Origin of the sequence: Pseudophaeobacter sp. A-200-2, assembly GCF_041008815.1 — a bacterium.
In the GTDB taxonomy this organism is placed as follows: Bacteria; Pseudomonadota; Alphaproteobacteria; order Rhodobacterales; family Rhodobacteraceae; genus Phycobacter; species Phycobacter gallaeciensis_A.
Window position 1 is genome coordinate 166,426 of the sequence record NZ_JAXGFU010000010.1, and the last position, 56,971, is coordinate 223,396.

Sequence of the window (56,971 nt, forward strand, 5' to 3'; positions counted from 1 at the left end):
CATCATCGCCACCCTGGCCCATCAGGCGCGCGATGCGGGCGGGCGCTGCACCATCATTTCCTCGGACAAGGACCTGATGCAGCTGGTCGGCGGCGGCGTCGAGATGCTGGACGCGATGAAGAACAAGCGCATCGACAGTGACGGCGTGATGGAAAAATTCGGCGTCGGCCCCGACCGGGTGGTCGATGTGCAGGCACTGGCCGGTGACAGCGTCGATAACGTCCCCGGCGCGCCGGGCATCGGGATCAAGACCGCCGCGCTGCTGATCAATGAATTCGGCAGCCTTGATGAGCTGCTGGACCGCGCCGAAGAAATCAAACAGCCCAAGCGCCGCCAGACCTTGATCGAGAAACGCGACCAGATCGAACTGTCGAAAAAGCTGGTGCAGCTGGACTGCGACATGACGCTCGACTTCTCGCTTGATGATCTGGAACTGCGCGAACCCGATCCGGATACGGTACTGAATTTCCTGACCGAGATGGAATTCCGCACCCTCAGCACCCGGATGGCCAAGCAGATGGGCCGCGAAGCGCCGGTGATCCCCGAGCCCACCGCTACCCCCGCTGCGGCAGCAGAGGACGATCCGGCAGAGGCCGTGCCTTTCGACGCCGAAAAATACGAATGCGTACGCGATGCCGAGGCGCTGCAGGTCTGGATCGACCGGATCCGGGGCCGCGGCTGGGTTGCCTTTGACACCGAGACCACCGGCCTCAATGAAATGACCGCCGATCTGGTAGGTGTATCCCTGTGTGTGGAGCCGGGCGAAGCCTGCTATATCCCGCTCACCCACAAGGCCGAGGCAGGCAGCGACGATCTTTTTGGATCGGATGCCTTGGCCGAGGGCCAGATGGATTTCGACACGGCACTTTCGATGCTGAAACCGGTGCTTGAGGATCCCGCGACCCTCAAGATCGGCCAGAACATGAAATACGATGCCAAGATCATGGCCCGCCAACGCGGAGCGGGCTTTGCGGATGGCATCACCGTCGCGCCCTATGACGACACCATGCTGCTGTCATACTCCCTGCACGGGGGGGAGCACGGTCACGGCATGGACACGCTTTCGGAACGGTACCTTGATCACACGCCGATCCCGATCAAGCCTCTCTTGGGCACAGGCAAATCCGCGATCACATTCGACCGGGTGCCGATTGCCGATGCCGTGCCTTACGCAGCCGAGGACGCCGATATCACCCTGCGCCTGTGGAAGACGTTCAAACCGCAGCTGCACCGCGAAAAGGTCACCACCGTCTATGAAACGCTGGAACGGCCCCTGTCGCCGGTGCTGGCCCGGATGGAGCGTCACGGCATCAAGGTCGACCGCGACACGCTGAGCCGCATGTCCAACGCCTTTGCCCAGAAGATGGCGGCGCTGGAGGATGAGATCCACACCCTCGCCGGTGAAAGCTTCAACGTCGGCAGCCCGAAACAGCTGGGCGAGATCCTGTTCGACAAGATGGGCATCGAAGGCGGCAGGAAAGGCAAGACCGGCGCCTATGCCACCGGCGCCGATATCCTGGAAGAGCTGGCGACCGAACACGAACTGCCCGCCCGCGTGCTGGACTGGCGGCAATTATCGAAATTGAAATCGACCTACACCGACGCGCTTCAGGATCACATCAACCCGGAAACGGGGCGGGTGCATACCTCCTATGTGCAGACCGGCGCCAACACCGGACGCCTCGCCTCAGCCGATCCGAACCTGCAGAACATCCCCGTCCGCTCCGAGGAAGGCCGCCGCATCCGCGAGGCCTTCGTGGCGGAGACCGGCAACAAGCTGCTGTCGCTCGACTACAGCCAGATCGAGTTGCGCATCCTCGCCCATGTGGCCGATATCGGCACGCTGAAACAGGCCTTTGCCGATGGGCTGGACATTCACGCCATGACCGCCTCCGAGGTCTTTGACGTGCCGCTGGATGAAATGACGCCCGACATCCGCCGCAAGGCCAAGGCGATCAACTTTGGCGTCATCTACGGCATCTCGGGATTTGGCCTGGCGCGCAATCTGCGTATCCCGCGGGCAGAGGCACAGGGCTTCATCGACCGCTATTTCGAACGTTTCCCCGGTATCCGAAAATACATGGACAGCACCGTGGAGTTCGCCAAGGAGCACGGCCACGTGCAGACCCTGTTCGGGCGCAAGATCCACACGCCCGAGATCAACGCCAAGGGACCGCGCGCCGGTTTTGCCAAACGGGCTGCGATCAACGCGCCGATCCAGGGCACAGCCGCCGACGTGATCCGCCGCGCCATGGTCCGGATGCCGGATGCCATCGCCCACCTGCCCGCCAAGATGCTGTTGCAGGTGCACGACGAATTGATCTTCGAGGTGCCCGAGTCGGCGGTGGAGGAAACCACCGAAACCGCCCGCCGGGTGATGGAAAGCGCCGCAGATCCGGCGGTGCATCTGGATGTGAAACTGACCGTCGATGCCGGGACCGGCGACAACTGGGCCGAAGCCCACTAAGCGCGCCCGCCCTGATCCAACCTGTTCCAACCTGATCCCAGGCCTAGAAGTACCCCCGGCTGCTTGGCAGCCGGGGGTATATCTTTCAGTTACTGGCTTTTTACCTGCAGGCTGGGTTGGCCGCGCGCCTACTCAACCCGGCCAAACAGCGCGTCCATCTTGCGCGCCAGTTTGGCATCCTGCGCGCTGAGGCCTCCCACGTCATGGGTGGTCAGAACCACCCAGACCCGGTTGTAGATATTGCGCCACTCCGGATGGTGGTTCCACTTTTCCGCCCAGATCGCCGCTCGGGTCATCCAGCCAAAGGCCTCGTCGAAACCTGCGAACAGATAGACCTTGGTGATGGCATCGCGCCCTTCCACCATGCTCCAGCCCGCAGCGAACAGCGGATCCAGCAGCGGGCCACGGGTGGCCTCGGAGAGTTTCTCGGTCATTCCTGTTCCTCCACTTGTGCCTTTCGGAACGGACCATAATCGGTGAGGATCTCGATCTCTTCCTCGACCGCGGCCCGCTCGGCCTCCAGATAGCGTTGTACCGCATCTGCGAACCCGGGATCACCAATCCAATGCAGGCTGTGCGTCTGCGTCGGCAAATAACCGCGCGCCAGCTTGTGCTCACCCTGCGCGCCGGCCTCGACCCGCTTCAGCCCCATCGCGATGGCCTGTTCAATCGCCTGATAATAGCACAGTTCGAAATGCAGGAACGGGTGATGCTCGATGCAGCCCCAGTAGCGGCCATAGAGCGTCTCGCGACCGATGAAGTTCAGCGCCCCGGCAACCGGGCGCCCGTCCCGTTCGGCCAGCACCAGCAGCATGTCATCCGCCATGACCTCATGCGCGATATCGAAGAAGGCGCGGCTGAGGTAGGGAGAGCCCCATTTACGGCTGCCGGTGTCCTGATAGAACTCCCAGAAGGCATCCCAGTGCTCGGGGCGCAGATCAGCGCCAGTGTAACAGGCGATCTCACCGCCAAACGCCTGCGCCTGCCGCCGTTCCTTGCGCAGTGTCTTGCGCTTGCGCGACGACAGCGCCGCAAGGAAATCGTCGAAATCGGCATAGTCGTCGTTCAGCCAGTGGTATTGCTGAGTGGCGCGGCTCATCAATCCGATCTCGGAACCGATCTGCGCTTCCTCCTCGGTGCAAAAGGTCACATGCAGCGAAGAGACGTGATTGTCCGCCGCCAGCTGCACCGCGCCCTGCACCAGCGCCGAATGGCCGATGCCCTCGGCGCCTGGGCGCACCAGCAGGCGGCGACCGGTTGCGGGAGTAAAGGGCACCGCGATCTGCAGCTTGGGATAATAACGCCCGCCCGCCTGCTCATAGGCATGGGCCCAGTTGTGATCGAAGATATATTCGCCCTGGCTGTGCGATTTGGCATAAAGCGGCGCGCAGGCGATCAGCTGCCCGTCCTGATAGGCGGTCAGATACTGCGGCTGCCAGCCAGTGCCGCGCCCGACCGATCCGCTTTGCTCCAACGCCAGCAGAAACCTATGGGTGGTAAAGGGATCGAGCGGGCGCCTACCATCCGCGGCCTCGGAGCAGGCGCAGGCGTCCCAGTCCCCGGCAGCGATCTGCGACAGGGACTCCAGAACCTGAATTTCGATCCGTGCCTGATCCATGCGGCCTCCTTTGCTCATCAGTATCTGGCCCCTGTCCGGGGCGGATCAAGACGGCAGCGGGGAAAGATAATTCTCAAAGGTCACATTGTCAGCATAGCTGCGCGCCTCCGCCTCTTCGGCAGGCGAAGTTATGGTCCAGCACAGCACCGGAACCCCGGCATCGCGCAGCGCCTGCACCCGGGGTCGGGCCAGATCGCTGGCTTCGTGGCTGATGAAACAGGCCTCTGCCCGGTCAAAATCCGGAATATTGCGCAGATCGTTGCAGACCGCGCGGGGTAGTTCAGGCCATTCTTCGGGCACATAGGCGCTGGTGACGATGCCGCGCGCGATATGAGGCGCCAGACGCGCCAGTTCGGCCACGGAATGCGGGTTGAAAGACATCAGTGCCACCGGCCCCTCATAGCCCTGCAAGGCCGCCACGGCGGCCTGTTCCAGCGCGCCCACGTTCGCGCCCATCTGACCGTCCTGATCCTTGATCTCGATCAGCAGCGGCGCCTGCCCGGCCACCAACTGCAGCACTTCGGCGAAATCCGGTATGCATTCGCCATCGCCGCCGCTGAGTGGGATCTGGCGCAGCGCCTCTGCCGTGCGGGCCCGGACCGGGCCGGTCTCTTCGGTCAGGCGCTCAAGCGTGTCATCGTGAAACACCATGGGCTGGCCGTCGGCAGAGAGTTGCAGATCGATCTCGATCGCATAGCCCGCCGCGATGGCCGCGCGGATCGCCGCGCGGCTGTTTTCAGGTCGCCCCGCCGCCAGATTGTGCAGCGCGCGATGCGCCACCGGCAGCTTCAGGAACGGGGCCGGTAGTGCGGGCCTCATTTGATCTGGAACACCGCGTCGATTTCAACAGCAACGCCCAGCGGCAGAGAGGGGCTGCTGACGGCGGAGCGCGCGTGCCGACCGGCATTGCCAAGCGCCGCCACCAGGAAATCGGAGGCACCGTTCACCACCTGCGGCTGCTGGGTGAAATCGGCAGTGGAATTGACAAAGGCGCCCAGTTTTACGACCCGCACCAGACGCTCCAGATCACCGCCGCAAGCCGCCTTCAACTGTGCCAGAAGCGCGATGGCGCAGCGTTTTGCCGCCGCCTGACCGGCCTCGACCTCCATGTCATCGCCAAGGGTGCCGGTAATCAGCCCGCTTTCATCCGCCGAAATCTGACCGGAGACATAAACCATGTCCCCTGCTACGACGTAGGGCACGTAGTTTGCCGCCGGTGCCGGGGCTTCGGGCAGGGTAACGCCCAGTTCTGCAAGTTTGGCTTCGATGCTCATGACGGCTGTCCTCCAGATCATTGTTTGGAGGCGACGCTAGCGCCGAAGCAGGCCGCCGAAAAGAGCAAAACGCCCTGTCGGCGGCCCGCGTGATCAGGTTTCGCGGAAGGCCTTGACGAAATAATCGCTCAGCGGTTTCAGCAGATAGGCCATGGGCGAATGATCCTTGGTGCGGATATAGCTTTCCACCGGCATGCCTGGGATCAGGGCGGTATCCGCAGGCAGTCTTTCCAGCTCGCCTTCGTTCAACTCGATCTCGGCGCGGTAGTAAGAGACCCGCGTACCTTCGTCCTCAAAAGCGTCAGCAGAGACCTGCGTCACCTTGCCGAAGAGTTCCGGGGTCTGGCGCTGATCCAGCGCCGAGAAGCGCAGCGTCACCGACTGACCGACAAAGATCTGATCGATATCCGTCGGTACCACCTGCACCGCGATCACCAACGGCCGGTCTTGCGGCACCAGATACAGCACCGGTTCTGCCGGGCGGATCACCGAACGCGGCGTGTGGACCTGCATACCATAGACAACGCCCGAGACCGGCGCGGTGATATCGAGCCGGTTCAGCCGCTCCAGAACCGAGCGGCGGGTTTCGGCCAGCTCCAGTTCCTGATAGCGCAGATCACGTAGCCGGGTGATCGCCTCTTCGCGCTGGCGCGAGCCAAGCGTCAGGATCTGGATGTCGATTTCGGTGATGCGGCCTTCGGCCTGGGCCTGATTGGCCAGGAGTTCCCCCAGAGAGCCGCTGAGGTTCGCCTCGGTGCGGCGCAGGTTCAGAACCGTGCCAGCCTGCGCCAGCCCGCGCTCCAGAAGGGTCTGCTGGTTCTTCAGTTCCTCGCCGATCAGCTCCAGCTGAACCCGCATGGAATCCTGCTGCGCCTTGATGCCGACGATCTGATCGTTGATCTGGGCGCGACGTTTCTCCAGTTGCTCGATCTCGCGGGCAGTGGAATCCCGGCGGGCCAGGAACAGACGCTGCTGCCCCTCCATAAGGTCGCGCACCTCGGGCCGCTCGGGGGCCAAAGCCACCAGTTCGGCGTCAAACGTGATTTCCTCCGCCTCGTCGCGCTCGGCCTCAAGCCGCCCACGGCGGGCCATCATCTCGAACAGCTGGCCTTCGGTGATCACCAGCCGCGAGTGCAGTTCGGCCGCATCAAGACGCAGCAGCGTCTGCCCGGCGGCAACGGTATCGCCTTCGTCAACCAGAATTTCCGATACGATGCCACCATCCAGATGCTGAACCACCTGACGGTTGCGATCCACCTCAATCCGACCGGTCGCCACAACTGCGCCCGCGATCGAGGACATCACCGCCCAGGTTCCAAACCCACCGACCAGGATCAGCAGTCCAAGAAGCCCGATGGCCAGCGGACGCCGGGCGGACCAGTCTTTTTCTACGCTCATTGTACACCTCCGGGGGCCCGTGCCTTGCGGATCGTCTGATGGTTCGCGACCATTTCCTGCAGTACCTTGTCCTTGGGACCAAAGGCGGTCTGTACACCCTGGTCGATCACCAGCAGCAGATCGCATTCCTGAATGGCCGCTGGACGGTGGGCCATGATCATCACCGATTTTCCTTCGGCCTTGAGCTGTTTGATCGCCTGATTGAGTGCCACCGATCCGTCATTGTCGAGGTTCGAATTGGGCTCGTCCAGAATGACAAAAACCGGATCATCATAAAGCGCGCGCGCCAAAGCAACCCGCTGCATCTGACCGCCGGACAGACGCCCCCCACCGGAAGAAACCGCGGTGTCATAGCCGTCAGGCAGCTTGACGATCATATCATGCGCGGCAGCCTTCTTGGCCGCAGCGACAACCTTTTCGGCATCCGGCTCCTGGGACAGCCGGGCAATGTTCTGGGCGATGGTGCCGTCAAACAGCTGTACCCGCTGCGGCAGATACCCGATGTGGCGGCCCAGAACGTCCGGCGCATATTGATCGATGGAGGCCCCGTCCAGCCGCACCGTGCCCGCTGCCGGGCGCCAGGCCCCGGTCAGCGCCTTGGCCAGGGTGGATTTGCCCGATCCCGACGGGCCGATCACGCCGATGGCCTGTCCCGGTTGCACCCGGAACGACACGTTGCGCAGCTGCGCTTTGTTGTCGCCGGGCGGCACCACCGCCAGCCCCTGCACCTCGAGCAGCGCCTTGGGTTGCGGCAGCGCGGTGCGCTCCTGTTCCGGCGGCACCTTGGCCAGAAGTTCGCCGAGGTTGCTCCAGCCTTTCATGGCGCGCTGCACCATGGGCCACTGACCGAGACCCAACTCGATCGGGGCCAGCGCCCGGCCCATCAGGATCGACCCGGCGATCATCGCCCCGGGTGTCATCTCGCCCTGAAGTACCAGATAGGCACCCAGCCCCAGCATCGCCGATTGCAGAAACAATCGCAGCGTCTTGGTGAGGGTGGTGAAGCCGCCGCCAGTGTCATTGGCCGCGATATTGTCCTTCAGCGCCGACGTGCGCGCCTTCTGCCAGCGCTGGAAGGCGGCGCCGCGCATCCCCATCGACTGGATCATCTCCGCCTCGGTGCGGATTTCCTCGGACATCAGGTTGGCCTTGTGGCCGGACATATTGGCTTTTTGCAGCGGCGTACGACTCAGCAACTGGTTGAGAAGGGCAATCCCGATCAGCACCGCGCCACCGGTCAGGGCCAGCAGCCCAAGCCAGGGGTGGAACAGAGCGATCCCCGCCAGGAACACCGGTGTCCACGGCAGATCGAAAGCAGCGCCCAGAACCGGCGAGGAAATCAGCCGCTGGATCGATTCCAGATCGCTGAGGCCGGTCTGGGCGACCGGGTCGCGCGCCACCGCCGAGCGGCGGATCATGGCATCGAACACCCGCTGGTCCAGCGCCGCCTGGAACCGAGCCCCGGCCCGGGCCAGGATCCGGCCACGGGCGTAATCCAGAAGACCCATCATGCCGTAAAGGAACACCACCAGGAGCGACAGGGCGACCAGCGTGGCCTCGGAGCGGCTGCCCAGGACCCGGTCATAGACCTGCATCATATAAAGCGGGCCGGTCAGCATCAGCATGTTCACGAAAAAGCTGAAGACTCCGGTAGACCAGAAAAGCCCACGGTTGCGGCGACGCACATACCGAAGCTCATCAAATCCCGGTTTTATATTTTTTTCCTTCATCTCTGGTTCCAATACCTGTTCAAGCGCGCCTGTTCATACTAAAGCAGGGCAGCGAGCTGCCCGCAGAAAACCTGTTCCAATTCTGCCACAGTTTCACAATCAAGGCCTTCAAAGGGTGGGAAGCAGAAGGATTCCCAATAAGTGCGCACGGTGTGCTCCAAATTTGGACCAAGGGAAACCCAGACCCGATGACTTTTTTTACGCGATCATTTGCAACGCTCTCTGCCCTGCTTGTATCAGCTCTGCTTTTGGCTGGCTGCGCGACACAGGATCCGGCGGCAAAAGCTGCGGGCGAAATCTTCGATCCCTATGAAAATACGAACCGGGCAGTGCATCGGTTCAACCTTGGCCTTGACCGCGTGGCCTTCCGTCCGGCCTCCAAAGGCTATGTCGCGATCGTCCCCGACCCCATGGTCACGAGCTTTTCACATTTTGCTGAGAACCTCTCGATGCCGGGCCAAGCGGTCAACGCACTGCTTCAGGGTAACCTGAAGGAATCCGGCATCGCACTGGCGCGGTTTGCCATCAACACCATCGTCGGCGTCGGCGGCCTCGGCGATCCGGCCAGTGCCTTTGACATTCCGCCGGTCGACACCAATTTCGGTGAAACGCTGCACGTCTGGGGCGTTGGCGAAGGCGCCTATGTGGAACTGCCGGTTTACGGTCCTTCAACAACCCGTGACGCGGTGGGCATCGCCGTTGATTTTTTCACCAATCCCATTTCCTTTGCTGAGCATAATCCAGCCGACAACATCGGTGTCTACGCAGAGATCGTGCGTCGGCTTGGAGACCGTGGAAGATATTCTGATACCGTGGATTCGATTCTCTACGAAAGCGCCGACAGCTATGCGCAGGCCCGTCTGATCTACCTTCAGAACCGCCGTTTTGAGCTGGGCGAAAGCAGTGAGATCACAGAGATCGATCCGTTTGAACTGGATACCGAAGGGTTTTGAACGATGAACCGCCGTATGTTTCTTGCCGCAGCTGGTGCTGCAACCATCACCGCGCCCAGTGCGCTCTGGGCTTTGAACGAAAACTCGGCCAGCCGGTTGATCGACAATCTTGTCACTGACATCAATCGCGTCATTGCCTCGGGCAAGTCCGAAAATGCCATGTACCGCGATTTCGAGCGGATCTTTGGCCAGTACAGCGACACCTCTTATATTGCTGCCTATGCGATGGGCGTCGATGCTCGCCGCGCCTCGGCAGCGCAGAAACGGGCCTTCTCTGACGCCTTTCAGGGCTACATCTCGCGCAAGTATGGGCAGCGGTTCCGTGAATTCATCGGCGGTCGCCTCGAGGTGACCGGTGTGAAGCGCGTCAAGAAATGGTTCGAGGTCAGCACTACCGCCTATCTCAAGGGGCAGGCGCCGTTCGAAGTGACCTTCCTGGTTTCCAACCGCTCCGGCAAGGATCTGTTCTTCAACATGTATATTGAGGGCGTAAACCTTCTGCTGACCGAACGGACCGAGATCGGCGCCATTCTCGACCGCAACCGCGGCGACATCGACAAGATGATCTCAGAGCTGAAGCGCCTCAGCTGATCCCTGCCCGCGCTGCGCAATGCGCGGCGCACGGCCCAACGGCTGCGGCGGCCCGGCAGGGCAGCAACAGCGGGCGGGAGCCGCTCCCTACCCATTTTCACTATGATCCACTGTTTTGCCTTGCCTGTGGTCGCGGCATCGCGGCTGCACGAGACGCCGCGACCTCTCCCCGCCAGCCCGCCGGGGGCGCCAGCTCAGTTGCCGAAGATATCCCTCAGGATGCCATCCACCGCGCGGCCTAACTCCTGACCGATCCGGGGGCCGCGACGCTGATCCCTGTCTGAGGGTTGCGGCGTGGGCAATGGATCCGGCGCCTGCATCGGCAGCGGTTTCGGCTCCAGGCCCTCGTGCACCCGCACCATCGCCTCGTGCCAGATCTCGGCCGGTAGCCCGCCTCCGGTCACACCGGTCAGCGGCGTGTTGTCGTCATACCCCATCCAGACCCCGGCGACGTAATCCGCCGTGAAGCCGATGAACCAGGCGTCCCGCGCCGCCTGGGTGGTGCCGGACTTACCCGCCGCCTGCCAGCCAGGGATCTGCGCCCGCCGTCCCGTGCCTTCGGCGATCACCTTTTCCATCATCCAGACCAGTTGCTGCGCCGCCTTGGTGCGGATCACCCGCTCTCCCATACCGCCGCTGGAGCCCATCAGCGGTTCACTGTCTTCCACAAGACTCAGCGAGGTCACCCCATAGGGCGTCACCGAAGAGCCGCCGTTGAGGATCCCGGCATAGGCGCCGGTCATGTCCAGAAGCGTGCTTTCCGAAGCGCCAAGCGCCAGCGCCGGACCTTCAGCCATCTCGTTGTCGATGCCAAAATCGCCAGCCACCCGGCGCACCAGATCGCGGCCCACCGCTTCGGAAATTTTCACCGCAGGAATATTCAGCGAATCCCGCAGCGCCTGTGTCAGGGTGATTTCGCCATAGTATTTGCGGGTATAATTCTGCGGGCACCATTCGCCCGATCCCGGAATATCCATGCAATAAGGCGCATCCAGCACTCGGTCGAGCGGCGAGTATCCCAGCTCCAGCGCCGTGGCATAGACAAAGGGTTTGAAAGCGGAGCCCGTCTGCCGTTTCGCCTGGGTGGCGCGGTTGAAGACGCCGGACACCCGCGTCTTGCGCCCGCCCACCATGGCGCGCACGGCGCCATCGGCGCTCATCACCACAATGGCGGCCTGAGCCTTTGACCCTTCGCGCACCTTGTTCTCAAAAACATGATCCACCGCGCCTTCCACGGCTTTCTGCAGGCGCTGGTCCAATGTGGTGCGGATCACGACGTCCTCGGTGGTCTGATCGCCGAAATAGCTGGGGATCGTATCCATCACCCAATCGGCGAAATATCCCCCGGCCCGCGCCTCGGCAGCTTCACTCAGCTCTGCGGGGTGGCTTTGCGCGTATTGGGTTTCCTTGGCTGTCAGATAGCCCTGTTCGTTCATCAGGCGCAGCACGGTGGCGGCGCGGTCCTGCGAGCGTTTGAGATTATTGGTCGGCGCCAGCGAAGACGGCGCGGTCAGAAGACCGGCGATCATCGCACCCTCGGCCGCGTTCAGCTGGTTCGCGGATTTTCCGAAATAGCGCTGCGCCGCCGCCTCGGCGCCATAGGCGCCGCCGCCCATATAGGCCCGGTTCATATAGATCGAGAGAATCTCGTCCTTGGTGTATTTGGCCTCCATCGCCATGGCGTAGACCGCCTCGGTCGCCTTGCGCCAAAGGGAGCCCTGACGGCAATCGGCCTCATAGGCGCGTTCGCTTTCCCAGACCTCGGGGTCATAGACCTCGCCAAGGCATAGCAGCTTCGCCGTCTGCTGGGTGATGGTCGAGCCGCCATGTCCGGACAGTGGACCGCGCCCTTCGCTCAGGTTGATGCGCACCGCGCTGGCAATCCCGCGCGGCGAGACGCCGAAATGACGGTAGAACCGCTTGTCCTCGGTGGCGACCACCGCGTTCTTCAGGTGTTTCGACACGGTCTGTGTGGTGACGACGCCGCCAAACTGATCCCCGCGCCAGGCAAAGACCTCTCCCTTGGCATCCAGCAGGGTGACCGAGCCACGCGCCCGCCCATCCAGCAGCTGCGTCACCTCGGGCAGCTTCATGTATTGATAGCCGACCGCCAGGGCGACGATGCCAGTGCAGATCAGCCCAACGCGCCAGGTAAAGCCCCAGACCAGACGCAGCAGCCATCGAAACGGTGCCAGCAGGGTCCCGATCAGCCCGCGTTTGCGTTTGGGGGCTGGTTTGCGCGTCGCTGCTGCCTTTTTCCGCGGCGCAGCCTTCTTGGGCGCTGCGGCAGGTTTTCGGCGCCCGAAGAGAAACCCAAAGATCCCACCACCAGAGCTGCCTTTTCGTGCGCCCCGGCGCGCGGGCTTTGCCCCTTTGCCGGATCTGCTTTTGGGATAGCGTTTATCCGCCACCAGCGGCTTGCGCCCTGATCCTTGTGCCATGTCAGTATCCTGCCAGTGTCCTGCCCGGTTTGCCCGTTTTGGCGACAATAAACCGATCCCACTGCTTTGTAGAGGGGCAGTTTTGCCGGAAACTCCCTCCTCAAAACGCTCAAAATGCAGGCATTGACCACTTTTTAAGCAAAATAATTAGGCCCGAGGCCGCCATTCCGCCCTGCAAACAGGCTCTTCCGGTTCCCCCGACTCGGGGTGGCCGCTTTGCTGCAGGTGCGAATGGAGCGGCCTAAGTGGTCCAGAAATAGGGTGTCGAGATGAAAATGATCATAGCAGCCATCAAACCCTTCAAACTCGAGGAGGTCCGCGAAGCGCTGACCGGAATCGGCGTTTCAGGTCTGATGGTGACGGAAATCAAAGGCTTTGGAGCCCAGGCGGGCCACACGGAAATCTACCGTGGTGCGGAATACGAAGTGAACTTCGTCCCTAAGGTCAAACTGGAAATCGTGGTGCCAGGGGAGCTGGCGGATCAGGTGGTCGACACCATTTCGTCCACCGCCCGCACCGGCAAGATCGGCGATGGGAAGATCTTTGTCCTGGATGTGGCACAGGCCGTGCGGGTGCGCACCGGCGAAACCAACCTCGAGGCGCTTTAAGCGTCCATTTCGGAGGAAAATACAGATGCGTAAACTGAAACTCTCTCTTGCCGCCACGGCCTTTGCCGCCCTTCCGGGCCTGGCACTGGCGCAGGACGCGGCAGCAGAAACCCCCGACATCAACCCCTATATCTTTACCACCCTGCTGTTCCTGATCGGCGGCTTCCTGGTGTTCTGGATGGCTGCAGGCTTTGCCATGCTCGAAGCAGGCCTGGTGCGTTCCAAGAACGTGACCATGCAGCTGACCAAGAACATCGCGCTGTTCTCGATCGCGGCCATCATGTACTGGCTGATCGGTTTCAACCTAATGTACCCCGGCGACTGGGTGATCTCGGGCGTGATGGGCCCCTGGTTCTCCATCACCTCGCTTGAACCGGTTGGTCTGGCGGCAGCGGATGCCTCGCTCGACTATGCATCGGTTGGCTCCGACTTCTTCTTCCAGCTGATGTTCTGTGCCACCACCGCCTCGATCGTCTCCGGCACCCTGGCCGAGCGTATCAAGCTGTGGCCCTTCCTGATCTTCGTCGCAATCCTGACCGGCGTGATCTACCCGATCGAAGCCTCTTGGCAGTGGGGCGGCGGCTTCCTGTCCGAAATGGGCTTCTCCGACTTCGCCGGCTCGACCCTGGTGCACGCAGCAGGTGGTTTCGCAGCCCTCGCAGGCGCTCTGATCCTCGGCCCGCGTATCGGCAAGTACAAAGACGGCAAAACCATCCCGATGCCCGGCTCCAACCTGGCCCTGGCGACCCTGGGCACCTTCATCCTGTGGCTCGGCTGGTTCGGTTTCAACGGCGGCTCGCAGCTGGCGATGGGCACCGTGGGTGATGTGACCGACGTGTCGCGCATCTTCGCCAACACCAACATGGCTGCCGCCGCTGGTGCTGTCGCTGCCCTGCTGCTGACCCAGGTCATGTTCAAGAAGCCCGACCTCACCATGACCCTGAACGGCGCCCTGGCCGGTCTGGTGTCGATCACCGCGGGTCCGCTTGATCCCTCGCTGTTCGGCGCGCTCTGGATCGGTGCCGTCGGTGGTGTGATCGTGGTCTTCGTTGTGCCGATGCTGGACAAGCTGAAGATCGACGACGTCGTCGGCGCCATCCCGGTGCACCTGGTCGCAGGCTTCTGGGGCACCTTCGCGGTTCCCTTCTACACCGAAGGTACCTCCTTCGTGACCCAGATCACCGGCTTCGTTGCCATCGGCGCCTTCACCTTCATCGTCTCCGGCATTGTCTGGCTGATCCTGAAGGCAACCATGGGCATCCGCGTCACCGAAGAAGACGAGATCAACGGTCTCGACATGGCGGAACTGGGCATGGAAGCCTATCCGGAGTTCAAGGCAGGCTAAACCCAGCCTCCTGACACAGATCTAGGAACGCGGCCTCTCGGGGCCGCGTTTTTCTTTGCCTAGTCCCCTTTCCCCCAGCATCGAGTGAACCCTCCCGCCCGCTCCGGCACAGTCATAGATTGTCCCTTTGCGGTTGGGCCCGGCGCCGCTGACGCGGCGCCTGCTGCTCTCATCTGTCGCCAAAGCCCCGCCCATCAAAGCGCACCGCGGGTCAAGGGCCGCACCAGCGGCCTCGCGCAAGGCGCGAGGTTCCCTTGAGGCGCGGTGCGCTGCTGTTCACAATGGTCAAGGCGCGTTTGAGGGCAGACCTGCCCTTAAAACCGCTTCTCAGCGAAATCCCTTGCGCCGCGATAGCGGCGCCACGCCCAAGGCCGCCAAGGGGTCTTGCCAGAGGCAAGGCACCTGCGGGCGCGGGAGCCCCTGCCCCAAGTCTGCGCAACAAAAAACGCGCCCCCCGGATCGGGAGCGCGTTCCTGTAATCTCAATTCTCAGTACGAAACCGTCGCGGCTTAGACGCCCGCGTCGATGATCGCCTTGGCCAGCAGCGGCACCGTGGTCTTGTTGAGACCCGCGATATTCATGCGGCTGTCGCCCACCATGTAGATGCCGTTGTCGACCCGCATTTTCTCGACCAGCTCGGGCGTGGTCCCGAGCAGCGAGAACATACCCCGGTGCTGCGCGATAAAGCCGAAGCGGTCCGAGCCGCTCAGGCGCTGCAGCTCATCCGCCAGCTGCTGACGTAGGCCCAGCATGCCCAGACGCACGTCTTCCAGCTCGGATGCCCAATCGGCGCGCAGGGCGTCGTCGTTCAGGATCATCGTCACCAGACGCGCGCCGTGATCCGGCGGGAAGGAAAAGTTCTGCCGGTTCAGGAAGGCCAGCGTGCCCTGGTTCAGCGCCTGGGCACTGCCGTCCTGGCTAACCGCCATCAGTAGGCCGGTGCGTTCGCGGTAGATGCCGAAGTTCTTGGAGCAGCTTGCCGCGATCAGGCATTCGGGCGTCTGGGCAGCCACCATGCGTACGCCCGCTGCGTCTTCTTCCAGACCGTCGCCAAAGCCCTGATAGGCAATGTCGATCATCGGGATCAGACCGCGCGCGTTCAGAAGGTCGATCACCTCCTGCCACTGGGTGGTGTTTAGGTTGGCCCCGGTGGGGTTGTGGCAGCAGCCGTGCAGCAGCACCACGTCGCCCTTCTCGGCGCCCTTCAGATCCTCGATCATCCCGTCAAAGTTCACGCCGCGGGTTTCGCGGTCAAAATAGCGGTAGGTGACGGTCTCGATGCCAACGTATTTCAGGATCGAGATGTGGTTCGGCCAGGTCGGGTCCGACACAAAAACGCGTGCCTTGGGGTTGGCCATCTTGATCAGCTCGAACGCCTGGCGCACGGCACCGGTGCCGCCGGGGGTGGCGGCGGCGGCAATGTTTCCACGCGCCACGCTATCACCCAGGATCAGTTTGATCATCACATCGGCATAGCCGGGATCACCCGCGAGGCCAGTATAGGCCTTGGTGGTTTCTTCTTCCCACAGCTTGTGCTCGGCGGCCTTGATCGCGCGCATCACCGGGGTGACGCCCTCGGCGTTCTTGTAGACACCGACACCAAGGTCGATCTTATCCGCGCGCGTGTCCTCGCGGTACATCTGCATCAGCGCCAGGATCTTGTCCGCTGGCTGGGGTTTCAGGGTCTCGAACATCAGTTCTCTCCGGTTGCAACGGGTAGGGTCGGGAAGGCGCCCCATTCTGCCCAGGATCCATCATAAAGCGCGTGATCGGTCTTGCCGATGCGCTCCAGTGCCAGGCTGAGAACGGCGGCGGTCACACCCGAGCCGCAGGTGGTGATGGCAGGTTTCGCAAGGTCGACACCCGCGCCTTCAAAGGTGGCGCGAATGCCGTTTGCGTCTTTCAGGGTGCCATCGGGGTTCAATAGGGTCACATAGGGCACGTTCTTCGAGCCGGGGATATGGCCCGAGCGCAGCCCTTCGCGCGGTTCCGGGACCTCGCCGCGGAACCGTTTGGCCGCGCGGGCGTCGATGATTTCATGATCGCCCAGCTTGGCGGCCGCAGAGACCTGCGTCACATCGCGAACCAGCTGGTTCTGCACCCGCACGGTCATGTGGCGGTCGCGGATCATCGGCGGCAGGTCTTCGACCGGATGCCCTTCGGCCTGCCATTTCGGCAGACCGCCATCCAGCACAGCGACATTCATCTGCCCCATCAGCCGGAACAGCCACCAGACACGGGCCGCCGATTTCAGGCCGGCGCCGTCATAGACCACCACCTGATGACCGTCGCCCACGCCCATCGCGCGCAGGCGCGACATGAACTTCTCGACCGGTGGCACCATATGGGGCAGTTCCGACCGGTGGTCCGAAATATCATCGATGTCAAAGAAGCGCGCGCCGGGGATATGGGCCGCGTCATATTCCGCCTTGGGATCGCGGTTCTCATTGGGCAGATACCATGACCCGTCCAGAATCCTGAGATCGGGATCCTTCAGATGGGCTGCCAGCCAGTCGGTTGACACAAGAGTTTTCGGATCATCCATCAAAAACGCCTCCCCTCAGGTTCGCTGGCGCATGGGTACAGCCCACCGCGCGGAGTCGCAAGAGAAGCGGCTGTTCCGGTACAATATTTCCCTGATACATGCACCAAACGTGGTGCCGTGGCGACAAACGGCCCGCCGGGCCTGCCTCGTCCCTGTCCCGAAGGATGGTTCCGGCAGCGCAGGGTATTGGCGTCAGCGCGCGTCCTTCAGCAGCCGCTGTTTCTGGCGCGACCAGTCGCGTTTGGCCTGGGACTCGCGCTTATCGTGGTTCTTCTTCCCCTTGGCGATGCCGATCTTCATCTTGGCCATGCCCCGGTGGTTGAAGTAGAGCACCAGCGGAACCAGGGTCATGCCCTTGCGCTGCGTCGCATTCCACAGGCGTGCCAGCTCCTTGCGCGACACCAGCAGCTTACGGCGGCGGCGCTCCTCGTGCTTGAACACCTTGGCCTGCGCATAGGGCGCGATATAGGAGTTCACCAGCCACAGCTCCCCGTCGTCGACGGTCGCATAGGATTCAGCGATATTGGCCCCCCCGGCGCGCAGGGATTTCACCTCCGACCCCTCAAGAACGATCCCGCATTCGAGATCTTCCTCGATCGCGTAATCGAACCGCGCCCGGCGGTTCTCGGCAATCACTTTGTAGTTCGGGTCTGATTTCTGCTTGGCCATGGCAGGCAGATGTAAGCGCGCCCGGGACCGGACGCAAGATGACTCAGGCTTTGCGGCTGCGGATCAGGGTAAAGACACCACTGGCCACGATCACCGCGCTGCCAATCAGCGTCAGCGTATCGGGCCGCTCGCCAAAGACCAGAATGCCCAGCACCATGGCAAAGACCAGCCGCGTATAGCGGAAGGGCGCCACGACCGAGATTTCGCCCAGCCGCATGGCGCCGGTCAGCGCCCCATAGGCGATCACGCCGATCACCGTGGCGCAGGCCACATCCAGCCAGACGCCCGGATCGGTCAGCGCCCCGTCACCCAGCCCATCAAGCCCGGTCCAGCCCAGCGCGATAATGCCCGCTACTGCCAGCATGGCAAAACCCAGCATACCGAGCTGGCTGTTGTGCATCGACACATGCGCCGCCCGCGTTGCCAGATCCCGCCCGGCAAAGCCCAGCGTTCCGGCCACGGCGAACAGCGAGGCCGGTTCAAAGCCGCTGACCCCGGGGCGCAGGATGATCAGAACCCCGGCGAAACCGACCAGAATCGCCAGCCAACGCCGCCAGCCCACCGTTTCGCCAAAGAACACCACCGCGCCCGCCGCGACCACCAGCGGCGTCGCCTGCAGGATGGCCGAGGCCGAGGACAGCGGCGTCAGCGCAAGGGCCAGGGTAAAACACAGACGACCAACGACCTCTGACAGAGAACGCAGCAGCATCACGCGCGTGCAAAAGGCCGGGTGCCACAAGGCCTGTCCCTGCGCACGCGCCACCAGTGCAAACAGCACCATACCGCCAAGACCGAAGAAAACCAGAATCAGCCCGACCGGCAGCGCCTGCGCTGCCGATTTGATCAACATGTCCTCCAGCCCAAAGGCCCCCATGGCCAGCACCATCAACAGGCTGCCGCGCAGCGTTTCCATCGGTGCCTCCCCCAATCGGCTTTTAAGTCCCTGCCACAGCCCTAGTCGCAAGGTGAGACTTCGGCAAGCACTGCCGTGTCCCCTCTTACGGAATTGTGACCTTTGCGGGCGCAGGACCTGGTCAGCCAGTCGGATCCGGTCTGCGATAATGGTGCATGTTGAGAAAGGCCGCCCCGTCCGGCCCGGCACGGTACCCATGGGGCTGATCGGCCGCAAAACGCAGCCCCTCCCCGACGTCGAGCCGCACCCAAGCCCCATCGCTCAGCACCTCCACAGGCCCTTCGAGCACAAAGACCTCTTCGGTCACGCCCGCGTCATGCGCCTGGGACTGGTGGCACTGATCCGGCCGCAGGCGCACGTGAAAGGTCTCGGCCCCGAGGTTGGGATCAAAGGGAAAGACGATCTTGACCGCAATACTGCCGGGAAACTGCACCGTGCGGAACACGCTCTCGCCCAGAACCTTGGGCTGGCTGCTATCCTCGATCAAAGCGGTCAGCGGCAAGTGAAACCCCTTGGCGATCTTCCAGAGCGTGGCGATGGTAGGGCTGGATTCGCCTCGTTCGATCTGCCCCAGCATCGCCTTGGAGACTCCCGTCACCTCGGCTGCCCGCGACAGGCTGAAACCGGCCTCGGCCCGGATCTGCTTCAAATTCTGCGAAATCTTGTCTTCACTTACCGGCGGGGACGCGGGGCTTACAGGCGGGGACGCGGGCTGCGTTGGCATCGGTCTGTCGATCTCTTCAAAAAAGCCTTGTGCGCTATAGCGCACAGAAGATAATGTACGCTATAACGCACAAACTGACCCTACAAGAGCCCGACGCCCGGGAAAACCCCATTCAAGATCCCCATGATGCCGCAGCTGAAACTCTCTCATATCACGGCAGGCGCCGTCGCCGTTCTGGTCGGATACACCAGTTCGGTGGCGATCATCTTTCAGGCCATCGCGGCGCTGGAGGCAAACCAGGCGCAGGCCAACAGCTGGCTTCTGGCCCTCGGGCTTGGCATGGGGATCACCAGCCTGATCCTGTCGCTGTGGTTCCGCCTGCCGGTTCTGACCGCCTGGTCCACGCCCGGTGCCGCTCTTCTGGCGGTGGGCGGTGGCGCGACCACCCTGCCCGAGGCCACGGGCGCCTTTCTGTTCTGCGCCGCCTTGCTGACGCTCACCGGCCTCACCGGCTGGTTCGAGAGGCTGGCGCGGCTGATCCCCGATACGCTGGCCAATGCGCTTTTGGCTGGTATCCTGTTCCGCTTTGGGCTGGAGGCGTTCACCTCGCTTGAAGAAGACGTCTGGCTGGTCGCGGTGATGGGCGCGGTCTTTCTGATCGGCAAGGTCTATGCACCGCGCTACACGATCCCGCTGGTTCTGCTGGCGGGTGTCATCTGGGCCGCCGCAACCGACAGCTTCGGAAACCTGCAGCAGCTGAACCTGTCTCTCGCCACCCCCGAGGCGGTGATGCCCGAATTCACCCTTTCAGCGCTGATCGGCCTTGGCCTGCCACTCTATATCGTGACCATGTGTTCCCAGAACATGCCCGGTGTGGTGACCCTGCGCAGCGCAGGTTACGTTCCGCCGGTTTCGGCTGCGCTGACGGTGACCGGGATCGCCTCGCTGATCTTGGCGCCCTTTGGCGGCTATGCCTTCAACCTCGCCGCCATTACCGCCGCCATCTGCGCCGGACCCGAAGCGGATGAGGATCCAGACACCCGCTACCTCGCCGTGGTGGCCGCCGGGGTGGTCTATTGCTTCGTGGGGCTGGGCGGCGCCGCCGTGATTTCCCTGTTCCTGATCGCGCCGCACGCGCTGGTCGCCACCATTGCAGGCCTTGCGCTCTTGTCGACCATCGGCAACGGGCTGTCCCATGCGCTGACCCCGACCGAAGGGCGCGAGGCGGCACTGCTGTGTTTCATGGGCACGGTATCGGGCATCAGCTTCCTCGGGATCGGCGCGCCCTTCTGGGCCCTGCTGATCGGCCTGGTCTGTCACCTCACGCTGAGCCGCCCGTCGGTGACATTCAGAAAACCCGCATAACCCATTCCGCAACCGCCCCGGAAATCGGAGCAAAATAACCAAAATCGCCCCTCAGTTATTGCGTTTGTTTCGCGAATCATGTCCCTGAGGGTAAAAAGGGGAAATAGCCACATGCCAATGTACCGATCCAGAACCTCCACCCATGGACGCAACATGGCCGGCGCGCGTGGCCTTTGGCGCGCAACCGGTATGAAAGACGATGATTTCGGCAAGCCGATCATCGCCATCGTCAACTCCTTCACCCAGTTCGTGCCAGGTCACGTCCACCTCAAGGATCTCGGCCAGATGGTCGCCCGCGAGGTCGAGGCCGCAGGCGGCGTTGCCAAGGAATTCAACACCATCGCGGTGGATGACGGCATCGCCATGGGCCATGACGGTATGCTCTACTCGCTGCCCTCGCGCGAGGTGATCGCGGATAGCGTGGAATATATGGTCAACGCCCATTGCGCTGATGCCATGGTCTGCATCTCCAACTGCGACAAGATCACGCCGGGCATGCTGATGGCCGCCATGCGTCTCAATATCCCGGTGATCTTCGTCTCCGGCGGCCCGATGGAAGCGGGCAAGATCGACATCGCCGATCTGGATGCCAAGAAGATCGACCTCGTCGATGCCATGGTTGCCGCCGCCAGCGACACACTGAGCGACGAACAGGTCCAGCATATCGAGGAAAACGCCTGCCCCACCTGCGGCTCCTGCTCGGGCATGTTCACCGCCAACTCGATGAACTGCCTGGCCGAAGCGCTGGGTCTCGCCCTGCCTGGCAACGGCTCGACCCTGGCCACCCACGCCGACCGCAAGAACCTGTTCCTGGAGGCGGGCCGCAAGATCGTCGACATCACCAAACGCCACTATGTGGGCGAGGAAAAAGGCCTGCTGCCGCGCGAAATCGCCACCTTCGAGGCCTTTGAAAACGCCATGAGCCTCGACATCGCCATGGGCGGTTCCACCAACACCGTGTTGCACCTCCTGGCCATTGCCAATGAAGGCAAGGTGGATTTCGACATGTCCGACATGGACCGGCTCAGCCGCAAGGTGCCGTGCCTGTGCAAGGTGGCCCCCAACATCGAGAACGTCCATATGGAAGACGTGCACCGCGCTGGCGGCATCTTCTCGATCCTCGGCGAACTCAGCCGCGCCGGTCTGTTGCACGATGACTGTTCCACCGTACACTCCAGCACCATGGGCGAAGCCATCGCCAAATGGGACGTCAAGGTCGCCAACAACCCCGAGGCCGAAGAGCTGTTCAAGGCGGCGCCGGGCGGCGTGCGCACGACCGAGGCCTTCTCGCAATCCAACCGCTACAAGGAACTCGACACCGACCGCAAGGGCGGCGTCATCCGCTCGGTCGAAAACGCGTTCTCCAAGGACGGCGGCCTTGCGGTGCTGTTCGGCAATATCGCGCTTGATGGCTGCATCGTGAAAACCGCGGGCGTCGATGAAAGCATCCTGAAATTCACCGGCTCGGCCTATGTCTGCGAAAGCCAGGATCAGGCCGTCAGCGACATCCTGACCGGCAAGGTCAAGGAAGGCGATGTGGTGGTGATCCGCTATGAGGGCCCGCGCGGCGGTCCGGGCATGCAGGAAATGCTCTACCCGACCTCCTACCTTAAATCCAAGGGTCTCGGCAAAGCCTGCGCCCTCCTGACCGACGGGCGTTTCTCCGGCGGCACCTCGGGTCTATCCATCGGCCACGTCTCCCCCGAAGCGGCCGAAGGCGGCGCAATCGGTCTGGTGCAGATGGGCGATACCATCGAGATCGACATCCCCAACCGCTCAATCCACCTGGCCGTTTCGGACGAGGAACTCGCCAGCCGCCGCGCCGCGCAAGAGGCCGCTGGCTGGAAACCAGCGAAACCGCGCAAGCGCAAGGTCTCGACTGCACTCAAGGCTTACGCGATGCTGACCACCAGCGCCGCCAAGGGCGCCGTGCGCGCGCTGCCAGACGACGAGTGACCGCCTCTGAATGAATGACGAAGGCCCCTCGCCAACCCGGCTGAGGGGCCTTTTTCTTATCCGGCCTTCGACCGCAGCATCTGCAACCCGGGTCAAGGGCGGCCCGGCCGCCGCGCGGCACGCGCGGTTCACCCTTGACGCGCCCAGCCCAAAGAAAATCGATAGGGCGCGTTGAGGGCAGACCTGCCCCTCAACCGCTTCTCAGCCCCCTGCGCGCCGCGCCAGCGGCGCCACGCCCAACCAGCGGATGGGCATTTTCAATGCCCGACGATGGGCGGGAGCCTTCCCTTTCGCTGCGTAAAAAGCAGCGCGATCAGTCGCCCAGCTTGGCGTGCACCTCGTCCAGATCGATCTCTCCGGTGGGCATCTTGTTGGCGGGGTTTTCAAAATCGTATTTGAACAAGTCGAAATCGCGCTTGTAGATCTCATAGATCAGATGCATCGACAGATCGTCGAAATAATCCTCCACCGGATGCGCGCGTTTGGGGCCATGGCCTTCGCTTTCGTTGAAGCGCGGGATTGCGGCAAGGTCCACGGGATGCGGCGTCTCGATGGCGTCCAGAACCTGGCTCATGCCGTCGTTGAAGTCCTCGGTCCAGATGATCTTGTTGTAGCGTCCGCCATTCACGATAAAGGTCGACACATGCCCCGAGGCCGCCGACCAGTGGATATCCGGCTCCATCGGCCGCCGGAACCGGATGGTATCGCGCACGAATAAAAGGAACCGCCGGAAGCTCTTGATCTGGTCGAACTCCTGCTGGCCATCCTCGCCGCCGACCTCGATCCCGTAATCATAGACCAGCCGTGGCACCAGATTGCCACGATAGCGCTTGCCGTTGCGCTGGATGCCGCAGATCTTGTCAAAGAAGGAGCTGAGCACCCGGGTATAGGGGTTGCGCACGCAGGTGAAGGCATAGGTGCGCTGGCCCAGCACATTGCGGCTGATCGGCTCCTGGCTGGCCTCCTGCGCCCATTTGTGCAGGCCTTCCTTTGAATCGTGGATATCGCCATCAAAGAACCTGCCGTGATCGGAATAATAGAGTATCTGACCGATGGTCGAACAGGCGCATTTCGGCACCACCCGGTAAATCACGCTTTCGCTCTCGGTCATCCAGGTTCCTGGGAATCCCATCCGCAACCAACTCCGTTCCTGTCCACTCGACGCAACAATGACCACATCGCGACCAAAAGACAAATAATCTTGTTTCTTCAAACAGCTCCGAGCTTTATCAAGAAGACAATCCGGCAAAACAGGGGCGTACCGTCGTCAGAATGGCAAAAATTGCATATATACTGCTCTGCCATAAGGACCCCGAGGCGATCATCCAGCAGGCCGAACGGCTGACGGCGGTCGGCGATTACATGGTGATCCATTTCGACGGCCGCGCCAGCGATCAAGACTATGCCGAGATCCGCGCGGCCCTCGACGACAATCCCAATGTCTGCTTTCCGCGGCGACGCATCAAATGCGGCTGGGGGGAATGGTCGCTGGTCCGCGCCACCCTTGCGGCCATGCGTACCGCCGCCGACAACTTCCCCCGCGCCACCCATTTCTACATGCTCTCGGGCGATTGCATGGCGATCAAGACCGCCCAGTACGCGCATGACTATCTGGATCAGAACGATTTCGACTTCATCGAAAGCTTTGACTTCTTCGAAAGCGACTGGATTAAGACCGGCATGAAGGAAGACCGGTTGATCTACCGGCATGTCTTCAACGAACGCAAGAACAAGGCTCTGTTCGAATGGAGTCATAACCTTCAGAAGAAACTCCGCCTGCACCGCGCGGTGCCTTCGGACATTCAGGTTCAGATTGGCAGCCAGTGGTGGTGCCTGCGCCGCCGCACTGTTGAGGCGATCCTGCAATTCGTGCGGGAGCGGCGCGATGTGGTCCGCTTCTTCCGCACCACATGGATCCCGGATGAGACCTTTTTCCAGACGCTGGTCCGCCACCTGATCCCGGGCGATGAGATCCAGTGCCGCACGCTCACCTTTCTGATGTTCACCGATTACGGAATGCCGGTGAATTTCTACAACGATCACTACGATCTGCTGCTGAGCCAGGATTTCCTCTTTGCTCGCAAGATCAGCCCGGATGCCAAGGATCTGAAACGCCGTCTCGGGCGGCTCTACGCGGCCGAGGGCGTAGAGTTCCAGATCTCGAACGAGGGGCGCAGCCTGTTCCAGTTTCTTACCCAGCGCGGTCGCAACGGACGCCGCTTTGCACCGCGGTTCTGGGAAACCGAAAGCAGCCTGGGGCGGGAGCGGGAATTGACCATGGTCGTGTGCAAGAAATGGCATGTGGCCAAGAGGCTGATCCGGCAAGTCAACGAGCGCACCGAGGTTCCGGCCATCGCCTATCTCTTTCACGAGGAAGACACGCCCCTGCCCGATCTTGGCGGGATCGAAGCCTCGCTGTGGAAACGCACCCGCCACCGCCGCGCCCTGATGCGCATGCTGTTTGAATATTACGACAGCAACCGGCTGATCGTCTGCATAGATCCCTCGGGGCTGGAACTGATGAATGACTTCGCCTCTGACCGCTCAGTGACGCAGGTGCTTCACCTCGATTGTGATTTCACCGATGAATATCTGATCGCCCATGCCCAGCGATCTGGCCTTGTCGGAGTGCAGACACCGAAACAGACCCTAGACCGGATTCTGCCGACCATCCGCAATGATATCCTGCATGAAACCGACCGGATCCGGGATGCCGGGTTTGATCCCTTCGTCACCCTGCACGAGACGGACTCTGCAGAAGACAAGGTCGCCAAACTGGCCAGGGTGTTTGGCATTACGGCGGAGCAGGCCAAAGACATCAGCCAGAACCCAGATCTGTTCAGCGATTAATCGACCTCAACCGGAAGGGCCACCCCGCACCCCCGGCGCGGCGAACAGGATCACTTGTTGCCGCCACCAAGCCAGCGGCGCAGCCTGCTGCGGCGCTCTGATATGGCGTCGCCAGCGGCATAAAGGCTGTCTTCCACATCATCGATCATCGGGTCGAGCCGGTTGCGGCGGAAGCGGCGCCAGCGCACGTAGATGGCCCAGAATAGCGCCGCAATCAGCACTAGGATCAGGATGCTGACCCAGTTCAGAGGTTTGTCATCCGGCCCAGAAACAGGCTTGATCCCCACTGCATTGGGAAAGGCCGACAGGAATTCGTTGCGCCAACCATAGTGCAGCACCGCCACCCATTCCGGCGCGGCCTTGTTTGAGATCGCGTCATTGGCCTCGGTATACAGATTGGCGGTGTCGAATTTGAAATAGGGCGGCCAGTTCCAACCGGTGTCCTCGTTCCGGTAAACGATCGCGCTGCCATCGGGACGCACCGCCTGAATGAACTGCACATCCCGGTTGCTCTGCTCGGTCGACTGGGTGTCCGGCGTCGACCAGAACATCCGCGTCCAGTCATTCAGTTCCTGACGTTCCTCGTAGGTGTTGACGATCCGCACCACGTCATACTGCGGCAACGTATAGTGCAGGAAGGCCCCGAACAGCAGCCAGACGGTGATCAGAAATCCCCATTTGATGTAGCCCATAAAGGCCTCCTATCTGAAATTGACCATATAGATCAGTGTCGCAATCAACCCCAGCGGCACCACATAGACAAGCAGGATCAGCCGACGCCGGAACGAATGGTCATACTGCCGCAACCCCCGCTGGATGAAGGCCGCGCGATCTCCGGTCAAGCCCTTCTCGGCCCAGCGGCGTTTCAATTTGGCCCGGCGCATTTCCCGCGAATAGAGCGACACGGCGCCGTAGACCACCGTGAGCCCGATCATCAGAAACAAAAACAGCCGAAAAAAGCCTAACATCACCGCCCCCAGCCCCAACGCGGCCCAACCCTGTGGCGCTGCCCTGCGGCAGAGCCCGGCCAATGCGCTGGCTTACCCCTTCGAACATAAGCGTTTTTGCCGCGATGCCAATCCCGCCAGCCGCACAAGGGCGCAGGGGCGCCCGCCGCCCATCCGAAGCAAGCAGTTCGGGCACTGGATTAGTTTTGGCGGGCTTTCTTCAGCACCAGAAAGGTCATCATCCCAAAGGGCGGCAGGCTTTCCTGCTCCTTGAGGCTGAGCGTTTCTTCGCCAAGGATGGTCCCGATCTCGAAATCGGAATGCCAGCCCAGCACATTGGCAAAGGGGGCCGATATCTTCTCAAGCGAGGCAAGAACGCCCTGGGTGCTTTTGAAATGGTTGCTGATCACCACCTCGCCGCCGGGTTTCAGCACCCGGGCGATTTCAGCCATCACCTTTTGCGGCTCGGGCACCACCGACAGCACATGCATCGCCGCCACAGTGTCAAAGGAGGCATCGGGAAAATCCAGATCGCGGGCATCCATCTGCCGCAACCCGGCGACATTGGCCAGCCCCATCTCGGCCACGCGGGTTTCCGCCTTTGCCAACATTTCGGTGCTGAAATCGATGCCAGTGACGCGCAGATCCGCGCCGTAATGTGGCAGCGACAGCCCGGTGCCAACGCCAACCTCCAGCACGCTGCCGCCGCGCCGGTTGATATAGTTCACGACCCGGCGCCGCCCGGCATTGGTAACCGCCCCGAATGTCCTGTCATAAATTGGCGCCCAGCGCGCGTAGGATGATTGAACCGCCTTCAGTTCCAATCCCGTGCCTCCCCGTTTTCTTGTTACCCGCTCAATCCGGTACCTTTCGGATCAGCCCCCAGACCACCAAAACCACGTAAACAAGGCACAACACAACCAGCGTCGTCCAAGCATAGGTCAGAACCGCCGCCCCGGCAAAGGCACAGCCCACCAGGAAATATTTCACATTCTCCCGGCTGATCTTCACCGCCTTGGGCGACCAGGTCGGGATGCGACTGATCATAAGGAAACCTATGACAACCATGTGAAAGCAGATCAGCAGATCCGGAACGACCAGCCCGCCGGAGAAGGAGAAGGAGACGAACATCGGCAGCATCGCCAGTAGTGCCCCGGCAGGCGAAGGGATGCCGGTGAAGTAGCCAAGGCGTTCGCCCACGACCGGCTCATCCGATTTCGCCGCCACGTTGAACCGCGCCAGCCGCACCACGCAACAGACCGAGAACACCAGCACCGAGATCCAGCCGGCGCTGCGCATGTCCTGCAAGGCCCAGAAATAGATCACCAAAGGCGCCGCGACGCCGAAGTTCAGGAAATCCGCGAGCGAATCCAGCTCGGCCCCCATCTTGCTGTCGCTGCCCAAGGCCCGCGCCAACCGCCCGTCAAGACCATCCAGCAGCGCCGCCAGCAGGATCAGCTGCACCGCCAGCACGTAATTGCCCTGCACCCCGAACCGGATCGCCGACAACCCCGCACAGATCGCCCCCACCGTCATGATGTTGGGGAGAAGCTGGATCAGAGCGAATTCATTCTTGGTCTTCTTGGGCAGATCGTCCATGGGGCGGAGGTCAGTCTATAAGGCTCGGTTAGGGATCCTTGGGGCGGCACAGGACTGCATAGCCCCCTGCCCGCCCCAGCCTGCACAATACAGGAGGGTTCCCCCTCCTATGCCCGATTGCGAGGGAGCGTGCAATGGGAGGGGTCGGAGAGCCGTTTCCACCATAGCCCGCCAAGGCAGGATGGCGGATGATCACTTTTTAAATATTACAATGATACTCATGTTATCTCTGGGGCGAGCTGAATCACGGTTGTTTTGTTAACCGTTCAACGGGACAAGAGACTGAATCTCATATACGACCCGAGGACTTGGTTCATGTATCGTCTGTTGGACTGTATCACCCAGGAGCATATTTATGGCCTGGTTGCCGTGGCTGCTTTTATTTGCGTCATCGGTTCGGTGCTCTCCACACATATGTCCACCCGTTTGACCCAGTGGACGGGCATGCGCCGCCTGGTTCAGCTGCCCCTTGCCGGTTTGATCACCGGGGCCACGATCTGGTCGACCCATTTTATCGCGATGCTATCCTATGACCCGGGCTATGCGCATGGGTATGAGCCGGTGTTGACTGGTGTATCGCTTCTGGTCGGCGTCATCGGTTCACTGGCTGCAAACACCGGGCTGGCCTATGCGCGCGGCCGGGTTGCGGCCTGTGCAGCGGGGGCGGTGTTCGGGCTGACCGTGACGGCGATGCATTACACTGGCATGAACGCCTATTTGCTCCCCGGAACGATTGTCTGGAGCCTTCCGCATCTGGTGGCCTCTGTCCTTCTGGGCGCGGGTTTTGGCGCACTCAGCTATGGTTTGATTGTCCAACGCCTGGGCGGGGTGGCCGGGCGGCTATGGCCAGCGGGGGCCATGGTCCTGGCGATCTGTCTTATGCATTTCACCGGGATGAGCGCCATCGAGATCCGGCTGGATTCCTCAATTGAGGTGCCGACCGAGACAATTTCGGATACCGCCATGGCCATGCTGATCTTCGGAGTGACAGGGATCATTCTGCTGATCGCCATCGCCTCTGCGAGTATTGAGGTCAATCTCGAAGGGGAATCCCGTTCCCAACTCACTCATGCGGCCCTGCATGATCCGCTGACCGGCATGCCCAACCGGATGTGGCTGACCCGCAAATTGGATGCCCTGCAGACGCAGCTGACTGAAAATGAGACCGCAAAGGCGGCGGTGCTGACGATCGACCTCAATCTGTTCAAGGAGGTGAATGATCTGCATGGCCATGCGATTGGAGATGCAGTGTTGCGCCGAGTTTCGCAGAGCTTGAATGAGCAAAAGAGTGAAGGCGAATACATCGCGCGGGTTGGCGGCGACGAATTTGTCGCCATCAAACTGGGGTTCCGCCGCATCGAAGAGGTGCAGAGCTTTGCAGAGCGTCTGCATGCCGCCATAGTAGAGCCCATCGACCTGGAGGAAGTCTCGTTGCGGGTCGGGGCGTCGATCGGGATTGCATCGACGCTGGAAGACGGGCGTGATCCGAACCAGTTGCTGCATAAATCGGATGTTGCGATGTATCGGGCCAAGTCAGAAGCAAACACGCCGATCTGCCAATTCGACGAGGAAATGGACCGCCGTAGCCGGGACAAGACACAGCTGGTGCATGACCTGCGTCTGGCACTGCAGAACAATGAATTCGAACTGGTGTATCAACTCCAGAACACATTGGAAACGCTGGCGCCGGTGGGGTTCGAAGTGCTCTTGCGCTGGAACCATCCGACGCGTGGTCGGGTGTCCCCGGATGAGTTCATCCCGGTGGCAGAAGAAACCGGCCTGGTGCGCGATATCGGCGCCTGGGTGCTGCGGGAGGCCTGCCGCGAGGCGGCGCAATGGGATCACCCCTACAGCATTGCCGTCAATGTGGCGCCGCAACAGCTGGTGCAGCCCTCGTTTGTCGAAGACGTGATGGACAACCTGTTTGAAACCGGTCTGGACCCGCAACGCCTGGAGTTGGAAATCACCGAGGCCAGCATCATCGACGATCAGGCGCATACGCTGAAGGTGATGCACAAGCTGAAAGAGCTGAGCATTCGCATCGCCATGGATGATTTCGGCACCGGGTATTCGTCGCTGTCGATGTTGCAGACCTTCCCCTTTGACAAGATCAAGATCGACCGCAGTTTCGTGCAAGACGTTCACAAGGACGCACAGCGCGCTGCCATCGTGCGCTCCACTCTGCTGCTTGGGGCCGCGCTGGACATTCCGGTTCTTGCCGAAGGGGTCGAGGTCGAAGACGAACTCAGCTTCCTGCGCGCAGAAAGCTGCACCTCGGTTCAGGGCTTTTACTTCGGTCAGCCGATGACCCGGGACGACATGCGCCGGATTGCCTGCAATGCGGCAGTGGACGGCGAGAAAAACGCCGCATAACCCCTGGACTGCGGCCTGCCTGCCCCAGCCTCCGTGATATGGTTATTTCCTTGGCAAGAAACTGTGTAGTCACCACAAAAATACCTGGCTGATCTGGAAACCACAAAACAACCTATGGCCGCAATGCACTCTTTACGTTCGCTCGATTATCCTAGTGACGGAAAGGAGACCAACCATGCAATTTCCAGCATCATATTTGATTAACGTAAAGTTCTTCGATGTAGAGGCTATGAAAGCCCAGCAACCACCGCCGTCGGACGCGTTGCTACAACTTAAAGAGAGGTACGAAGCAAGAGCCGAGGCGAAGACACCTGAGATATCCCAAGCGTCTCAAATCGCGGAAGGCTATGATCGGATGATCAAAATCGCCGAATCCCTGGGCGGGTCCATAGGCGGGGTTGACGTTGAGAAACTCAAGGCGGGTAAGGAGGTATCCGTCCAGGAGGCACGTTTTGCCGATGAAAACGGGTTCAACCTTCAGGTCAACTCGCGTTCAGTCTCGACCTACAAGTCAGTGCAGGCGGATGGCGCAAATCCGGTCAACTTTTCCAGCAAAGAGGAAGCTCTGCAGTACGCGAGCAGGACTTTGTCTGCGTTGCAGCGCTTTGCCGAGGCCATCAATACCTATGGCAATGGAGATCCAACCGTTGGCGGAGAGTACTCCGGTACGAACTTCGAGCCCGTTGAAGGGTATGATGAGTTCAATGCGCATATGAAGATGCAGGAAGCACGGACGCAAGATAACTTGGAAGCCAGCAGAATGCGTCTCGTCGTGGAATCCGAGATTCTCTCTGCAACATTCGGGATCGATGAGCCGATCTTTGAAATCAAAGATGGGCAGGTCGGGATCCGTTCATTTGACATGACCTACCGCGGCGAAACCATTGCACATTCTGCCGGTGGCAACATGGCCGAGTATAGTGAGAACGGCACCCTCAAAATGGACAAGAAAGTCTGAGGCGACCCCCCACGGCTCTGGACGGGGCTTGCCGCGATCGGAGGCCATCATTGTCTCAACCGGTGAAATACTCGCTCTGCCTGAGGGATGCACAGCCTGTGTACGGGGGGTGTCCGGATGTCACCCCCCGACTCTTGAGCCTTTCGGCCCCCGTTACCCGACCACGTTGAACTCCGGCCCGTAGGGGTAGCCGGTGATGTTCTCGTTGCCATCCTCGGTGATCACCAGGATGTCATGTTCGCGGTAGCCGCCCGCTCCGGGGTTGCCTTCCGCGATGGTCAGCATCGGCTCCATCGAAATGACCATTCCCGGCTCCAGCACCGTTTCGATATCCTCGCGCAGCTCCAGTCCCGCCTCGCGCCCGTAGTAATGGGACAGGACGCCAAAGGAGTGCCCGTAGCCAAAAGTGCGGTATTGCAGGAGATCGCGTTCTTCGAAGAAGGCGTTGATCTTGTGGGTGATCTCGGCGCAGCTGGCGCCGGGCTTTAGCAGCGAGATGCCGTATTCATGGGCGGCGACGTTGGCCTCCCAGACTTTCAGGCTGTCGGGATCGACCTCTCCGACGAACAGGGTCCGCTCCAGCGCGGTGTAATAGCCCGAGATCATCGGAAAGGTGTTCAGCGACAGGATATCGCCGCGCTGCAGCTTGCGCGCAGTCACCGGGTTATGGGCGCCATCAGTGTTGATGCCCGACTGGAACCAGACCCAGGTGTCGCGGTATTCGGCATCGGGAAAGCGTTTGGCGATCTCCAGCTCCATCGCATCGCGTCCCGCCATCGCCACGTCGATCTCCCGCACCCCTTCGCGGATCGCATCGCGGATGGCATAGCCGCCCACATCGGCCACGGCAGCACCGGCGCGGATCATCTCGATCTCGGCAGCGGATTTATGCATGCGCTGGCGCATGGTCGGCTCGTAAAGATCAATCATCTCAGCCGGTTGCAGGAAGGATTCGAGCTTGCCCTTTTGCAGCAGGGTCAGGTGATCGCTCTCGTAGCCCACCGTTGCGCAGGGGCCAGAAACCGACAGGATCGCACGCCAGAAATTGTCGCGCTGCCAGTCGGTATAGGTGATGTTATCGCAGAAAGAGCGGCGCCAGGGCTGGCCCGCGTCGATGCCTGCGCTGATGGTGACGGCGGCATCGGCGGTCACCACAAGACCGTAGGGACGGCCAAAGGCGCAGTAGGTAAACCCCGAATAATAAGAGATATTATGCATCGACGTGAAGACGGCGGCGGTGGCGCCTGCCTGCTCCATGATCTTGCGCAGGCCCGCAATGCGCGCCTCATACTCGGCCACGGGGAATTGCAACGGCGCCCTTTCGCCATTGTGAAAACGGTACATGTCAGGACGTGCAGTCATGCTGGATCCTTCCTTTTCTTACAAGAAAGGTCCCGGCGTACAGGACAGATTTTGTGTCTAAGTAAGGGTCCCGTGAGAACTCCCTCACGCGGCGACGCCATCGCCCGGCCCTGATCCCAGACATGCTGCGGAATCGGGGCGCTGGCAAGTGTTTTCTGCGCCGCCCTGCCCGGGTCGTGCCTTGGTGCGGCGCAGATCGGCAGGGCTGCCTAATTGACGATCAGCGCCACCAAGTCGCTGTCGGGATCCGCCAACGGGTCGATGACATTGAAATGATGCTTGCCAAAGGCGATGACGTGATCCGTCGCCCAGGCATCGGTCAGCCATTGCGCCTGATCCAGAAAGGCCGGGCGTTCCTCGGCGCCGACCCAAACGGTGACCGGTACGTCATAGCGGTCCTGCATCTCCACCGGGCTTTCGGCCTTGGCGGCCTCGGCATCCATCTTGAATTGCTTGTTCATCGAGGTTCGCAACAGCGGCAGCAGATCCGACAGCGGCGAAATTGGGATCACTGTTTTCAGGCGTGCGCCTACATCCTCGGGCAGCAGCGCTCGGTCCAGCATGCGGGCGACCAGATGCCCCCCGGCAGAATGCCCGGCCAGGGCGATGGGGCCGTCCACTTCTTCGGCGATATGTACCACCGCCGAGGCCACCTGCCGAGTGATATCGGCAATGGAGACATCGGGGCACAGGTCGTAGGACGGCATTGCCACGGCCCAGCCATGCGCCAGCGGACCTACCGCCAGATGCGACCATGTGCTTTTGTCAAACCTCAGCCAGTAGCCGCCGTGCACGAAGATGAAGACACCCTTGGGCGTACCTTCGGGCAGGAAGAGGTCGAACTTGTTTCGATCGCCTGGACCGTATGGAATGTCGAGCTGGGCGCGCTCGTGCAGGCTGTTGCGGAAATCCTCGGCCGAGGCATCCCAGCGCGGCGGGTAATCATCGGCCCCCGCGATATAGGCTCCGTTGGCATAGGCGTCGTCCAGTTCCATGGCAGTCTCCCCGGTTTGTTGTTTTTGCCAAAGTGACGGGCTGCGCGGGACAATGTCAAACAGCTAACTGAAGCGGCGGCATCCGGCCCTTCTGCTTAGCCTATGCCCAGCGTCCGGCAGATTTATGATCAAATTCTGGACTCATCGAAGGTTCTGGACATATGAATGACCAGCTGATTTGCATGCCTGCAAATAATCCGGGGAGACACCAATGCTGACCAAGAACACCGAGCTGAAGTCCCTTTTGAAGGACCCGACCCTGCTGGAAACCCGCGCCTATGTGGGCGGCCAGTTTGTTGACGGAGACAAGGGCACCTTTGATGTCACCAACCCCGCGCGTGGCGATGTGGTTGCTGAAGTTGCCGATCTCAGCCGCGCGCAGGTTGCAGGTGCCATCGCCCAGGCCGAAACCGCACAGAAAGACTGGGCCAAATGGACCGGCAAGGAACGCGCAAATGTCTTGCGCAAGTGGTTTGACCTGATGATGGAAAACCAGGACGACTTGGGCATCATCCTAACCGCGGAAATGGGCAAACCCCTGGCCGAAGCCAAAGGCGAGATCGCCTATGGCGCCTCCTTCATCGAGTTCTTTGCTGAGGAGGCAAAGCGGATCTATGGCGAGACCATTCCCGGCCATCAGCGCGACAAGCGGATCACCGTTCTGAAACAGCCCATCGGGGTTGCCGCCTCGATCACGCCGTGGAACTTTCCCAACGCGATGATCACCCGCAAGGCCGGTCCGGCGCTGGCCGCAGGCTGCGCCTTTGTCGCCCGCCCGGCCGAGCTGACGCCCCTCTCGGCCACCGCGCTGGCGGTTCTAGCGGAACGCGCAGGCATTCCGGCGGGTGTGTTCAACGTGGTCACCACCTCGGACGCGCCAGAAACCGGGCTGGAATTCTGTGAGAACCCGGCAGTCCGCAAGCTGACCTTCACCGGCTCGACCCCGGTTGGCCGTCTGCTGCTGCGCCAAGCGGCGGATCAGGTGATGAAATGCTCGATGGAGCTGGGTGGCAATGCGCCCTTCATCGTCTTTGACGATGCCGATCTCGACGCTGCTGTCGAAGGCGCGATCATGTGCAAGTTCCGCAACAACGGCCAGACCTGCGTCTGCGCCAACCGGATCTACGTGCAGGCCGGTGTCTATGATGCCTTCGCCGCCAAGCTGAAAGAGGCGGTTGCCAAGATGAAGGTCGGTGACGGTCTTGAGGACGGTGTGCAGTTCGGCCCTCTGATCAACGACAAGGCCGTCGAAAAGGTAGAAGCCCATCTGGCAGACGCCACGGCCAAGGGCGCCGAGATCATTCTGGGCGGCAACCCGTCCGAGCTCGGCGGCTCCTTCTTCCAGCCGACCATCGTGACCGGCGCCACCACGGATATGCAGTTCTCGACCGAGGAAACATTCGGCCCGCTGGCGCCGCTGTTCAAATTCGAGGACGAGGACGAGGTCATCGCCATGGCCAATGACACCATCTTTGGCCTTGCATCCTATTTCTACGCCAAGGATCTGAGCCGGGTCTACAAGGTGGCCGAGGCGCTGGAATACGGCATCGTCGGCGTCAACACCGGGATCATCTCGACCGAAGTCGCGCCCTTTGGCGGCGTCAAACAGTCCGGTCTGGGCCGCGAAGGCAGCCATCACGGCATCGAGGATTATCTGGAAATGAAATACATCTGCATGTCGGTCTGATCCGGCACGCAAAGGATCAGAGCATCAGGATTGGGGTCCGTGACTGGCAAGGTCGCGGACCCTTTTTCGTATCTGCGCACGAAAAGCCTCGACCGCCCCTGCCTGCCCCGGAAGACGCGGCAGAACCGGTTGCGACATGGCGAAATAACTGATCGCCCCCAGAAGATCGCAAACCGCTGCCAATGCGGCCGCGGGCGGCGCGGCGCGCCAGGCCGGTGCATCCTGCACCATGGCCATCAGTTCCTGCAAAAACGGCCGCAGGAACCAGCGTTCGGCGGGCTGGCCTTCCTGTCGGTCATCCAGCAGCTCCCGCAGGATCAGGCGGCTGTCGGCAGGATTGAGCAGCCCCTCGTCCAGATAGGTTTCGAAAAACGTCTCAAGCCGCTGCTCCGGCGCGGCATCGGGGTTCTGCGCCTCCATCAGCATCAGCATCATGCGATCCGCTACCCCTTCCAGCACCCGCTCATACAGCGCGTCCTTACTGCCGAAATGGTGCAAGAGAGCCTGTTTGGTCAGCCTCAGTTCATCCGCGATATTGGCGATCGAGGCGCCGTGATAGCCCCGGTTTGCAAAAAGCTGCGTTGCAGCCAGGACGAATTCGTCCGGACGATTTGTGGATCGTGGCGCAGGGCGATCAGCCGGGCGAGAGGCAGGGGGCATGGCGGCTCCTTTCCAGCTTCTGATAGCAGAAAAGGACGGTCCCTACCATCCGGTCAGTTTCGACCGTGAGATGCGCCAAACGCAAAAGCCCCCGCGCCCGACATCCGGACACGGGGGAAGGAAGGCCGCCACGGGTAGGACGGCGACCTCGGGGAGTTTCAAAGCAGGCAGAACCCTGTGCGGGGAAGGATCAGTTGACCTTCTGCGCTTCCAGTTCGGCGCGCTGCGGTGTGGCAGAGCTGATCTCGATCCGGCGCGGTTTCAGGGCCTCGGGCACTTCGCGCTGCAGGTCGATATGCAGCATGCCATCCGCATGGCTGGCGCCGGTGACGCGCACATGGTCGGCCAGTGTAAAACGGCGCTCGAACGCGCGGGTGGCGATGCCGCGGTGCAGGAAGGTCCGGTCCTCATCCGCTTCGGCCTTGCGGGCCGACACGACCAGGGCGTGCTCCTTCACCTCGACGCTGAGGTCGGCTTCGGAGAAACCGGCGACCGCAATCGAAATTCGATAACTGTCGGCATCGGTCTTTTCAATATTGTAAGGGGGATAGCTGGGCTGGCTTACATCGTTGCTGAGAACCCGGTCCATCAGGTCCGCGATCTGGTCAAATCCCACGGTCGCACGGTGCAGCGGTGCAAAATCAAAGGTACGCATATGTGTCATCCTCATCATTGAGCGATATGTACATTGCCCTCCCACGTCTGGGGCAGGGCGTTCATTTCCATCGGGCCCCGCTTGGCGGCGACCCGACACAATCGAGATAAGGACTGCATCGCGGGTTTCAAGAGGTTGGCAGGGCGCGGAAATATGCCCCCGCCTGAGGCCTACTGGCGGATGAATTTGGCGCCGCTGGTACGGCGGCCATCGCCGACCTGAACCCGGCCCACACCGGGCGGCATGCGGCTGCCGATATGGGTGCCGGTCAGCTGCGCCTGCAACAGATCCAGCCCCTCGCCCAGCGCCGCGCCAAGCGACACCCGCTGGCCGTTCACCTCTGCCTTGGCCGAGACCACCGAGACGATGCGTGGTGTTTTCCCGTCAAAGGAAAACACCGGCGCTCCGGAGGAGCCGAAATCCACATCGCAGGACATCACAAGAACCCCCTGCTGCTGCGCAGTGACGGCGCAGACCTCCTGCAGCGAGGGCGCTTCGGAGCGATCATGCGCATAAGACACCACGCCAATCCGGCTCCCCCTGCGCGGGCGCCGGTCGGTTTCGAACGGGATAACGGTGGTGTTGCGGATGGGGCGCTGCAGCTGCAACAGCGCGATATCCTTGCGCACCCGCCCGGTCGATACCTCGCCATCATAGACATAGTCGGGGTGGATCACCGCCCGGCGCACCGAGCGATAGGCCGAGGCGCGGCCATTGCGCCAGCCGGCCAGAAACTCGATCGTCTCTGGGGCGATCCGCTGACCGGTCCGCCCATCAAACAGACAATGTGCTGCTGTCAGAACCAGATCCGGCGCGATCAGAGAACCTGTGCAGAAGCCTTCACCATTGACATCGAGACGGCCAACCGCCTCCCAGGCGCGGCCCGCATCCGTGGTGTCGAGCCGCTGAAGTCGGCTGTCACCAGCCGCCACAAGCGCGGGCAGCAGCGCCGCCAAAATCCCGAAAACCCAATGCCGCACGCATGTCTCCCTGCTCACCCTGCTTTCAGGATAGGTATCTGTTGGGGCGAAAATACGGCAAGGGCCGCGCTGATACAGCCCGGCCCCGCAAAAAATTTACCACTGTGGGATCAGCGCAGGATCGGCACCTGATCCTCGGCCGTGGCGGCATGCCCGTTCCCATCGGTCATCGCCGGCGGTTTCGGACCACCGGTGGCCCAGTCCAATAACTCAACCGTATGCACGATGGGCAGCTTGGTGCCTGACCCAATCTGCATCATGCAGCCGATATTGCCAGCGGCGATCAGGTCGGGGTTCTTCGCCTCCAGCGTTTTCACCTTCCGCTCTTTCAACTGCCCCGAGATCTCGGGCTGCATCAGGTTGTAGGTCCCGGCCGACCCGCAGCACAGATGACTGTCGGCAGGCTCCACAACCTTGAAACCGGCGCGTTTCAGCAGCGTCTTGGGATGCGTCTTGATCTGCTGGCCGTGCTGCAGTGAGCAGGCCGCGTGATAGGCAACGGTCAGCCCCTTGTCGCCACTTTCGGGCAGGTCGAGTTGCATCAGCAGCTCGGAAATATCCATCGCCCGTTCCGATACCCGCGCCGCATCCGCTGCCAGGGGATCGTTGCGGAACATATGCCCGTAATCCTTCACCGTAGTGCCGCAGCCCGAGGTGTTGATGACGATGGCATCCAGCCCTTCGCCGTCAATCTCATCGCACCAGGCGCGGATATTCTTGGCAGCCGTCGCGTGACTCTCATCCTCGCGGCCCATGTGGTGGGTCAGCGCCCCGCAGCAGCCCGCACCCTTGGCCACCACCACCTCGCAGCCCAGCCGGGTCAGCAGGCGAATGGTGGCATCATTGATATCGGTGTTGAGCGCTTTTTGCGCGCAGCCCGTCATCAGCGCCACGCGCTTCTTGCGCGGCTCTGCGGGGGTGAAGCTTTGCGGATCATCGTTACGGCTGACCGGCGGGATATCCTTGGGCGCCATGTCCAGCATCGCCCGAAGCCGCGCATCGGGCACCAGCCCTTTGAAGGGACGCGCCAGTTTCGCGCCAAACAGCGCCAGGCGGAATCGGCCCGGATAGGGCAGAATCTGCGCCAGAACCCAGCGCAGCGCCCGGTCGGCAAAGGGGCGTTTGTAATTCTTGTCGATATAAGCGCGCGCGTGGTCAATCAGGTGCATGTAATGCACGCCCGACGGGCAGGTGGTCATGCAAGCCAGGCAGGAAAGGCAGCGATCGATGTGTTTGACCGTCTTTTCATCCGGCACGCGGTTGTTTTCCAGCATGTCCTTGATCAGGTAGATCCGCCCGCGCGGGCTGTCGAGCTCATCCCCCAGAACCTGATAGGTCGGACAGGTCGCGGTGCAAAATCCGCAATGCACGCAGGAACGCAGGATCTCGTTCGAGCGCTGAATGCCGGGATCCTTCAGCTGGTCTTCGGTAAATTCAGTCTGCATGTCTTATCCCATCAGGCCAAGGTTCAGGATCCCGCGGGGGTCGAACTGATCGCGCAGCCCCTTGGACAGGGCCGCAAGAGGCGCCGGTTGCGGTTCGAACCGGCCAAGGCGCGCAGCGGTTTCGGCACTGGCGCGAACCAAGGTGGCATGGCCTGGAACCGGCTCCATTCCGGTGCCAGCGCCCGACATCTTTTTGCGCAGGTCGCTACCTTCGGGCATCAGCGCCCAGATCAGCCCGCCACCCCAGTCGAGTTGCAAAGCCGTCGCGCCAAGGCGCGGCGCCAACTCCACTGCATCGGACGGTTTCACGCTGATCCGCCAGACGTCACCGTCATGGCCGTGGAACGCCGCCACATCGCGGATGCCCTGCCACAGATCCTCACCTGCTTCGGCGCGGTGGGCAATGCCGTGCTCAGCCAGCCGCTTCACCAGCGCGTCACAGCGGTAGCCCACCGATTCTTCGAAGCCTTCGACGCGGATATGGGCGGTCATCGTGTCGGGATCATATGCGGCCCCGGTCACATCAAAGGGCGAGCCAAGCGCCGCGGACATCGCCCGCACCGCGCCCGGCAGATCCAGACCGCCAACCGAAACGGTGGCCATCTGCGCCGCACGCGGCAGCACCTTGAAGGACACCTCGCTCAGCACTCCCAGCGTCCCTTGCGCGCCGGACATCAGTTTCACCAGATCATAGCCGGTGACGTTCTTCATCACCCGGCCGCCGTTCTTGACGATCTGGCCGGTGCCATCGACAAAACGTACGCCCAGCAGGAAATCCCGCGCCGCGCCCGACTGAATGCGGCGCGGGCCAGAGATATTGGCGGCAAAGAGCGAACCGATGGTCGGCGTGCCGTCGGTGCCCAGAAGGGCGCGGTAGTCCGCCGGTTCAAAGGCAAGGCGCTGGTTCTCTGCGGCCAACAATTCCTTGATCTCGGCCACCGGGGTTCCGGCCTTGGCCACTAGGGTCAGCGCGCCGGGTTCATAAAGCTCAACCCCGCTGAGGGCAGAAAGGCTCAGGGTCTCCCCTTCCACCGCCATGCCACGGGTGCCGCCGCCCTGGATGTTGAGGGGGCCCTTGGCCGCAGCGATCATCCCGGCCAGTTCGGCCTCGCTTTCGGGTCGCATCATGGTCTTTTCCAAACGTTCTGGAGAATCATTGAAGGCAGGGTTCATTCCGCCGCCAGCGCCGGAGTGCGGCGGCTTTCGGTTACCGACAGCGGGAAGACCTTGGCCGGGTTCAGCAGCCACTGCGGATCGAAGACATCCTTGACCTTCAGCTGGGCCTCCAGATCATCGCCCGAGTACTGGTGCAGCATCAGATCGCGTTTTTCGATCCCGACGCCATGTTCGCCGGTCAGGCAGCCGCCGACTTCGACGCAGAGTTTAAGTACCTCGGCGCCGAATTCCTCGCAGAGTTCAAGGTCTCCGGGTTTATTGGCGTCGAACAGGATCAGCGGATGCATGTTGCCATCGCCGGCGTGAAACACATTGGCCACCGCCAGCCCGAACTCCTGGCTCATCTCGCCGATGCGGCGCAGCACGTAGGGCAGCGAGGACACCGGAATGGTTCCATCAAGGCACATGTAGTCGTTGATCTGCCCCATGGCGCCAAAGGCGGATTTGCGGCCCAGCCAGATCCGCGCGGCTTCATCCGCATCGGTGGCCTCGCGCAGTTCGACCGGATTGTGGGACTGGGCGATATCCTTGATCACCTTCAGCTGCGCGTCGATCTCGGCATCGCTGCCCTCGACCTCGATGATCAGCAGCGCCTCGCACATCGGGTAGCCCGCCTTGGCAAAGGCCTCGCAGGCTTCGATACAGGGACGGTCCATGAATTCGATGGCGACGGGCAGCACGCCCGCCTTGATGATGTCGCTGACGCAGGCGCCTGCCACTTCGTTGCTGTCATAGCCGATCAGCACGGGGCGCGCGCCTTCGGGCTTGTGCAGGATCCGCAGGGTGGCCTCGGTCACGACGCCAAGCTGCCCCTCGCTGCCGCAGATGACACCAAGCAGATCCAAGCCGCCCGCATCCAAATGGGCGCCGCCGATTTCGACCACAGTGCCATCCATCATCACCATGGTAACGCCCATCAGGTTGTTGGTTGTCACGCCATACTTCAGGCAGTGCGCCCCGCCCGAGTTCATCGCGATATTGCCGGCAATGGCGCAGGCCAGCTGGCTCGACGGGTCGGGCGCGTAGAAGAAATCCTCCTCCTCCACCGCGCCGGATACGGAGAGGTTGGTACGCCCGGTCTGCACCCGGATGATGCGGTTCTCGTAATCGGTCTCCAGCACGTCATTCATCCGTGCAACGCCCAGGATCACGCAATCCGCGGTTGGCAGGGCGCCCCCGGCAAGCGAGGTGCCCGACCCGCGCGGCACTACAGGCACGCCCTCTTCGTGGCAGATACGCAAGACCTCGGACACTTCAGCCGTGCTGCGCGGCAGCACCGCCAGCAGCGGCGGACATTTGTAAGCCGTCAGCGCATCACATTCATAGGCACGGGTCTCCGCCTCCTCCGTGATCAGGGCGTCTGCGGGCAAAACCTTTGCCAGACGCGCAGCCAGGTGGGCTTTGCGCGACAAGACTTTGGGATCCGGGGCTGGCATTTCCATGGCGGGCACTCCTCTTTGGTAAACTTATATTACCAATTCATGCCATCTGGCAAGGGACCAGTTGCTGGGCTAGGGTGGCGGCATGATCTGGATTGACCGTATCGCCCTGTTTTCGACCTTGGATTTTGCCGCGCTAACGCTGATTGTCGCGGGCTGGATCTGGATCGGCTGGCGGATCGAGAACCCGGCGGCTGGCAAGCCTTCGGTGTCCTACCTGATGGCGGATTTCCGGCGCGACTGGATGGTGCAGATGGTGACGCGCCAGCCCCGCATGTTCGACGCGCAGCTTATCAGCGGCCTGCGGCAAGGCACGACGTTCTTTGCCTCGGCCTCGATGATCGCAATGGGCGGAGGACTGGCCCTGATTGGCAATACCGAACAGCTGGCTGGCGTTGCCGAAGATCTGATTCAGGACAGCGCGCCCGCCTTTGTCTGGGAGGTGAAGATCCTGACGGTTCTGCTGTTTCTGGCCAATGCCTTTTTGAAATATGTCTGGGCGCACCGGTTGTTCGGCTATTGTTCGGTACTGATGGCGGCGGTGCCCAATGATCCCGCTGAGCCACTGGCCCTGCCCCGCGCAGCGCAGGCGGCGGATCTGTCGATCACCGCCGCGCGCAGTTTCAACCGGGGTATGCGCTGCACCTATTTCGCGCTGGCCTCGGCTGCGTGGCTGGCGGGGGCGATCCCGCTGATCCTGGCCACGCTGATCACTTTGGCGGTGCTTTACCGGCGCGAATTCGCATCGCAGTCCCGCAGCGTGCTGTTGCGCATCCCACCCGAGACGCCGGGACAGGATGCTGGCATCACATCTTCGTGATTCCGCACATCACCGCGACCGGACTATGATGCACTTCATGAAACCTGCTCTGATCACCCTGCTTTGCGCGCTGAGCGCGGCCTCCCCCGCCCTCGCCGAGGCGCCCCGAATCGAAGGTGCAACCGCCCACCAGAACGGCAGCAGCTGGACGATCAGCGTGACGCTGTCCCATGCCGATACGGGATGGGAGCACTATGCCGATGGCTGGCGTGTGCTGGATGAGAATGGCCGCGAACTGGGTCTGCGGGTGTTGGCGCATCCGCATGTGAACGAACAGCCCTTCACCCGCAGCCTGAGCGGCATCGCAATCCCGGAAGGAACCCGCCACGTCACCCTTCAGGCGCGCTGCATCGTGGATGGCTGGAGTGACGAAAGCTTTCGCCTGACCCTGCCCTGACCAGCCCGATCAGGTTCTGTGGTAAGGACTGCCGGACAGGATGGTTGCGGCGCGGTAGATCTGCTCGGCAAGCATCACCCTGACCAGCATATGCGGCCAGACCATCTTGCCAAATGAGATCGAAAAATCCGCCTCTGCGCGCAGGCTGGGATCGATGCCATCGGCGCCGCCAATGATCAGCGCCAGATCCTGCCGCCCACTGTCGCGCCAGTCTGCCATCTTGCCCGCAAAATCGGGCGAGGACAGCAGCTTGCCCCGTTCATCCAGGGTGCAGATCAGCGCGCCCTTGGGCAAAGCCTTGCGCAGCAGATCTGCCTCGGCAGACATGCCAAGGTTCTTCTTGTCCTCGACCTCGACCACCCGCGCAGGGCCAAGACCAAGGGCGCGGCCGGTGCGGTCGAACCGTGTCAGATAGTCGTCGATCAGGGATTTTTCCGGGCCGGAGCGGAGCCGCCCGACCGCACAGATATGTACACGCATAAGAGGGATCCCGCCCGCCTGTCGATCTCAGCCAAGGAAATCACAGGCAGGTCTTTCGGGGCGCCGCCGACCCTGGTGGTCGTGGGCAGCCGCCCCCGTTTCCAAAATCAGCTGCTGGTCGCGCCCGCGCCGGGCACCCACATCTTTTCCAGCTGATAGAACTCGCGCACTTCGGGGCGGAAGATATGGACGATCACGTCGCCGGTATCGATCAGCACCCAGTCGCCGGCGTCCTTGCCCTCGACCTTGCTGATGATGCCGTAGTCCTGCTTCAGCCGGTCGGTCAGCTTTTCGGCCATGGCCGCAACCTGACGGGTTGAGCGACCGGAAGCGATGACCATGAAGTCGCCAATGGCCGTTTTGCCGCGCAGATCGATCTGCACAACATCTTCGGCCTTGTCATCATCCAGAGAGGTCAGGATCCGCTCCAGCAGCACCTCGCTGGTGGGTCGAGTCTTGGCAGGCATAGGGGCTGCCTCATTAACAGCGGCAACTGCCGCTTGGGGTTCGGGTGACAGGACAGTGTCCTCCTTGCTGCGCGCCGAAACACCCCCGGCGCCGGGGCTGTGTTAAATGTAGCAAGACAGGGGCCTTTTTTCAATGAAGCTTCGCTGCATTGCCGCGATGGCATATGCGCACTCTTTTTCAACCCTTTGGCGCCTCTGGCGCGGGCTCTTCTACCGGCTCTGAGATTTCCAGCGGAGTATTCAGAACCCGAACTTCGCGCTGCGGGAAGGGAATCGATATGCCTTCGGCCTGAAAAGCGTCCCAGAGGGCAAGAAACACATTGCCCCGGATATTGGTCAGCCCCGCCGTCGGATCGCTGATCCAGAACCGCAGCACATAATCGACGCTGCTGTCGCCAAAGCCGATGATGTGACAGACCGGCGCCTTGCCGGGGGTGGACAGCACCCGATTCACCGAGCGCGCAGCGGCAATGGCCACCCGGCGCACCTGATGCGGATCATCGCCATAGCCGGTACCGAAATTGATATCGAGCCGCACGTAGCGGTCGGAATGGGACCAGTTCACCACCTGCGAGGTGATCAGATCCTCGTTCGGGATCAGGTATTCGCGCCCGTCCCGCGTCACCACCGAGACATAGCGCGCGCCTAGCGCATTGATCCAACCGAAGGTCTCCCCGAGCGAGATCACATCCCCCGGCTTGATCGACCGATCCATCAGGATGATGATGCCCGACACAAGATTGGAAACCACCTTCTGCAGACCGAAACCGATGCCAACACCAACCGCACCGGAAAGCACCGCAAGCCCGGTGAGGTCGAAGCCGATGGCGCGGATGCTGATAATGATTGCCAGCCCATAGAGGGCCAGCTGGATGGCCTTGCCGATCAGCACCTGCATCGAAGGAGAGATATCGCTGTTGCCCTTCAGCCCCTTGCCCGCCGCGTTAGAGCCGAAACGTGCCAGCGTCAGCAGCACCGCCGCCAGCATCAGCGCCTTCAGAACCGCGAGCATCGACAGGTGCATGGCGCCAAATGTGATCGCAACGCTGTCCAGAAACTCTGCCACGTCATCGACAAGGTTCAGCGCCACCAGCGTCGCGTAGATCCACAGGGACCATGTGAACAGCCGCCGCAGCGTGTGATTGCGCACCAGCCGAGCGATGATCCCGATCACCAGCCAGGCCGTGGCCAAGGTCGCCGCGATCCCGATCAGGTAGCTGCGCGACGGCCAGGTCACATTCTGCATCAGCAGGTAAGCCGCCCAGGACAAGACGATGAAGTAAATCAGCGTCAGCCGCCGGATCATGTGAATCAGCGCCCGCAGCCGCCACTTTGGCCAGCCGGTGCGGCGATGCCCCCAATTGTCCCACTGTGTTTTGGTCAAAAGACGTAGCAGATAAGCCAGAATCACCAGCCCGCCAACGATCAGCATCTGATACTGTCGCCAGCCCGGGGTCAGGAACTGCTCCGACAGCATCCAGACTTTGTTCCACAGCGACACCAGAAATTCGATCAATGTCTCGGGCAACTGCTCTTGATTCATGGGGACCTCCACCGCCCAGCATGGCGTCGGCCGTAATGAGGTTGCAAGGAAAACCGCGCAGCCGGGATTGGGCGGCGCCCTTTCGAACCGCACTGCTCGAACCTTGATTGTCAGGCGGGGCGGATGTATCTGACAGGCATGACCTTCGTATTGGCCCAGAAAATCGAACTGCAAGACCGCGCACGCCTGCGCGAACGGTTCTATGGCGCCGCCCGCACGGTCCTGGCGCGCCTATAAGGCTGCAGCCCAGCCCAAAGCCAGCTATTCCAATACAGAACGGGAGAGGACCCATGTCCCCCAAAACACTCTATGACAAAATCTGGGATGCGCATCTTGCGCATGAAGCAGAGGATGGCACCTGCCTGCTTTATATCGACCGCCACCTGGTTCACGAAGTAACCAGCCCGCAGGCCTTTGAGGGGTTGCGCATGGCGGGCCGCACCGTGCATTCCCCGGATAAAACCATCGCCGTGCCGGACCACAACGTGCCCACCACGGCAGGCCGCGAGGATCCGGCGCAGATGACCGAGGAAAGCCGCATCCAAGTTGCGGCGCTCGACAAGAACGCCAAGGAATTTGGCGTGCACTATTACCCGGTCAGCGACATCCGCCAGGGCATCGTGCACATCGTCGGCCCCGAACAGGGCTGGACCCTGCCCGGCATGACCGTGGTTTGCGGTGACAGCCACACAGCGACCCACGGCGCATTCGGCGCGCTGGCGCATGGTATCGGCACCTCCGAGGTCGAACACGTTCTGGCCACCCAGACGCTGATCCAGAAGAAATCCAAGAACATGAAGGTGGAGATCACCGGCAAGCTGAAACCGGGCGTCACCGCCAAGGACATCACCCTTGCGGTGATCGGCGAGACCGGCACCGCCGGCGGCACCGGTTATGTCATCGAGTATTGCGGCGAAGCGATCCGCGATCTGTCGATGGAAGGTCGCATGACCGTCTGCAACATGGCCATCGAAGGCGGCGCCCGCGCTGGCCTGATCGCGCCGGATGAAACCACCTTTGAATACGTCAAAGGCCGCCCGCACGCCCCGAAAGGCGCCCAGTGGGAAGCCGCGATGGACTGGTGGAAGACGCTCTACACCGACGAAGGCGCGCATTTCGACAAGGTCGTGACGCTCAAAGGCGAAGACATCCAGCCCGTCGTGACCTGGGGCACCTCGCCCGAGGACGTGCTGCCGATCACCGGCGTCGTGCCCGCCCCCGAAGAGTTCGAAGGCGGCAAGGTCGAAGCGGCCCGCCGCTCGATCGAGTATATGGGCCTCACCCCCGGTCAGAAACTGACCGACATCGAGATCGACACCGTCTTTATCGGCTCCTGCACCAATGGCCGGATCGAGGATCTGCGCGCCGTGGCCGAAGTGGTCAAAGGCAAGAAGATCAAGGACGGCATGCGCGCCATGATCGTGCCCGGCTCGGGTCTGGTCCGCGCTCAGGCCGAAGAAGAAGGCCTGGCAGACATCTTCAAGGAGGCCGGTTTCGAGTGGCGCCTTGCGGGCTGCTCCATGTGCCTGGCGATGAACCCCGACCAGCTGTCCGAGGGTGAGCGCTGCGCCGCCACCTCGAACCGCAACTTCGAGGGGCGTCAGGGCTACAAGGGCCGCACCCATCTGGTCAGCCCGGCCATGGCCGCCGCCGCTGCCATCACCGGTCATCTGACCGATGTCCGTGATTTGATGTAAGGAGCCAGCACGATGGAAAAGTTTGAAAAGCTCACCGGTATCGCCGCGCCCATGCCGCTGGTCAACATCGACACCGACATGATCATCCCCAAGGTGTTCCTGAAATCGATCCAGCGGACCGGGTTCGGCAAGAACCTGTTCGACGAGATGCGCTATAACCGCGACGGCAGCGAAATCCCCGATTTCGTGCTGAACAAGCCGCAATACCGCAACGCCGAGATCCTGGTTGCGGGCGATAACTTCGGCTGCGGCTCCTCCCGCGAACACGCGCCCTGGGCGATTGCGGATTTCGGCATCAAATGTGTGATCTCCACCTCCTTTGCCGACATCTTCTTCAACAACTGCTTCAAGAACGGCATCCTGCCGATCGTTCTGCCGCAGGAACAGGTCGATATCCTGATGAAGGACGCGGAAAAGGGCGCCAATGCCCGCATGACCGTGGATCTGGAAGCGCAGGAAATCACCACTTCGGACGGCGAAGTGATCAAGTTCGACGTCGATGCCTTCAAGAAGCACTGCCTTCTGAACGGTCTCGACGATATCGGGCTGACCATGGAGAAAGCCGGAGCGATCGAGGCCTTCGAAAACAAGATGGCCCAGGAACGCCCCTGGGTCTGATCCCTTCCGGCATTGCCATTCTGACACATTTGAAAGCCGCCCGTTCCGGGCGGCTTTCTTTGTTCCTGCACAGCCCCATTTGCGGCACCGCGCCACAATTGAGACATATTCCCTAAGATTCTCGCGGCCCGCGCAATCGCAGGCTGACCCCGTCATGACGGCTTGCGGTTGCCCCAACCGCTTCCCCTAAATCTGGTATATCGGCCTACAAGGTGCTGAAACAGAAGGCATCTATTGATGTATTCCGGCACCAGTTCCAGCCCGAACACCCGCCCGGGTGGTGGATTCTCTTTCAGCACCCTTGAGTGGTTTCCTGCCAGCGTGCAGAAATAGGGCAGAATTGAGGCAGACTCCTGGACGCAGATCCGGGGCACAAGTTGGAACAAAGGCACGGCAAAGCACCGGCCAGTCCAGGTTGAAGGGAACAGATCGTAGTGTTTGCACGCATCATAGGCGCGGCAACCCGCGGCGTATTGGTGGCATTGTTGATCGCGATGCCGTCCTTGCTGCTGCCGGTATCGGCCACCGAATCCCCCGAGATTATCGTCTTCATGGCGCTTCTGGGGGGCACCCTTACCTTTGCCGAATATTTCTCCAGCTTTCCCAGCTTTGTCGAATTCCGTCAGGCACCGCCGCTGAACCGGATGCGGTTCCTGTCTCTTTTTGCCATGGTCGGGTTGCTCAGCCTGCTCGCCCGCCATCCGCTGGACCCGACCGGTCTGACCGCATTGGTGCATGAAGTGGCCGCGCGACTGGGCGCCGGGATGGATTTCGCCTACTCCCCGGTGCAGTTGACCACCCTGATGATGCCCGCCGATGTGCCCGACGCAACGGTTCTGGCGGTTCGCTCGGCAGCCGGGATCAGCTATCTGGTGGCGGCGCTCAGCATCATAACCTTTGCGCTGGCGGTCCGCATCGGGAACTGGCCGCTGGGCAACGGCGCCTTCAACGTCTGGGTTAACTTGCCGCTGTTCGATCCCACCACGGGCGGCGATGTGGTGATCCGTCTGCAACGGGACGGACGCGTCAACATGGTGATCGGCGCGCTGCTGCCGTTTGCCATTCCGGCGGCCATCAAACTGGCCTCGGGAATCATTGACCCCGCGGTGTTTGCCGCACCGCAGACTCTGGTCTGGACGGTCAGCGCCTGGGCCTTTGTCCCAGCCTCGATGATCATGCGCGGGCTGGCGCTGATGCGGGTGGCCGAGTTGATCGCCCAGCGCCGCCGCGCCGCCTATGCCGATCCCGAGACTCTGCAAACCGCATGAGACGCCGCGCCGGTCTTGTTCTGTCCGGTGCCTTCCTTTTGCTGTCTCTGTTCCTGCCCGCACAGGCTGATACGGTGCGGATCGCGACCTTCAATACCGAACTGTTCCGCAAGGGTCCCGGCCTGCTGCTACGCGATATCGAGCGCGGAGAGGACCCGCAGATCGCCGCCGTGATCGACGTCATCCTGGCGGCAAAGCCTGATGTTCTGACCTTGCAGGGTATTGACTGGGATTATCATAACCGGACCCTTCGGGCGCTGGAGCGCCATCTGGCGCTCGCCGGGCATCCTTTCCCCTATCTGTTTGCCGCCGCGCCGAATGCTGGCCTTCCCACGGGTCTGGATCTGGATGGTGATGGACGTCTGGGTGGCCCGGGGGATTCCCAGGGCTATGGCGATTTCACCGGCCGCGGCGGAATCGCCGTCCTGTCCCGTATCCCCATCGACACGGCTGAGGTTCTCGACCTTTCGCCGATACTGTGGCGCGACCTGCCCGGTGCGTTGCTGCCACAAAACGCGGACGGCACCCCCTTCCCGTCGGCCACGGCGCAGGCGGTGCAGCGGCTATCCTCCACCGTCCATTGGGTGGTTCCACTACGCCTGCCCGGTGGAGCGCGGCTGGATTTGCTGACCTTTCAGGCGGGACCACCGGTGTTTGATGGACCGGAAGACCGCAATGGCCGCCGCAACCATGACGAAATCCGCCTGTGGCAACTGTTGCTGGATGGCCGCCTGCCCGAACCGTTCCAGCCTGCGGATCTGCGCCAGTTCGTGATCGCTGGCGGCGCCAATCTGGACCCCGGCAAAGGCGCGGGCATCAAAGCCGCAATCCGCCAGCTATTGGACGATCCCAGACTTCAGGACCCCCGCCCCACCAGTGCCGAGGCGGGCCTCAACACGGTGGAGTGGGATAGCGCCGGGCAGATGCGGGTCGACTATATCCTCCCCTCGGTCAATCTGCCGGTGGCAGATGCAGGGGTGCTCTGGTCCCTCCCGGGCACGGACAGCGCCTCCCGCGCCAGCCGTCACCGGCTGGTCTGGGTTGATATTGAACTGCCAAGACCGGATCCTTCAGGCTCCGACTAAGCGGCGGGAACGAAGATCCTGATCAAGCCTCTTTTTCACATAGGCGGCAGGCAGCGCTCGCGATATCGCCTCGGCCAGTGGCGTTTCCTGAAAATCTGGGAGGAGGTTCCGCAACACGCTGCCGTCCAGCCGGTGCGCCGTATTCCAGAGGTAGCGCATCTCCAGCAGGCAGCGCCCCATCGGCCAGACCGGTGCCGCCAGCCTTAATGGCCACCACGACATGCCTTTCAGCGCGACCGGTTTGTTCAGGCTCTCATTCACTGCCGCAAACAGCTCTCGCCCCGTGAGGGTGTAGCCCGGAAACGGCACATCCAGATAGACCGGCAATTCATCCCCGCGCGCAGCCAGTGCAACGGCAGCCCGCGCCAGATCCGGCAGAAAGGCCCAGGCATGCTGCAGATCCGGGTTACCAGGATAGACGAACCGGCCCTTGGCCAGTTTCGCCGTCATCACCGCGTCAAACCAATTGCCCGACTGTTCGGTATCCAGAAAATCACCTGCTCTCAGAACGATGGTCCGCACGCCAGAAGTCCGGTAGGCGTTCTCCATCGCGATGCGGATGCGGCCCAAGGGATTTTCGGCCCGATGGGGCGAGCGTTCGGACCAGGGCGACGATGTGCTGGCACCAAAGACATAGACATTGCCCGGCACAATCACCGTGGCGCCGCTGGCCTTGGCCGCCGCGATGATCTTTGCGTGCAGATCCGGTACCTGCGCCGCCCAGTCGGGATAGGCCGGGTTCCAGGCCGCAACGATCACATCCTTGCCCTGCGCCGACTGCATCAGATTGTCCCGTTTGCGGTCAAAGCGGGTGACCTCGGCCGCCGCCTGTTCAAAGGCATGGGCGCAAGCACGGCCGAACCGGCCAGAGGCGCCGAGAATGAGAACCTTCCGTGTCATGTTCTGTTCCTTCCATCGTGGACAGGCTCAATGTATCCATTCACCAAAATATACCAATTGCATAAATTTTCAGATCTGCCATTCAATATTGAATGGACAAAACGACACTCAGCGACTGGTCCCTGATCCAGAGCTTCCTTGCCGTGGCCGAAACCGGCTCGCTCTCGGCGGCGGCCGCGCAGCTGGGGCGCAGCCAGCCCACCATGGGCCGCCATATTCAGACCCTCGAAGAGCAGCTTGGGCAGCGGCTGTTCAACCGCCATCCGCGCGGCCTACACCTAAGCCCGGAAGGCGAAGCATTGCTGCCGATGGCGCAGGACATTCACGCCCGCATGCACGCGATCGGCCTGACCGCGGCGGGCCAATCGCAGGATCTGAAGGGCACCGTGCGCATCACCGCCAGCATCTTTGCCTCACATTACATCTTGCCGCAGATCCTTGCTGATATCCGCGCTGCGCTGCCGCAGATCGAACTGGAACTGGTGCCCAGCGATGCCTCGGAAAACCTGGTGTTTCGCGCTGCCGATATCGCCGTGCGCATGTACCGCCCGACCCAGCTTGATATTGTGACCCGCCACATCACGGACCTGCCGCTCGGGGCCTTTGCCGCCAAACGGTATCTGGACCGCCGCGGACGGCCAACAGATCTGGAAAGCCTCTGGGCCCATGATCTGATCGGCTATGACGACGACGATCTGATCCTGCGCACCATGCGGGCAATGGACATCCACGCGGACAGGCATCACTTTGCCGTCCGCTGTGACAACCAATCCGCCTACTGGCAGCTCTTGCGGGCGGGCTGCGGGATCGGGTTTTCGCAATGCGGTGTCGCCCATCTGGACCCCGAGGTGGAAGAGCTGGATCTGGACATTCACATACCTCCCCTGCCGGTCTGGCTGGCGGCCCATTCCAGCATGCGGCAGACCCCACGGATCAGGCGGGTCTGGGATATGCTGGCCACCGGGCTGGAAAAGGCTGCAAAGCGGCCTCCGGCCCCTTAAATTCAAGGCCGCGTTATTGACCCTGCCCGCGGTGCAGAGTACCCCAATTCCAGCTATTTCAAGGAGGAAGCGCATGTCCAACCCATCGATTCTGATTCTGCCCGGAGACGGCATCGGCCCCGAGGTCATGGGCGAGGTCCGCAAGGTCATCGGCTGGTACGGTGACAAGCGCGACATTCAGTTCGATGTGAGCGAGGATCTGGTCGGCGGTGCCGCCTATGACAAGCACGGCACCCCGCTGCATGACGACACCATGGCCAAGGCACAGGAAGTCGACGCCGTCCTGCTGGGCGCCGTGGGTGGCCCGAAATACGACGTGCTGGACTTCTCGGTGAAACCGGAACGCGGCCTGTTGCGCCTGCGCAAGGAGATGGACCTTTACGCCAACCTGCGCCCTGCGCAGTGCTTTGACGCGCTGGCGGATTTCTCGTCCCTGAAAAAGGACGTCGTCGCGGGTCTCGACATCATGATCGTGCGCGAACTGACCTCTGGCATCTACTTTGGTGAACCGCGCGGCATCATCGAGGAAGGCAACGAGCGCGTCGGTATCAACACCCAGCGCTACACCGAGAGCGAGATCGACCGCGTTGCACGCTCCGCCTTCGAACTGGCGATGAAACGCGACAAGAAGCTCTGCTCGATGGAAAAGGCCAACGTCATGGAATCCGGTATTCTGTGGCGCGAAGTCGTGACCGAGGTCGGCAAGGAATACCCCGAGGTCGAGCTCAGCCACATGTACGCCGACGCCGGCGCCATGCAGCTGTGCCGCTGGCCCAAGCAGTTCGACGTGATCGTTACCGACAACCTGTTCGGCGACCTGCTGTCCGACGCCGCAGCGATGCTGACCGGCTCGCTGGGCATGCTGCCATCGGCCAGTCTTGGCAAACCGATGGCCAACGGTCGCCCCAAGGCGCTCTATGAGCCGGTGCACGGCTCTGCCCCCGACATCGCCGGTCAGGGCAAGGCGAACCCGATTGCCTGTATCCTCAGCTTTGCCATGGCGCTGCGCTATTCCTTCGACATGGGCGAAGAGGCTGACCGGCTCGAAGCCGCTGTCGAAAAGGTTCTGGCCGATGGTGTCCGCACCGCAGACCTTCTGGGCGAAGAAGGCGTCACGCCGGTCTCGACCAGCGAAATGGGCGACGCCATCGTCGCAGCTCTCGACGCCAGCCTCTAAGGCGCGTCGCTGTTTTCGGCTGCGGCGGGATCTTTCGCCGCAGCCAGCGCCCCGCGCGCAACCCCGCCGTAATACGCGATCCGTTCGGCATGATGCAGGCAGCGCTGCATCCAGCGCATCGCATCGGTATGGGAAAACACATCCGACAGACTGTAGATACCAGCGTGTTCTCCCAGCAGCAGCGCGCGCCGGTGGCGTTTGGTGCGCCGCTCGATCAGGTCATACAGCCGCCCCAGGCGGGCCACCGTCTTCTCCTCCTCTGCGCGCCCTTCAGCAAGCTGCGCCAAGGCAAGCCCCATGGCCTGCGCCGGACGTCGCAGCATCGGATCCTCTGACAGGGTCGCTGCCCGCCCTTTCTGCCCGCTCCGCGCCATAAGGCGCATCAGGTGGTCGGTCTGATGCAGCAGCGCGGCATAGGCACGCTCCTGATCTTCGCGCCCTTCCGACAGACGGATATCCGCCAGAAACTCTGACAGCTGCTGCAGGGCCTCCTGCGCCGACTGCAGCGCCGACAGGGGCCGGTAATCCGGCGGATCACGCAGCGCGGCGGCCAGAGCCAGATTGAGCCGCTCGGAAATGATGGCCGTGGCGGCCTCGCCTGCGACAAGGGACAGCCCTGGATCCTGCAACAGGGCCCGATCCAGATCGATCAGCGGCGCAGCGGGATGGTCCGGCACCAGCCGCGCGACCATGGCGGCAAATTGCTGAGTTATCGGCAGGAACATCGCGGTCCCGACGATGTTGAACCCCATGTGAAAGATCAGGACTGTCGTCACCGCCCCGGTTGCCTGTTCCAGCACCGGCAGCCACGCTGCGCCGGACAGAAGCGCGGCAAAGGCCACGACCGAGGTCGCCACGTTGAAGAACAGATTGGCCAGCGCCGTCTGCCGCATCGGGCGCGAACCGCCGACCGAGGCGAGAATTGCGGTGAACGTGGTGCCGACATTCATCCCGATCACGATGGCCAGCGCCTGCTCCAGCGGCAGGGCACCGCCCTGAACCATCACCAGTGCCAGCGCCATTGCCGCCGAGGATGACTGCATCACGATGGTCAGCCCGGCACCCAACCCCACCAGCAAGACCAGCCCCCAGAGCGTGCCGCCCGGCAACATCTGCGGGGTGAGCAGTTCGGAGGCCCCGGCCATCCCCGCCTGCATCAGATCCAGACCAATCAGCAACAGGCACAGGCCCGACAGCATCCGCCCGGCCCGCGCCACCGCACCGCGCCCCAACAGGTCCGCCAGCCCGGCCAGCAGCAGACCGGCCATCGCCACGCTGCCCAGCTTCAGCTTGAAACCCAGCAGGGACACCAGCCAGCCGGTTGCCGTGGTGCCGATATTGGCGCCATAGATCACCCCCAGCGCCTGCGGCATGGTCAACAACCCCGCCCCGACAAACCCAACCGTCATGACAGTGGTCGCGCTGGAGGATTGAATCACCGCTGTCGACAGGGTTCCGGTCATGACCCCGCGCAGCGGCGTTGTGGTGAACCGGGTCAGGATGTCCCGCAAATTTGAACCGGCCGCGTCCCGCAGCGCCGCCGTCATGATCTTCATTCCCACAAGGAACATACCGATGCCGCCAAGCACCGTGAGATAGTCTGCTGACATGTCAGCCTCGTTTTTCCCAAGGATGGCGCCCTGCCGCGCGGGACGCAAGTTTTCACAATCCGCGTTCATTGCAAAAAAGCATGACAAATCGGCTTGCAAAACCCGCGCGCCGGGTATAATCCCGCGCCACGGTCGGAGTGTAGCTCAGCCTGGTAGAGCACTGTCTTCGGGAGGCAGGGGCCGGAGGTTCGAATCCTCTCACTCCGACCAATAAAGCAAGGCGCCCAATGGGCGCCTTTGTTGTTTCTCGTCATATGTGCTTGGGTCAGCCAAGCATCAGAGATGGCAGCCAGAGCGTGATCTCCGGAAAGCACAGCAGTACCACCAGCACCACGAGTTCCATCAGAAGGAACGGCACGATGCCCCGGAAAATAGTGCCCAGCGCAACCCCAGTTTGGGCCGATGCAACATAGGCGTTCAGGCCAAGCGGTGGCGTCAGTAGCCCGATCTCGACCGTCTTTGTCACCACGATCCCGAACCAGACGGGGTCATAGCCCAGCGCCATCGCGGTCGGAAACGCCAGTGGCATCGCAAGGGACAGGATCGCGAGCTGGTCCATAAACATGCCCATAACCAGCAGGATCAGTACCATGAAGGCCAGAATCGCTGCACGCGGCAGATCCGTGGTCGATGCGAATTCCAAAAGCGCATGGGTGATCCGCGTGAAGGCCAGATAATTCGCGAAGATCGCCGAACAGGTGACGATGGCAACGATCATGACGGTCGCCCGGATGGCCGCGGACACAGATGTGCTCAGGCCGACAAAGGTTATGCTGCGCTGCACAAGAACAATGATGAGCGATCCCATCACGCCAAGCGCCGCAGCCTCGGACGGAGAGGCGACACCGCCGTAAATGGCACCGATGACGCCGACCATGAGCAACCCCATTGGGATCACGTGGCGGCTGGCCTTGACCGCCTTGCCCAGCTGGAACGGGTCCCCTTTGGGCGCCTGATCCGTACGTGTCGCGATGATCTTGATCACCAGAGCCAGACCCGATGCCGTCAGCAATCCCGGCACGATGCCGGCAATGAACAGCTGCCCGATCGAGGTTTCCGTGAGGACGCCATAGACAACCAGCACGATGGACGGCGGCACCACCACGGCAAGCGTGCCCCCTACACTGACCACGGCCGCCGCCAGACGGTCAGCGTAGTTATGGTTACGCATCTCTGGAAAGGCCGATGCGGCCATTGCCGCAGTTGATGCGGTCGAACTACCCACCAGCGCCGCCAGCAGCACAGAGGAGGCCACGGTTGCCATCGCAAGGCCGCCTTTGACATGGCCGATCCAGCACTGGCAGGCATGGATCGCGCGGCGCGTCACATCGCCCGAGGTCAAAAGCTCTGCCATGAGGATGAACAGCGGGATCGCCACCAGAATGAACGAGGACGAGCTGTCAAAGAAGATGCGTTCCAGCACAGCGAATGCAGGGCGCCATCCCAATTGCAAGGCAAGTCCGATGAAGCCAACCAACCCCATGGCGAATGCGATCGGCATCCGGAACACCATGAATAGGGCCAGCAGGCAAAGAAGGGCGAGGAAAGTGATCATGTTCGCGGCTCTGTCTTCAGGATCCGGGCAGCCAGATGGGCGCCCGGATCGTTTCAGTCTTTGTCGGGCTTACTTCGAAGTCAGGGCACGATAGTTTTCGAGAACCGCCTCTGCGCCATCCGCATTGATACGCTCCAGCCAGTCCTGGCCAACCAGTTTCATGCTGTCGGTGAGGCTTGCCAGTTCCGCGTCAGAGAACGTGTAGGTGTCGATTCCTTCGTCCTTCCACTGAGTGACAAGACCTTCGACCGAGTCATCCTGCGCCTTTGCCACATGCATGGCCGTTTCTGCGCCCAGCTCCAGCATTTTGGCCTGCACATCCTCGGGAAGGTCTTTGAACAGGTCACTGCGTACGACCATTACAAAGCTATAGCCGCCGAAGGATCCATTCGTGGAAATATGGCTCACCACTTCGTTGAGCTTGTAGCCCGGCACCGATGCCAGCGGGAACAGAACCGCATCAAGCCGTCCGCGCTCTACCGCCGTGTAGACCTCTGGCCCCGGGATTGAGATACCCACTGCACCCATGGAGCGGGCCGTCATCGCCTGTGTCGAGCCAGACGTCCGGATATCCAGCGCCTTCCAGTCTTCCGCCAGACCAAGCCGTTTCTTGGCAAGCACCTGATAGGGGGGCAGCACGAAACCGAAGATCGGCGTGACACCTGCCGCCAGCAGTTCCTCGCGCAGCGG

The 56,971-nt window shown here is 61.9% G+C and carries 52 protein-coding genes and 1 tRNA gene (2 of these 53 running past the window's edge); 21 read left to right on the forward strand and 32 right to left on the reverse strand.

Annotated features, from left to right (window positions below; all coding sequences use genetic code 11):
• Positions 1-2,467 carry the 3' portion of a DNA polymerase I gene (gene polA, locus SM766_RS16300; RefSeq protein WP_368948464.1) on the forward strand. 371 nt of this gene lie to the left of the window's left edge, so the window shows 2,467 of its 2,838 coding nt (coding positions 372-2,838); its start codon lies beyond the left edge, outside the window; the stop codon is at positions 2,465-2,467.
• A gap of 128 nt (positions 2,468-2,595) precedes the next feature.
• Here the strand turns inward: polA and SM766_RS16305 are convergent, their stop codons facing one another.
• The 6 genes from SM766_RS16305 to SM766_RS16330 all read right to left on the reverse strand — a co-directional run bounded on the left by SM766_RS16305 (position 2,596) and on the right by SM766_RS16330 (position 8,487).
• Positions 2,596-2,901 carry a 4a-hydroxytetrahydrobiopterin dehydratase gene (locus SM766_RS16305; RefSeq protein WP_274830390.1) on the reverse strand — a complete coding sequence of 102 codons (306 nt, stop codon included), beginning with the start codon at positions 2,899-2,901 and terminating at the stop codon, positions 2,596-2,598.
• A complete protein-coding gene (locus SM766_RS16310; RefSeq protein WP_368948510.1) occupies positions 2,898-4,085 on the reverse strand; it encodes a GNAT family N-acetyltransferase in 1,188 nt (395 codons plus the stop codon). Before SM766_RS16310 ends, SM766_RS16305 begins: the two co-directional genes overlap by 4 nt.
• A gap of 45 nt (positions 4,086-4,130) precedes the next feature.
• On the reverse strand, positions 4,131-4,904 hold the full coding sequence (locus SM766_RS16315; RefSeq protein WP_368948465.1) for a glycerophosphodiester phosphodiesterase family protein: 774 nt from the start codon (positions 4,902-4,904) through the stop codon (positions 4,131-4,133).
• Positions 4,901-5,359, reverse strand: coding sequence for a RidA family protein (locus SM766_RS16320; protein ID WP_368948466.1), 459 nt, complete (start codon positions 5,357-5,359; stop codon positions 4,901-4,903). Before SM766_RS16320 ends, SM766_RS16315 begins: the two co-directional genes overlap by 4 nt.
• A gap of 93 nt (positions 5,360-5,452) precedes the next feature.
• Positions 5,453-6,757: an HlyD family type I secretion periplasmic adaptor subunit gene (locus tag SM766_RS16325; protein WP_347508907.1), complete on the reverse strand. Its 1,305-nt coding sequence runs from the start codon at positions 6,755-6,757 to the stop codon at positions 5,453-5,455.
• Entirely contained in the window at positions 6,754-8,487 is a 1,734-nt protein-coding gene (locus tag SM766_RS16330) for a type I secretion system permease/ATPase (protein WP_368948467.1), read from the reverse strand. The genes SM766_RS16325 and SM766_RS16330 overlap by 4 nt, the downstream gene beginning before the upstream one ends.
• 188 nt (positions 8,488-8,675) lie before the next feature.
• Between SM766_RS16330 and SM766_RS16335 the strand changes: the two genes are divergently transcribed.
• Positions 8,676-9,440 (forward strand): MlaA family lipoprotein, encoded by a 765-nt coding sequence (locus SM766_RS16335; RefSeq protein WP_065271665.1) that lies wholly within the window; start codon positions 8,676-8,678, stop codon positions 9,438-9,440.
• A gap of 3 nt (positions 9,441-9,443) precedes the next feature.
• Complete coding sequence (locus SM766_RS16340) at positions 9,444-10,031, forward strand: MlaC/ttg2D family ABC transporter substrate-binding protein (RefSeq protein ID WP_065271666.1); 588 nt, start codon at positions 9,444-9,446, stop codon at positions 10,029-10,031.
• Between the two features lie 194 nt (positions 10,032-10,225).
• On the opposite strand, the gene SM766_RS16345 is transcribed toward SM766_RS16340, so the two are convergent.
• On the reverse strand, positions 10,226-12,472 hold the full coding sequence (locus SM766_RS16345) for a transglycosylase domain-containing protein (RefSeq protein WP_368948468.1): 2,247 nt from the start codon (positions 12,470-12,472) through the stop codon (positions 10,226-10,228).
• Between the two features lie 269 nt (positions 12,473-12,741).
• On the opposite strand from SM766_RS16345, the gene SM766_RS16350 reads away from it, so the two are divergent.
• Positions 12,742-13,080: a P-II family nitrogen regulator gene (locus SM766_RS16350; RefSeq protein ID WP_065271668.1), complete on the forward strand. Its 339-nt coding sequence runs from the start codon at positions 12,742-12,744 to the stop codon at positions 13,078-13,080.
• 25 nt (positions 13,081-13,105) lie between these two features.
• Positions 13,106-14,425, forward strand: a complete 1,320-nt coding sequence (gene amt / locus SM766_RS16355) for an ammonium transporter (protein WP_065271669.1) — start codon at positions 13,106-13,108, stop codon at positions 14,423-14,425.
• Between the two features lie 509 nt (positions 14,426-14,934).
• On the opposite strand, the gene SM766_RS16360 is transcribed toward amt, so the two are convergent.
• The 5 genes from SM766_RS16360 to SM766_RS16380 form a co-directional block, all read right to left on the reverse strand.
• Entirely contained in the window at positions 14,935-16,119 is a 1,185-nt protein-coding gene (locus SM766_RS16360) for an amino acid aminotransferase (protein WP_368948469.1), read from the reverse strand.
• Positions 16,119-16,970: a 3-mercaptopyruvate sulfurtransferase gene (gene sseA, locus SM766_RS16365; protein ID WP_368948470.1), complete on the reverse strand. Its 852-nt coding sequence runs from the start codon at positions 16,968-16,970 to the stop codon at positions 16,119-16,121. Before sseA ends, SM766_RS16360 begins: the two co-directional genes overlap by 1 nt.
• A 192-nt stretch (positions 16,971-17,162) precedes the next feature.
• Positions 17,163-17,639: an SsrA-binding protein SmpB gene (gene smpB / locus SM766_RS16370; protein WP_065271673.1), complete on the reverse strand. Its 477-nt coding sequence runs from the start codon at positions 17,637-17,639 to the stop codon at positions 17,163-17,165.
• Positions 17,640-17,682: 43 nt separating this feature from the next.
• Positions 17,683-18,552, reverse strand: a complete 870-nt coding sequence (locus SM766_RS16375; RefSeq protein ID WP_368948471.1) for a DMT family transporter — start codon at positions 18,550-18,552, stop codon at positions 17,683-17,685.
• A 121-nt stretch (positions 18,553-18,673) separates the two neighbouring features.
• A complete protein-coding gene (locus tag SM766_RS16380; RefSeq protein WP_368948472.1) occupies positions 18,674-19,276 on the reverse strand; it encodes a helix-turn-helix domain-containing protein in 603 nt (200 codons plus the stop codon).
• A 123-nt stretch (positions 19,277-19,399) separates the two neighbouring features.
• Between SM766_RS16380 and SM766_RS16385 the strand changes: the two genes are divergently transcribed.
• Entirely contained in the window at positions 19,400-20,581 is a 1,182-nt protein-coding gene (locus SM766_RS16385; protein WP_368948473.1) for a benzoate/H(+) symporter BenE family transporter, read from the forward strand.
• Between the two features lie 111 nt (positions 20,582-20,692).
• Positions 20,693-22,537, forward strand: a complete 1,845-nt coding sequence (ilvD, locus tag SM766_RS16390; RefSeq protein WP_274835600.1) for a dihydroxy-acid dehydratase — start codon at positions 20,693-20,695, stop codon at positions 22,535-22,537.
• A gap of 313 nt (positions 22,538-22,850) precedes the next feature.
• Here ilvD and SM766_RS16395 read toward each other — a convergent pair whose 3' ends face one another.
• A complete protein-coding gene (locus tag SM766_RS16395; RefSeq protein WP_368948474.1) occupies positions 22,851-23,669 on the reverse strand; it encodes a sulfotransferase family protein in 819 nt (272 codons plus the stop codon).
• Positions 23,670-23,809: 140 nt separating this feature from the next.
• Here SM766_RS16395 and SM766_RS16400 point away from each other — a divergent pair, with 140 nt between their 5' ends.
• Positions 23,810-25,387: a DUF5928 domain-containing protein gene (locus SM766_RS16400; protein ID WP_368948475.1), complete on the forward strand. Its 1,578-nt coding sequence runs from the start codon at positions 23,810-23,812 to the stop codon at positions 25,385-25,387.
• Positions 25,388-25,437: 50 nt separating this feature from the next.
• Here the strand turns inward: SM766_RS16400 and SM766_RS16405 are convergent, their stop codons facing one another.
• From SM766_RS16405 to pssA, 4 genes are all read right to left on the reverse strand, one after another.
• The gene (locus SM766_RS16405) at positions 25,438-26,079 is read right to left on the reverse strand and encodes a DUF1523 family protein (protein WP_368948476.1); all 642 of its coding nucleotides are present in this window, start codon (positions 26,077-26,079) and stop codon (positions 25,438-25,440) included.
• 9 nt (positions 26,080-26,088) lie between these two features.
• Positions 26,089-26,355, reverse strand: coding sequence for a hypothetical protein (locus SM766_RS16410; RefSeq protein WP_368948477.1), 267 nt, complete (start codon positions 26,353-26,355; stop codon positions 26,089-26,091).
• A gap of 179 nt (positions 26,356-26,534) precedes the next feature.
• Positions 26,535-27,158, reverse strand: a complete 624-nt coding sequence (locus tag SM766_RS16415) for a class I SAM-dependent methyltransferase (RefSeq protein ID WP_274833250.1) — start codon at positions 27,156-27,158, stop codon at positions 26,535-26,537.
• A gap of 31 nt (positions 27,159-27,189) precedes the next feature.
• Positions 27,190-27,933 (reverse strand): CDP-diacylglycerol--serine O-phosphatidyltransferase, encoded by a 744-nt coding sequence (pssA, locus tag SM766_RS16420; protein ID WP_065271682.1) that lies wholly within the window; start codon positions 27,931-27,933, stop codon positions 27,190-27,192.
• A gap of 315 nt (positions 27,934-28,248) precedes the next feature.
• Here pssA and SM766_RS16425 point away from each other — a divergent pair, with 315 nt between their 5' ends.
• Both SM766_RS16425 and SM766_RS16430 read left to right on the forward strand, forming a co-directional pair.
• Positions 28,249-30,306, forward strand: coding sequence for a putative bifunctional diguanylate cyclase/phosphodiesterase (locus SM766_RS16425; protein WP_368948478.1), 2,058 nt, complete (start codon positions 28,249-28,251; stop codon positions 30,304-30,306).
• 175 nt (positions 30,307-30,481) lie between these two features.
• Positions 30,482-31,264: a hypothetical protein gene (locus SM766_RS16430; RefSeq protein ID WP_368948479.1), complete on the forward strand. Its 783-nt coding sequence runs from the start codon at positions 30,482-30,484 to the stop codon at positions 31,262-31,264.
• 153 nt (positions 31,265-31,417) lie between these two features.
• Here the strand turns inward: SM766_RS16430 and SM766_RS16435 are convergent, their stop codons facing one another.
• Both SM766_RS16435 and SM766_RS16440 read right to left on the reverse strand, forming a co-directional pair.
• The gene (locus SM766_RS16435) at positions 31,418-32,626 is read right to left on the reverse strand and encodes a M24 family metallopeptidase (RefSeq protein WP_368948480.1); all 1,209 of its coding nucleotides are present in this window, start codon (positions 32,624-32,626) and stop codon (positions 31,418-31,420) included.
• Between the two features lie 209 nt (positions 32,627-32,835).
• On the reverse strand, positions 32,836-33,621 hold the full coding sequence (locus tag SM766_RS16440; protein ID WP_065271685.1) for an alpha/beta hydrolase: 786 nt from the start codon (positions 33,619-33,621) through the stop codon (positions 32,836-32,838).
• Between the two features lie 211 nt (positions 33,622-33,832).
• Between SM766_RS16440 and SM766_RS16445 the strand changes: the two genes are divergently transcribed.
• Positions 33,833-35,308, forward strand: coding sequence for an NAD-dependent succinate-semialdehyde dehydrogenase (locus SM766_RS16445; protein WP_368948481.1), 1,476 nt, complete (start codon positions 33,833-33,835; stop codon positions 35,306-35,308).
• A gap of 24 nt (positions 35,309-35,332) precedes the next feature.
• Here SM766_RS16445 and SM766_RS16450 read toward each other — a convergent pair whose 3' ends face one another.
• The 6 genes from SM766_RS16450 to SM766_RS16475 all read right to left on the reverse strand — a co-directional run bounded on the left by SM766_RS16450 (position 35,333) and on the right by SM766_RS16475 (position 41,666).
• Complete coding sequence (locus tag SM766_RS16450; protein WP_368948482.1) at positions 35,333-35,968, reverse strand: TetR/AcrR family transcriptional regulator; 636 nt, start codon at positions 35,966-35,968, stop codon at positions 35,333-35,335.
• A gap of 190 nt (positions 35,969-36,158) precedes the next feature.
• Positions 36,159-36,623 (reverse strand): Hsp20 family protein, encoded by a 465-nt coding sequence (locus SM766_RS16455; RefSeq protein ID WP_065271688.1) that lies wholly within the window; start codon positions 36,621-36,623, stop codon positions 36,159-36,161.
• A 170-nt stretch (positions 36,624-36,793) separates the two neighbouring features.
• The gene (locus tag SM766_RS16460) at positions 36,794-37,582 is read right to left on the reverse strand and encodes a trypsin-like serine peptidase (protein WP_490363365.1); all 789 of its coding nucleotides are present in this window, start codon (positions 37,580-37,582) and stop codon (positions 36,794-36,796) included.
• 131 nt (positions 37,583-37,713) lie between these two features.
• Positions 37,714-39,048 carry a glycolate oxidase subunit GlcF gene (glcF, locus tag SM766_RS16465; RefSeq protein ID WP_368948484.1) on the reverse strand — a complete coding sequence of 445 codons (1,335 nt, stop codon included), beginning with the start codon at positions 39,046-39,048 and terminating at the stop codon, positions 37,714-37,716.
• 3 nt (positions 39,049-39,051) lie between these two features.
• On the reverse strand, positions 39,052-40,173 hold the full coding sequence (locus SM766_RS16470; RefSeq protein ID WP_368948511.1) for an FAD-binding protein: 1,122 nt from the start codon (positions 40,171-40,173) through the stop codon (positions 39,052-39,054).
• A gap of 44 nt (positions 40,174-40,217) precedes the next feature.
• Positions 40,218-41,666: an FAD-linked oxidase C-terminal domain-containing protein gene (locus SM766_RS16475; RefSeq protein WP_274830460.1), complete on the reverse strand. Its 1,449-nt coding sequence runs from the start codon at positions 41,664-41,666 to the stop codon at positions 40,218-40,220.
• 82 nt (positions 41,667-41,748) lie between these two features.
• On the opposite strand from SM766_RS16475, the gene SM766_RS16480 reads away from it, so the two are divergent.
• The gene (locus tag SM766_RS16480) at positions 41,749-42,483 is read left to right on the forward strand and encodes a DUF599 domain-containing protein (protein ID WP_368948485.1); all 735 of its coding nucleotides are present in this window, start codon (positions 41,749-41,751) and stop codon (positions 42,481-42,483) included.
• A 37-nt stretch (positions 42,484-42,520) separates the two neighbouring features.
• A complete protein-coding gene (locus tag SM766_RS16485) occupies positions 42,521-42,880 on the forward strand; it encodes a hypothetical protein (protein WP_368948486.1) in 360 nt (119 codons plus the stop codon).
• Between the two features lie 9 nt (positions 42,881-42,889).
• On the opposite strand, the gene rlmH is transcribed toward SM766_RS16485, so the two are convergent.
• From rlmH to SM766_RS16500, 3 genes are all read right to left on the reverse strand, one after another.
• A complete protein-coding gene (gene rlmH / locus SM766_RS16490) occupies positions 42,890-43,360 on the reverse strand; it encodes a 23S rRNA (pseudouridine(1915)-N(3))-methyltransferase RlmH (RefSeq protein WP_274833243.1) in 471 nt (156 codons plus the stop codon).
• 107 nt (positions 43,361-43,467) lie between these two features.
• Entirely contained in the window at positions 43,468-43,827 is a 360-nt protein-coding gene (gene rsfS, locus SM766_RS16495) for a ribosome silencing factor (RefSeq protein WP_274830456.1), read from the reverse strand.
• A 178-nt stretch (positions 43,828-44,005) separates the two neighbouring features.
• Positions 44,006-45,370 (reverse strand): mechanosensitive ion channel family protein, encoded by a 1,365-nt coding sequence (locus SM766_RS16500; protein ID WP_082996041.1) that lies wholly within the window; start codon positions 45,368-45,370, stop codon positions 44,006-44,008.
• Positions 45,371-45,493: 123 nt separating this feature from the next.
• On the opposite strand from SM766_RS16500, the gene SM766_RS16505 reads away from it, so the two are divergent.
• The 5 genes from SM766_RS16505 (at position 45,494) to SM766_RS16525 (ending at position 50,038) form a co-directional block, all read left to right on the forward strand.
• Positions 45,494-45,607 carry an isopropylmalate isomerase gene (locus SM766_RS16505; protein ID WP_065271695.1) on the forward strand — a complete coding sequence of 38 codons (114 nt, stop codon included), beginning with the start codon at positions 45,494-45,496 and terminating at the stop codon, positions 45,605-45,607.
• A gap of 53 nt (positions 45,608-45,660) precedes the next feature.
• Positions 45,661-47,067 (forward strand): 3-isopropylmalate dehydratase large subunit, encoded by a 1,407-nt coding sequence (gene leuC, locus SM766_RS16510; protein WP_274868273.1) that lies wholly within the window; start codon positions 45,661-45,663, stop codon positions 47,065-47,067.
• A 12-nt stretch (positions 47,068-47,079) separates the two neighbouring features.
• A complete protein-coding gene (leuD, locus tag SM766_RS16515; protein ID WP_065271697.1) occupies positions 47,080-47,685 on the forward strand; it encodes a 3-isopropylmalate dehydratase small subunit in 606 nt (201 codons plus the stop codon).
• 434 nt (positions 47,686-48,119) lie between these two features.
• Positions 48,120-48,953, forward strand: coding sequence for a hypothetical protein (locus SM766_RS16520; RefSeq protein ID WP_368948487.1), 834 nt, complete (start codon positions 48,120-48,122; stop codon positions 48,951-48,953).
• Entirely contained in the window at positions 48,950-50,038 is a 1,089-nt protein-coding gene (locus SM766_RS16525; protein ID WP_368948488.1) for an endonuclease/exonuclease/phosphatase family protein, read from the forward strand. Before SM766_RS16520 ends, SM766_RS16525 begins: the two co-directional genes overlap by 4 nt.
• Here SM766_RS16525 and SM766_RS16530 read toward each other — a convergent pair.
• Positions 50,024-50,938 carry a sugar nucleotide-binding protein gene (locus SM766_RS16530; protein ID WP_368948489.1) on the reverse strand — a complete coding sequence of 305 codons (915 nt, stop codon included), beginning with the start codon at positions 50,936-50,938 and terminating at the stop codon, positions 50,024-50,026. The genes SM766_RS16525 and SM766_RS16530 overlap by 15 nt on opposite strands.
• Positions 50,939-51,030: 92 nt before the next feature.
• Between SM766_RS16530 and SM766_RS16535 the strand changes: the two genes are divergently transcribed.
• Positions 51,031-51,939 (forward strand): LysR family transcriptional regulator, encoded by a 909-nt coding sequence (locus tag SM766_RS16535; RefSeq protein ID WP_368948490.1) that lies wholly within the window; start codon positions 51,031-51,033, stop codon positions 51,937-51,939.
• Positions 51,940-52,012: 73 nt separating this feature from the next.
• Entirely contained in the window at positions 52,013-53,116 is a 1,104-nt protein-coding gene (leuB, locus tag SM766_RS16540; protein ID WP_065271702.1) for a 3-isopropylmalate dehydrogenase, read from the forward strand.
• Here leuB and SM766_RS16545 read toward each other — a convergent pair.
• Positions 53,113-54,726, reverse strand: coding sequence for a Na/Pi cotransporter family protein (locus tag SM766_RS16545; protein WP_368948491.1), 1,614 nt, complete (start codon positions 54,724-54,726; stop codon positions 53,113-53,115). The genes leuB and SM766_RS16545 overlap by 4 nt on opposite strands.
• 133 nt (positions 54,727-54,859) lie before the next feature.
• Here SM766_RS16545 and SM766_RS16550 point away from each other — a divergent pair.
• Positions 54,860-54,936: transfer RNA gene (locus tag SM766_RS16550), tRNA-Pro, on the forward strand.
• 55 nt (positions 54,937-54,991) lie between these two features.
• Here the strand turns inward: SM766_RS16550 and SM766_RS16555 are convergent.
• Both SM766_RS16555 and SM766_RS16560 read right to left on the reverse strand, forming a co-directional pair.
• Positions 54,992-56,281: a TRAP transporter large permease gene (locus tag SM766_RS16555; protein ID WP_065271704.1), complete on the reverse strand. Its 1,290-nt coding sequence runs from the start codon at positions 56,279-56,281 to the stop codon at positions 54,992-54,994.
• A 69-nt stretch (positions 56,282-56,350) separates the two neighbouring features.
• On the reverse strand, positions 56,351-56,971 hold the 3' portion of the coding sequence (locus SM766_RS16560) for a TRAP transporter substrate-binding protein (protein WP_368948492.1). Its footprint extends 384 nt past the window's final position; the window shows 621 of its 1,005 coding nt (coding positions 385-1,005); the start codon falls outside the window, past its right edge; it ends in the stop codon at positions 56,351-56,353.

Excerpts from the sequence above, each read along its gene's own strand:
- SM766_RS16305 (WP_274830390.1), bottom strand. The coding sequence starts at position 2,901 with ATGACCGAGAAACTCTCCGAGGCCACCCGTGGCCCGCTGCTGGATCCG.
- SM766_RS16310 (WP_368948510.1), bottom strand. The coding sequence starts at position 4,085 with ATGGATCAGGCACGGATCGAAATTCAGGTTCTGGAGTCCCTGTCGCAG.
- SM766_RS16315 (WP_368948465.1), bottom strand. The coding sequence starts at position 4,904 with ATGAGGCCCGCACTACCGGCCCCGTTCCTGAAGCTGCCGGTGGCGCAT.
- SM766_RS16320 (WP_368948466.1), bottom strand. The coding sequence starts at position 5,359 with ATGAGCATCGAAGCCAAACTTGCAGAACTGGGCGTTACCCTGCCCGAA.
- SM766_RS16325 (WP_347508907.1), bottom strand. The coding sequence starts at position 6,757 with ATGAGCGTAGAAAAAGACTGGTCCGCCCGGCGTCCGCTGGCCATCGGG.
- SM766_RS16330 (WP_368948467.1), bottom strand. The coding sequence starts at position 8,487 with ATGAAGGAAAAAAATATAAAACCGGGATTTGATGAGCTTCGGTATGTG.
- SM766_RS16335 (WP_065271665.1), top strand. The coding sequence starts at position 8,676 with ATGACTTTTTTTACGCGATCATTTGCAACGCTCTCTGCCCTGCTTGTA.
- SM766_RS16340 (WP_065271666.1), top strand. The coding sequence starts at position 9,444 with ATGAACCGCCGTATGTTTCTTGCCGCAGCTGGTGCTGCAACCATCACC.
- SM766_RS16345 (WP_368948468.1), bottom strand. The coding sequence starts at position 12,472 with ATGGCACAAGGATCAGGGCGCAAGCCGCTGGTGGCGGATAAACGCTAT.
- SM766_RS16350 (WP_065271668.1), top strand. The coding sequence starts at position 12,742 with ATGAAAATGATCATAGCAGCCATCAAACCCTTCAAACTCGAGGAGGTC.
- amt (WP_065271669.1), top strand. The coding sequence starts at position 13,106 with ATGCGTAAACTGAAACTCTCTCTTGCCGCCACGGCCTTTGCCGCCCTT.
- SM766_RS16360 (WP_368948469.1), bottom strand. The coding sequence starts at position 16,119 with ATGTTCGAGACCCTGAAACCCCAGCCAGCGGACAAGATCCTGGCGCTG.
- sseA (WP_368948470.1), bottom strand. The coding sequence starts at position 16,970 with ATGGATGATCCGAAAACTCTTGTGTCAACCGACTGGCTGGCAGCCCAT.
- smpB (WP_065271673.1), bottom strand. The coding sequence starts at position 17,639 with ATGGCCAAGCAGAAATCAGACCCGAACTACAAAGTGATTGCCGAGAAC.
- SM766_RS16375 (WP_368948471.1), bottom strand. The coding sequence starts at position 18,552 with ATGGAAACGCTGCGCGGCAGCCTGTTGATGGTGCTGGCCATGGGGGCC.
- SM766_RS16380 (WP_368948472.1), bottom strand. The coding sequence starts at position 19,276 with ATGCCAACGCAGCCCGCGTCCCCGCCTGTAAGCCCCGCGTCCCCGCCG.
- SM766_RS16385 (WP_368948473.1), top strand. The coding sequence starts at position 19,400 with ATGATGCCGCAGCTGAAACTCTCTCATATCACGGCAGGCGCCGTCGCC.
- ilvD (WP_274835600.1), top strand. The coding sequence starts at position 20,693 with ATGCCAATGTACCGATCCAGAACCTCCACCCATGGACGCAACATGGCC.
- SM766_RS16395 (WP_368948474.1), bottom strand. The coding sequence starts at position 23,669 with ATGGGATTCCCAGGAACCTGGATGACCGAGAGCGAAAGCGTGATTTAC.
- SM766_RS16400 (WP_368948475.1), top strand. The coding sequence starts at position 23,810 with ATGGCAAAAATTGCATATATACTGCTCTGCCATAAGGACCCCGAGGCG.
- SM766_RS16405 (WP_368948476.1), bottom strand. The coding sequence starts at position 26,079 with ATGGGCTACATCAAATGGGGATTTCTGATCACCGTCTGGCTGCTGTTC.
- SM766_RS16410 (WP_368948477.1), bottom strand. The coding sequence starts at position 26,355 with ATGTTAGGCTTTTTTCGGCTGTTTTTGTTTCTGATGATCGGGCTCACG.
- pssA (WP_065271682.1), bottom strand. The coding sequence starts at position 27,933 with ATGGACGATCTGCCCAAGAAGACCAAGAATGAATTCGCTCTGATCCAG.
- SM766_RS16425 (WP_368948478.1), top strand. The coding sequence starts at position 28,249 with ATGTATCGTCTGTTGGACTGTATCACCCAGGAGCATATTTATGGCCTG.
- SM766_RS16430 (WP_368948479.1), top strand. The coding sequence starts at position 30,482 with ATGCAATTTCCAGCATCATATTTGATTAACGTAAAGTTCTTCGATGTA.
- SM766_RS16435 (WP_368948480.1), bottom strand. The coding sequence starts at position 32,626 with ATGACTGCACGTCCTGACATGTACCGTTTTCACAATGGCGAAAGGGCG.
- SM766_RS16440 (WP_065271685.1), bottom strand. The coding sequence starts at position 33,621 with ATGGAACTGGACGACGCCTATGCCAACGGAGCCTATATCGCGGGGGCC.
- SM766_RS16445 (WP_368948481.1), top strand. The coding sequence starts at position 33,833 with ATGCTGACCAAGAACACCGAGCTGAAGTCCCTTTTGAAGGACCCGACC.
- SM766_RS16450 (WP_368948482.1), bottom strand. The coding sequence starts at position 35,968 with ATGCCCCCTGCCTCTCGCCCGGCTGATCGCCCTGCGCCACGATCCACA.
- SM766_RS16455 (WP_065271688.1), bottom strand. The coding sequence starts at position 36,623 with ATGCGTACCTTTGATTTTGCACCGCTGCACCGTGCGACCGTGGGATTT.
- glcF (WP_368948484.1), bottom strand. The coding sequence starts at position 39,048 with ATGCAGACTGAATTTACCGAAGACCAGCTGAAGGATCCCGGCATTCAG.
- SM766_RS16470 (WP_368948511.1), bottom strand. The coding sequence starts at position 40,173 with ATGCGACCCGAAAGCGAGGCCGAACTGGCCGGGATGATCGCTGCGGCC.
- SM766_RS16475 (WP_274830460.1), bottom strand. The coding sequence starts at position 41,666 with ATGGAAATGCCAGCCCCGGATCCCAAAGTCTTGTCGCGCAAAGCCCAC.
- SM766_RS16480 (WP_368948485.1), top strand. The coding sequence starts at position 41,749 with ATGATCTGGATTGACCGTATCGCCCTGTTTTCGACCTTGGATTTTGCC.
- SM766_RS16485 (WP_368948486.1), top strand. The coding sequence starts at position 42,521 with ATGAAACCTGCTCTGATCACCCTGCTTTGCGCGCTGAGCGCGGCCTCC.
- rlmH (WP_274833243.1), bottom strand. The coding sequence starts at position 43,360 with ATGCGTGTACATATCTGTGCGGTCGGGCGGCTCCGCTCCGGCCCGGAA.
- rsfS (WP_274830456.1), bottom strand. The coding sequence starts at position 43,827 with ATGCCTGCCAAGACTCGACCCACCAGCGAGGTGCTGCTGGAGCGGATC.
- SM766_RS16500 (WP_082996041.1), bottom strand. The coding sequence starts at position 45,370 with ATGAATCAAGAGCAGTTGCCCGAGACATTGATCGAATTTCTGGTGTCG.
- SM766_RS16505 (WP_065271695.1), top strand. The coding sequence starts at position 45,494 with ATGTATCTGACAGGCATGACCTTCGTATTGGCCCAGAAAATCGAACTG.
- leuC (WP_274868273.1), top strand. The coding sequence starts at position 45,661 with ATGTCCCCCAAAACACTCTATGACAAAATCTGGGATGCGCATCTTGCG.
- leuD (WP_065271697.1), top strand. The coding sequence starts at position 47,080 with ATGGAAAAGTTTGAAAAGCTCACCGGTATCGCCGCGCCCATGCCGCTG.
- SM766_RS16525 (WP_368948488.1), top strand. The coding sequence starts at position 48,950 with ATGAGACGCCGCGCCGGTCTTGTTCTGTCCGGTGCCTTCCTTTTGCTG.
- SM766_RS16530 (WP_368948489.1), bottom strand. The coding sequence starts at position 50,938 with ATGACACGGAAGGTTCTCATTCTCGGCGCCTCTGGCCGGTTCGGCCGT.
- SM766_RS16535 (WP_368948490.1), top strand. The coding sequence starts at position 51,031 with ATGGACAAAACGACACTCAGCGACTGGTCCCTGATCCAGAGCTTCCTT.
- leuB (WP_065271702.1), top strand. The coding sequence starts at position 52,013 with ATGTCCAACCCATCGATTCTGATTCTGCCCGGAGACGGCATCGGCCCC.
- SM766_RS16545 (WP_368948491.1), bottom strand. The coding sequence starts at position 54,726 with ATGTCAGCAGACTATCTCACGGTGCTTGGCGGCATCGGTATGTTCCTT.
- SM766_RS16555 (WP_065271704.1), bottom strand. The coding sequence starts at position 56,281 with ATGATCACTTTCCTCGCCCTTCTTTGCCTGCTGGCCCTATTCATGGTG.